The following is a 57,671-nucleotide window of genomic DNA, read 5'->3' as shown; positions in this document are numbered from 1 at the left end:
CACAACAAAATCAAAACTGGAAACCCTCTAAAATTGGCAACCTGGACGAAGTAAAGGCCCGCCATGACAGAGACAATACACAACCTGTGAGAGACGATTCGCGGAAAGAATTAAATCCCACTGACAGGATTCGGCCGGGGAATGATAATTATAAAAATAACCAACCGCCCGTTATGCCACGGAGGGAAATTACACAGCCACAAAGCCCGAATAACAATAATCAAACAGATCAGCCCAATCCTCCGAACATTAAAAAGGACAATACATCGCCCGATAACGAAAGACTGAATCGCGAAAAAGATAATCAACAGCGCAACGAAAAAAACAATAGCAATTCACCTGTTGATAACCCACAGCTAAAACCACAAAATACAGACAGGAAAAATGATCAGCCTAATACAAGAGAGTTTCAAAATAATAATGATAAGCCGCAACCAAAACCAGAAAATACGGACAGGAAAAATGATCAGCCTAATGCAAGAGGGTTTCAAAATAATAATGACAAGCCGCAACCACCCGTGCAAAATAATCCGCCTGCAAAAGATCGCAATACAAATCAGCCAAACAACAATAGTAACCCCATAATTAAGCCGGTGATAAAACCCCAGTTTAATAATGTGAGACCACAAAATAATACACAACAACAGGAACAAAAAGATAAGCCGGCGAACCAGCCCCGTCTAAACAACCGGGCACCGGTAATCAGAAATATAAAGCCGGCTGATACAAAGCAACCCGGACAAGATCCTAATCAACAAAAGGACAAAAAGATTAACTAAAAAATTAAGCGTTAAAAAATATAACCAAAAATTTAAAAAACAAAGCGGCCGCAAGCCGCTTTTGTTTTGCGGTCCAATAAAAATTCTTATCTTTTTAAAAAATAGATTTCTCAATTTTGTTTCTAAAGAAAAAAATAAATTATGTTTGAATTTTTAAGACAACCCTGGCCATGGTATGTAGCGGGTCCTCTCATTGGCCTCATGGTTCCTTTATTATTACTCCTTGGCAACAAAACTTTTGGAGTCTCTTCATCCCTTCGTCATATATGTGCTGCGTGTTTGCCTTCAAAAATTCCATTTTTTAGTTATGATTGGAAAAAAGAATCCTGGAATTTATTTTTTGTCAGCGGAATATTATCGGGCGGCCTTATTGCGGCATTGCTACTCATGAACGACAAACCTGTTGATGTAAATCCAAAGTTGATTGCGGAGTTTTCAAAATACGGGGTTACCAATTTTCACTCTTTGGTACCAGTGCAACTATTTAACTGGCAACAATTATTTACTTTAAAAGGCTTCATTCTAATGGTGGTGGGTGGCTTCTTTGTAGGCTTTGGAACCCGCTATGCAGGCGGATGCACATCGGGCCATTCCATTATGGGACTGTCCAACTTACAATTTCCATCTTTGGTAGCAACAATATGTTTCATGGCCGGCGGCTTTATAATGGCCAACCTTATTTTACCTTTCATTTTAACGCTTTAAATAATGAGTAATACATCAATTGAAGAAACCGTCGAAACAAATACTGACTTTGAAGTTCGTTCATTAGATGCCATGTGCATTAATGAATCGTCTCTGCAACACCCTTGGTGGTACAATATAAAATACCTTGTCGCGGGTATTTTGTTTGGAATTATACTAGTAAAGTCTGAAGTAATTTCCTGGTTCAGAATCCAGGAAATGTTTCGCCTTGAAAGCTTTCACATGTATGGCGTAATCGGGTCTGCGGTGGTAACGGGAATCATATCAATCTTAATCATAAAAAAATTCAACATAAAAACTATTTATGGTGAAAAAATTAAATTGTATCCGAACAAGTTTAATAAAGGACAAATTTTTGGCGGATTAATTTTTGGCTTCGGTTGGGCGTTAACAGGTGCCTGCCCCGGCCCTTTGTTTGCTCTTATTGGCACAGGTGCATTAGTAATAATTGTTACACTGCTCAGTGCAATAGCAGGAACCTGGGTATATGGTTTATTGAGAGAAAGACTACCTCATTAATTATTTTATGCGCATGTCAATCAGAACAATATTTATATCTATTGTAACTATTTTTTTGATCACTTTTTTAAGTACTCTCCTGCCCTCTTGCAACATAACTTCGGACAAATACACGTCAAACGATTCCACACCTGTAGCGCCATGGTACGGATGGAATAAGTACCAACTAAAACCTGAAGACTCATTGGCCCGGTTAGGACATGATCTTATAGAAAATACATCTTACTATTTTGGCCCGAAGGGGAAAATTGCCGCCATTACAAATGGAATGGAATGTCAGAATTGCCATATACAATCCGGTATCATTCCGTGGGGAAATAATTTTAGTGCCGTGGTTATGTCTTATCCAAGATTTAGTGGTCGCAGCGGAAAAATGATGTCCATTTCACGCAGAGTAAATGATTGCTTTGAAAGAAGTTTAAATGGACTGGCGATAGATACTACCAGCCGTGAAATGCAGGCCATCATCGCTTATATGCATTGGATCGGAGATGATATACCAGCCGGCAAAAAGCCTTTAGGATCAGGAATAATGAAGCTCAAATATCTGGATAGAGCAGCTGACCCGGTTAAAGGAAAAATTGTTTTTCTAAATAACTGTCAGCGTTGCCATGGTGCAAACGGAGAAGGAAAACCCAATCAAAATTCATCAGGATTTATTTATCCTCCTTTATGGGGCGATCATAGCTTTAATACCGGCGCAGGTTTATACCGTATATCCAACTTTGCCGGTTTTGTAAAAAATAATATGCCATTTGAAGAAGCAAGTTATCAGCATCCGAAACTTACTGATGAAGAAGCATGGGATGTGGCTGCATTTGTAAACAGCCAACCCCGGCCTCCAATAAAAAATAAGATAGATTACCCTGACATTTCTAAAAAAGAAATCGATAATCCCATCGGGCCTTACATCGACACGTTTTCTGAATTACAACACAAATACGGGCCCTTTAAACCTATCGAAGAAGCAAGGAAAAAATTAGTAAGCCATTAAAGGTTATTGGTCAACTACTGAATCTTGGACTTGCTTTTTGCCCTCTATTTTGTTTTATTTAAAGTAAAACATATGCTTTCGCTAATTTTGCATGCAAAATATTGTTATGAATAGAATAGAAATGGAAAGAAAGACCGGGGATTTTGGTTTCCAGGCGAAAGATGAAAACGGCAATACATTACATACCGACAGCAGTATTGAAAACGGTGGAAGTAATTATGGCTTTCGCCCCATGCAATTGATATTGGCGGGGTTAGGGAGTTGCAGCGCAATTGACATGGTATCTATTCTAAAAAAACAACGGCAAACAATTGACAATTTTAAAATTAAAATAGCCGGCGAAAGGGAAAAAGAAAAAACACCTTCCCTTTGGGAATCAGTGGAAGTAATATTTGAATTGTATGGAGATATTGATATAGAAAAAGCAAAAAAAGCAGCTGCTTTGTCAATTGAAAAATATTGTTCAGTTGCAGAAACCCTCAGGCGCGGGGGGACGCAAATTAAGTGGGATGTAAAGGTGATTAATACAGAAACAGTGTTGGCATAATAATCTTATAAACAGAATGATTTAGAATGAATAAAGATTTCTTCAACCAGATTTTAAGCAGGCAACAGCAAAGAGAAATTGTACCTGCCAATGAAACGATCGCGGAATGGGCACTAAACGTAATTGGATTGTTGTATCCTGAATTATCGATATCATCCTATTCTTCCACAGCGGAAATTGAAGAAGAATATGAAAGGCAGAAAACTGATCTCGTTACTATTTTAAATGCAACCCGTGCCTGCAACGATTGTAATAACGAAGAAATTGCCAAAGTCTTTTTTAAGAAAATACCTGACATCTACCGTGTGTTGAATACGGATATTTATTCTTTGCACACCGGAGATCCTGCTGCGAGGGTGGAGTTTGAAGTAATTCGTGCATACCCGGGTTTTTTTGCGTTGTGTTTTTACAGGATGGCTCATGAATTATTAAAGCTGGAAGTCCCCCTTCTTCCCCGCATACTTACCGAATATGCCCATTCAAAAACGGGTATTGATATACATCCAGGCGCAAAAATTGGTGATCATTTTTTTATCGATCATGGCACCGGAATCGTGATAGGTGAAACGGCTGAAATTGGCAACCATGTTAAATTATACCAGGGTGTTACTTTGGGTGCCATGAGCGTTGATAAAAACATGGTATTTAAGAAACGCCATCCAACAGTTCAGGATCACGTAATTATTTATTCGGGAGCTACTATTTTAGGAGGGTCTACAACTATTGGTCACCACAGTGTAATAGGCGGTAATGTATGGCTCACCAAAAGTATTCCACCTGGTTCATTAGTGTATCACAACCCTGAAATAACAGTTGTTGAAGGGAAGATTGCTAACTACTAAATAATATTATGGCAACAATTTTGGACACAGTTGGCAATACTCCGCTAGTGGAATTGCAACGAATCAATACAAACAAAGACGTAACAATTTATGCGAAGCTGGAAGGAAATAACCCGGGCGGAAGCGTAAAAGACAGGCCCGCGTTGAATATGATAAAAAGCGCTCTTGAAAGAGGAGATATTAATAAAGATTCAAAGCTTATTGAAGCCACTAGTGGCAATACCGGCATAGCCTTGGCCCTAATGGCAAAATTGTATGGAATAGAAATTGAGCTGGTCATGCCAACTTCGTCTACCCGTGAACGTGTGGTAACTATGGAGGCTTTCGGCGCTAAAGTAACCTTGCTGGAAACTATAGAGAACTGCAGGGACTATGCCGAAGAAAAATCAACATCAGGAGAATTTTATATGTTGAACCAGTTTGCTAACCCTGATAATTATAAAGCGCATTATAAAACAACCGGCCCCGAAATATGGAGAGATACTAATAAAGAAATTACTCACTTTGTAAGTTCCATGGGAACCACGGGAACCATCATGGGCTGCAGTATGTATTTGAAAGAACAAAATCCGGCAATCCAAATTATAGGTTGCCAGCCAACGGAAGAATCTTCTATCCCCGGTATAAGAAGATGGCCGGTTGAATATTTACCTAAAATTTTCGATCCCTCGAAAGTAGATCGCGTAATGGATGTATCGCAGGACGAAGCCATTGAAATGACTCGACGACTTGCGAAAGAAGAAGGCATCTTTGCCGGAATGAGCAGTGGTGGTGCAGCTTCTGCTGCCATAAGATTATCGAAGGAAATATCTTCAGGTGTAATTGTCTTCATTGCGTGCGATCGCGGCGACAGGTATTTGAGCAGTGATTTATTTGGTTAAAAAATTATTCAATCGCAACCGCTATTTTAGTTCCGTGCTTCTGTTAAGCAACACTTACTAACTAAATGCCACTTACAGAAACTTTACTATTTTCACTTTAGTAAAGATCTGTACTAACACTAAAATTTATGGATCGGGTAACTGTGCCACGCACCTTCCTGTTATGAGAAATAGCAGGCTCCCATAAAGGTGAATTATCAAAAAGCCCCAAAGCAGCCTTATCAAATGCGGGATTTAAAGGAAGACTAACGCGATAATCAATAACCTTCCCTTCTTCATTAATGGTAGCGGTGACAGAAACAACAGCCTGGTAGCCCGTTTTAAATTTATATCCTGAAGGAAAATACACATTCTTGTCAAAATATTTATTCCATGCTTTTTCGCCGCCGACAAATTGAGGTTCTCTATCGGTTGAAGTTGTATCACTCATCGGGTTTCCATCTTCATCAAAATAATTCTTATCAATTAATGTATCGAGACGGTACATTTCAAGGGAACTTATTTTACCATTTTTATGAAAGTATTGCCACTTACCCTGTTGTTTATCAAACTCGGCATATCTTCCTGCGGAAGATGGATTGCCATTATCAAACCATGAGACATAGACGCCGTTGCCATTTGCATCAACATTAAGAGAATCTCTCTCGCTACCATCCTCGTACCAACCCAGCGAAATTCCCTCCGGATTGCCGTCGATATAATTTTGAGAATCTTTTATTGACCTATCCGGGTAATAGCTCATCCATGTTCCCGATTTTTTTCCATGAACGTATTTACCGGCTGCCTCTAACGCCCCTGTCGGATAAAAATAATAAAAACTACCATTGGGAATTTTTTCACCCTCATCCTCATACAATCCCGCACTTTCTAATTTTTTTAAACTAACAAAATAATCTGTCTTATACCAGCCTGAATCTGTTTTTACTTCCAACGAATAAAATCTTGCTTCATCCGAGAGGCATTCGCGTCCATAGTAGTTATAATAATGTTCAATTTTATTTTGGGAAAAAGAAGCCGCATATATAAACACGCAAATAGTGGTTAAAGAAAAAATTTTAGCAGACATAAATAGAAAGTTTTGGCAAAAAATGTTAGTTCAGCAATCAATATTAATCGTTTCTTTTGGATTTTTCAAGTACGAAGGAAAATTAACTAATCATGACTTCAATTAACTACACAATATTTATTCTGATTTTACATCACATGATACCTTGTTAATTTTTCTTAACAAACTCTTCTTCTTAAGACCAAGCAAAATCCGTAAGAATTAATAATTTTACAATCTTCCAGGGTTACGCTATTTGAATGAAATAAGGTTTTACTTATCAAAAAATCTTTTTCAGGAAAATAGAAACCGTACCATTTTAAAAAACATTTATACAGTAAGCTGATGCCTTTTACTTTTTCGCACCCCGCAATAGTTTTACCTGCCACATATCTACCTAAAAAATATTATTCAATTAGTGCCCTAATCATGGGCAGCATGGCTCCTGACTTCGAATATTTCATCAGGATGAAAGGTTTCAGCACCTATAGTCATACCTGGACAGGGCTATTTTGGTTTGATGTGCCATTGTCAATTATATTACTTTTTATCTTTCACAACCTCGTTCGCAACGCCCTGATAGAAAACCTTCCGTTCAGCTTCAATGTTCGTTTATCATCTTTCCAGAATTTTAACTGGAATAAATATTTCCTGGAAAATTTGGCCATTGTTTTTGTTTCAACAGTGATTGGTGTTGCTTCTCATCTTGTGTGGGATGACTTTACGCATAGCGGCGGCTACTTTGTGAAAGCAATTCCTTTTTTGAACGGATCTGTTAACCTATTTGATCAAAGCATTTCAATTGCGGATATCCTTCAATATGCATGCTCTATTATTGGCGGATTGGTAATATTTATCGCAATCTTAAAATTGCCGGAAGGAGAAAAAACGAAACGAGACAACATACTCAATTTCTGGTTGATTGTTTCTGCAATCGCAATTTCGGTTTTTAATTTGCGGATCTTCACAGGAGGAATGTTCAACCACGCTTTTTTATCCGAAGATATAATCGTAAGCATTATTTCAGCAGTCCTTATTGGCATAACGGTTTCATGTATTTTCTTACGGGAAAGTAAAAATCAAAAGATATACAAGTACCTTGATAAAATAAGAAACAGGTAAAAGACACACCTTAATAGAATTCTAAACTAAAAAACTAGTGTATTGCATATTGCAGGCAGCAAAGACTTTAGCGCTGGCCCGCCTCAACTATTTCCCGAAGCTGCCCCGACAATAATTATTTATGTTTGTCCTGAACAGATGATTCAATTTTATTCCAATCAGGACAGACAAAAATAATCTCATCTAAATAATTGCAGCACTCAAAAAAGTTTTATAATTTTTACTTCCCTCAAAAAAAATTATTATGCCTTACTTTGATTTTCATTGCCATCCCGGATTAAAGCCAACTTTTTCTGATCAAACAAATGCAATCTCTCCCTGGCTATTCATCGATGCAAAGCTTGCAATTTTTAAAGATGTAAAGATTAGTATCAACCCATTATTTAATGAAGTATTAAATTCTCAAAGTTGCCTTGGACAATTGTATAACGGCGATGTGAAATTATTTGGTATTGCATTGCATTCGCCCGAGCAAAATATGGCAAAGGGCTTATTGGAGAAAAAGATTGTAAATCGTGGCGCTATTGCATTGCTTGATCGTGGCCGTTTGCAACTCATAGCCAGCGGTAACCACTATTTTGAATTTTTAAATGACGATCTCAATAGAGTCACAGAAACAAAATCTCCGCCGGAGTTAAATGGCGCTGTATTAAAAATAATTAAAAGCTCCGCTGATTTTGATGAAAACGAACCTAACACCATTTATGCATTTCTTGTGGTGGAAGGATTGCATTGTTTTTTTGAAGAACAGTCAGGCGTCAGTGTAAAAGAAGATTTCACAAAAAACTTTGAATCTTTTACAGATGCTAATACAATTCTGGCGATCAATATCTGTCACATTCAGCAAAACCTTTTTTGCAACCATGCCTACGGAATACAATTTATAAAGCCAGGATACTTTTTTCCTACAAGAAGTGGCATATCAAGCTGGGGAGTTGAAGTAATTAACAGGATGCTGGAGAAGAAAATCCTTACGGATATAAAACACATGAGTATGTTTTCAAGGTGGCAGCTATACAAAATGTTACGCGACCCCAATGATGAAAATAAATACATAGCGCCGATAATATGCACCCACGCAGGGCTTACCGGGCAGAGCATGAATGACAGCGTAAAATATTTACTTCGTACACCCGTTGATGTTGGTACGGTCTATGAAGTATGCCACATGAAACCAAAAAGCCCTTACATTGATGGCGTTTATTTTAATTGCAGCAGTATTAATTTATATAATGAGGATATAGAAACAATACTCCTTTCAGAAGGTTTAATAGGGCTGTCTTTTGACCAACGCATCCTGGGTTTTGCCGATGAAAATGTTTTGCGGGATGTAACGGTACCCAATGATGTAGAATATATAAGTGAACTCGAAGCAAATTTCTTTTTTCACGGAATAGAACCCTCTACCTTAAAATTATGGACCGATGACAGCAAAGTGTGGACATCAGAAGATTTTGAAAATCTCGATCCTGCATTTGATGTTATACTTCATCCTTTATTTTTCCTGAATCATGTTATTCATATTTTAACTGTTGCAAAAAATAATCCATTGATTGGTATTCAAAAAGCAATGAGGCAAATTTGCCTTGGTTCCGACAACGATGGGCTCATTAATGCAATAGACAATTGCAAGCAGGTAGATAAACTGGATACTTTTAAAACATTAATGATTAATAAAATGCCGGATTTATTGGAAAAGGCCGGACTTGGAAATGATGGAATTGACGTGAATATATTAGCAGAAAATATTTTTTATACTAACGGCAGAAATTTCATTTTAAACCGGCTACGTAGCATAGGAAAGTAAATTCTATTTCCTGAGTCATACCTTCGCTTACAGGTATCATCAATATTGATATTAAAATTCAATAAATTGAGTAGCCTGTTTTAAGCCATTGTAACATTTGTCACCAATATTTAAATAGATTAAACCCAATTTACAGCCATGCAAATTTTGGGGTATTTCGCTTCTCTACTTATCGGGATTTCGTTGGGAATGATTGGCGGCGGCGGATCAATTTTAACTGTGCCTGTACTGGTTTACTTATTTAGTGTAAATCCTCTTCTATCTACTTCTTATTCCCTGTTTGTGGTGGGTTCTACAAGCCTTGTCGGAGCCTACAATAACTATCTTAAAGGTTTGGTAAGAATAAGGACAGCATTACTTTTCGGCATCTCATCTATCTCAACGGTGTTTCTTACCCGTAAGTTTTTAATACCTCATATACCTAAAGATTTTGGGACCATAGGTAATTTTAAGATAACAGAATCGATGTTGGTTATGGTACTTTTTGCCATACTTATGGTCGCCGCATCTCTGTCCATGATAAACGACAGCAGGAAAAAAATAGAGGTTGATACCAGTAATAATAAAAAAATTAATATCCCAAAACTATTAGGCTACGGAGTTGCCATTGGCGCGGTAACGGGATTGTTGGGAGCTGGTGGCGGATTTCTTTTAATTCCAACGCTGGTGCTCCTTGTTAAGCTGCCGATGAAAGAAGCAATTGGCACTTCCCTGTTTATAATAGCATTAAATTCTTTAATTGGATTTACGGGGGATCTCGGCCATTTTGCAATTGACTGGATTTTCCTTCTGGAAATAACCGGCATTGCTATAATTGGAATTCTTATAGGCGGAGCATTGAATAAGAAAATTCACGGCAACCATTTGAAAAAAGGATTTGGGTGGTTTGTATTGATCATGGGTATCTATATAATTATTCACGAGACGTTAATTAAATAATGGCCAGGCCACAACTGCCAATTACCCTAACGGCTTCTTAAATGCCAGGCTTTTGGTTTTACAAATGCCCGTAAACCAGCGTGAGAAAGCGTTACACCGAATCCGGAATGCTTTCTTCCACTCCAGGGGAGCGCAGCGCTTACCCGGTCACAGCAATTCCAATAACCGCTACCGGCATTTATTTGTTGCAAAATATTCTCCGCTCTTTGTTTGTCAGCTGTGTAAACCGATGCGGTTAATCCATACTCTGTATCCTGCATCAATTTAATGGCTTCTTCATCATTCTTAACCTTCATAATTCCGATTACCGGCCCAAAGGACTCATCCTTCATCACACTCATTTTATGAGAAACATTGGTAAGAATCGTTGGTTCAAAATAATACCCGGGTGCATCAATTCGTTTGCCGCCCGTTATAACTGTTGCACCTTTTTGCAAGGCATCACCAACCTGTTCTTCTAAAACTTTAACCTGTTCCTTTCTTGAAAGGGGGCCGAAATAAATTCCACTTTCTGTTGGCATTCCAATCTTCCAGGACTTAACTTCTTTCGTAAATGCATCTACATAATCATCATAAATTTTTTCATGCACATAAATTCGTTCAACAGAACAACAACTTTGTCCGTTGTTATAAAAAGCTCCATCTGCGGTTCCTGCAGCAACCGATTTTACATCCGTTACATCATCGGCAACATACAAAGGATCTTTACCTCCTAATTCGCATTGACACGGAACCATTTTATCCGCTACCTTGTCGTAAATATATTTTCCGGTTTTATAAGATCCCGTGAAAAAATATCCATCAAATGGAAGTTCCAATAATATTTCCCCGGCTTCTTTTCCACCAACGGCTACACGAAAAATATTTTCGGGTAACCCAGACTGTTGGAATAGTTTTTCGATTTCCAATCCGGTAAGCGTGGCATATTCGGATGGTTTATACATAACAGTATTCCCGGCCAACAAAGCAGGAACAAAAACATTTACCCCAACCAGGTAGGGATAGTTCCAGGCTGAAATATTACAGATAACTCCCAATGGCTCATAAGAAATCCTTTCCTCTAATCCTTCTTCAACGTTCATTATTTCATCCGATAAATATTTGCCGGCATTTGCGGTAAGCCAGTTAATACGGTTTACAGCTCCATTAATTTCGTTACGGGATTGCTGTAAAGGTTTTCCTACTTCGGTGGTAAGCGTCAGCGAAAGGCCTTCAATATTTTCTTTAAGAAGAATGGAAAATTTCTGCAAGATTTTTATCCGCTCTTCTAATGGAACCTTTTGCCAACCAGGTTGAGAGCCCTGCAATGATCGAAATTTTTTTTCGATGCCAGCCCTGGTATCTTCCTCAATTTCTTTTATGATATCTTCGGTTGCAGGATTAATTATTTTCATAAATCAATTATTGAACAGTTTGCCTCACAACATCTATAAAATTTTGTTTTAGATTTTTTGCGAAAATGCTTTCCTGGTTCTCCATTCGCTCCGGGTGCCATTGAACCAACATTAAGAATGACTTGCCTTGCGGTTCCCTCCTTTCCATTCCCTCAATAATTCCGTCCGGCGACAACGCATTTGCAACCAACCCAAATCCGGGCATATCTACACTTTGATGATGGGCGCTGTTTACTTCGCCTTTTTTAATACCAATAATTTTAAACAAAGCTGAATTTGGATCAATTTCAACCAAATGATTCCGGTCATTACCTTCTTTGAATTTTCCGTGATTAAATTTCCCAAATGCGGGAATGTCAGGAACTAACGTACCGCCAAAATAAATATTAATCAGTTGCAAGCCACGGCATATTCCCAGGACAGGTTTTTGATTTTCTTCAGTATGCCTGATTATTCCCCATTCAAACTCATCCCTCTTTTCATCAATATCTTTTGGGTTAACATAAGCAAGATAATCGGGCTGGTTATACAATCTCGGGTTGATGTCATTTCCACCGGATAAAATGATACCATCACATTTTTCCACCTCATTGAAGTTATCCAGTTTATAACTCAATTTAATTGTCTTGACTCCCTTCTCTTTATAGAACCAGTTCTCGTAATTAAAATATTTAGTCCCTTCACTGATACCGATAACAATATTTTTCATTTATTAAATTTCGCTGTAAAAAAAAATGAACCTACAAAGCATTTAAATACAATTGCCTGAAATCATCCCTGGTAACAGGCTTAGGATTATTGGGATGCGCAAAATCAGCGATGGCAAGATCTGCCAGCGTTTCAATGTGTTCTTCCTTTACGCCAATATGCCCAAGTTTATGCGGGATATTAATAGACGAATTCAGTTCGTGCAAATAGTTAACAACTCCCTTTCCATTTTCTTCTTTTAATTCCAGCGTTCTGGCTATGCGTTTAAATTTATGTTCAAACCCTTCAACATTAAATTGCATACCATAAGGAATGTTTACCGCATTGGCCAAACCATGATGTGTATCCAACAAAGAAGACAACGGATGCGCCAATGAATGTACCACACCTAATCCTTTTTGAAATGCAACCGCACCCATTAAGGAAGCAATCAACATGTTACTTCTTGAGGCAAGGTCGGGCTTGTTCACTGCCTTTTCCAGCGACTGGTTAATAAGTGAAATCCCTTCCAAAGCAATTCCATCACACATGGGATGCGGCATCTTCGCGAGAAAAGCTTCCATATTATGCGTCAACGCATCCATGCCGGTAGCCGCAGTTATGAAAGCAGGCAATTCCATGGTTAATAACGGATCAGCATAAACGATTTTCGCCAGCAACTTTGGAGAGAAAAGGATTTTCTTTTGATGCGTTACTTCATCAGAAATGATAGCGCTTCTCCCCACTTCACTGCCCGTTCCGGCAGTGGTTGGGATGGTTATAAAATGAGGCACATCGTTGGTAACATAAACATCGCCGCCAATAAGGTCATCATATTTAAAAAGATCTTCCCGGTGATTTACACGCAAAACTATTGCCCTTGCAACATCTAACGCAGCCCCGCCGCCTATTCCAATAATCGAATCGCGGCTCGTTGCATCATAAACATCTGTACCATTGTAAACGTCAGGCCTTACTGGATTTTTATGAATATCACTAAATACTTCTGTCGAAATATTTTTCTTTTTTAGATCAGTAATAATTTCTTTGAAAAAATCAAGTTGGGCAACATTGGGATCTGTAACTACCAGTGGTTTCAACAACTTGTTTTTTATTAAATAATCACCTAATTCTTTGCTGGCACCTGCTCCGAAACGAATAATGGTGGGGAAATTATATTGATAAATTGTATTAAATGTCATTTAGAACGTCTTATAAATTTTATCTCACGCGAAGATACATAAGAAGCAAAGCCGCAAATAAAAACTCTTTGCGACTGTTTCAACTCCCCTTTTTTTCAGAAATGTAGATTGCACATTATATTATCTCAAAATACCTTTTAAATTCCCAATCTGTAACCGCTTTCAAATGCTGTCTCCATTCCCACTCGCGGGTTTGAACAAAATGCTCTACAAATTTTTCGCCTAGAATTTCCTTTGCCACTGACGAGTCTTTCATCATCTGGGTTGCTTCGTCAAGCGTTTTGGGAAGCGTTCCATTGGAATAATCTTTATAGCCATTGCCCACACTTGCAGGCTGTTTCAGTTTTAATTTATTTTTTATTCCATATAACCCGGAAGCAAGACATCCGGCCATGGCCAAATATGGGTTTACATCTGAACCTATAACGCGGGTTTCTAATCTGCACGATTTGCTACTGCCAGACAAAACACGCAATGCTACCGTTCTGTTATCAACTCCCCAGGTAAGAGTTGTCGGCGCCCATGCTCCTTCTACCAGCCGTTTGTAACTATTAATTACGGGGGCAAACATTGGCAAAATATGAGGAAGACAATATAATTGTCCCGCAATATAATTTTTCATAAGGCCACTCATTTTTGAGGAATCTTTATCATGATAAAAAAGATTTCTATTCCCGTTTTTATCCCATAAACTCTGATGAACATGGCCGCCGCAACCGGGAAGATTCTCATTAATTTTAGCCATGAAGGTAGCCATACAGTTATGCCTATACGCAATTTCCTTTACGGACGTTTTAAACACCACGGCTCTATCGGCCGCTTCCAAAATTTCAGAATAACTGATAGCGGCTTCATATGTGCCGGGACCCGTTTCAGTATGGAGGCCTTCCAGCGGAATATTAAATTTCTTTAGCAATTCGAAGAGATCACTAAAAAATGAATTTTGGAGAGAACTCCGAAGAATTGAATAGCCAAACATTCCCGGGGTAAGAGGAGTAAGATTTTTGAATTGCTTATCGTGTACGCTTTGTGGAGATTCAGCAAAATTATACCATTCAAATTCCTGGGAAAAAAATGGCAGGTAGCCTTCCGCGTTAGCGTCCTTCAAAACTTTCTTTAATAGTTGCCTGGGGCAAACTGATGAGGGCCCGCCATCCTTATCTATCATTTCTCCAAGGAAGAAAGGAAGATCATTTTCCCAGGGAATTTTTCTGAAAGTAGACAAGTCAATTTTTGCAGGGGCATCAGGATAACCAGTGTGCCAGCCGGTATATTTTATATTATCGTAAGCCACATCATTAGAATCCCATCCAAATATCACGTCACAAAAACCTGTATTACCATCAACAACAGAAAGAAATTTTTCTGTTGAAACGTATTTGCCCCGCAATATGCCATCAATATCAGTTAATGCAATTTTCACCTTGCCCGAAGGATGATCTTTTACGTATTGAATTATTTCGTTTTTATCCATAAAATTTTGTTTTCCCACAAAGACACTAAGAACACTAAGAAGAAGCCTTTGTGAACTTTGCGTCTTCGTGGGATATTCTTTTGTTTTCCCACAAAGACACTAAGATCACGAAGAACAGCCTTTTGTGAATCTTGCGGCTTTGTGGGATATTCTTATAATAATTGTCCATAAATTTTCCGATGCAACCCGTCCTTAATCAGATTCACATTAAAGTTAACGAGTATCGCTAATTTAATTCCGGTGAGCTTTAAATAAGTTAGCACAGCTTTATGATGAACTTTTTCAAGATGTTCGACTGATTTAATCTCAACGATCAATTTATTATCCATAATGATATCCGCACGAAAACCTACATCCAAAATAATTTCTTCATAGTTTGCCACAATTCCTTGTTGCCTTGAATAAGGAATATTGCGATTATCTAATTCATACGCAAAAGCTGCCTCATAAACGCTTTCAAGCAATCCAGGGCCTAAGTTGGTATGAATTTTAAAACAAATATCCACCGCGATCGTTGCCAGTTCATTTTCTGTCATTAGATTTTTTATTGTGCATGACAATAAGATCAATTAATAAAAAGTTTCATTTGTGTACCTGGTGGCTTCGTGGGATTCTTTTTGTTTCCCACAAAGGCACTAAGAACACCAAGAAGAACTCATTGTGAATTTGGTGGCTTTGCGAGATTTATTTTTATTTCCCACAAAGACACAAAGAACACTAAGAAAAAACCCTTTGCGCTCTTTGTGTCTTTGTGGGAAAACTATCTCTTAAACAATTTAAAAGCAATGTAACAAACAATCATTATCACAAAATAAACAAACGCAAGTTCCTTATTAAAAATAGTCATTGCCACGAATGATATAATTGCAATCACCAAAGCAGTTATGGGAAACCAAGGATACATAGGCACTTTAAAAGGCCGCTCTAACTGAGGCTCTTTTTTTCTCAATTGCATTTGCGAGATCATAGAAATAATATACAGTGTTAATGCTCCAAATACGGAGATAGTGATGATCTCGGCGGTTTTACCAGTGAGTAAGGCAATAATTCCTATTACAAGATTTACGAGCAATGCATTGGCTGGTGTTTGAAATTTTGGATGAATTTTACCAACAAAAGCCGGTGCAAATTTTACCCTGCCAAATTCAAATACGGATCTTCCGGCAGCTAAAATAATCCCATGAAAAGATGCGATTAGACCAAATAATCCAACAGTAATCAATAAATGGTACATGGCATTGTTACTGCCAACAATATGGCTCAAAGCCAGTGGTAAAGGCGAGTCAGAAGCCGTGCCATCCGATTTATAAACAATCGCTTCCCAACCGGCCACACCAATTGAAGAGACAAAAGTTAACACACATAAAATAACGAGCGTTAGTATGGCCGAGCCAAATCCAACTAAAATGGTTCGTTGAGGATTGATGGCTTCTTCAGCAACATTGGCCACGCCTTCAATAGCCAGGAAAAACCAGATAGCAAAAGGTATCGCAGCAAAAATTCCCTGCCAGCCATGAGGTAGCGCATTGTGTTGTAAATTTTTAAAATCAAAATGAGGAATGGTAATCCCTGTGAATAGCAGCAACTCCCCCACTGCTAAAATCGTTATAGCTAATTCAAACATAGCTGCCGCTTTCACTCCATATATATTCAACCCGGTAAAAACAATATAGGCAAAAATGGCAGTGGCGATAACCGGTATTTGCGGAAAGAATAAATTAAAATAAGCACCAATAGCAAATGCAATTGCCGGGGGAGCAAAAATAAATTCTATGTTTTGAGCCATGCCTGCGATAAAACCCCAATCTTTTCCCAGAGCCCGGTTGGCATAATCAAAAGCGCCACCCGCTTTAGGTATGGCACTCGCTAATTCGGCATAACTGAAAGTAAATGTCACGTACATTATAATAATGAAGAAAGTAGCAATGGCTAATCCTAAAGTGCCACCTTCGGCGAGGCCGAGGTTCCATCCGAAATACATTCCCGAGATCACGTATCCAACTCCAAGGCCCCACAGCATCGCAGGCGTAAGTGTTCGTTTTAATTCAATATTCGGAGACAGAGGCGGTAATGGCATCTTAATTTTAATAACATTATTATGAACATAAATATTAATTAAACTTAAAACAAAAAATTAAGATTGAATTATTGAAAGAAATTAGAAGAGGCAGATATAGAAAACAATGAAGCCATCCTTGCATCAGATGGCTTTATTACAATAATGGGAAATTCCCGGCAGACATACAGTTTATAATCATGAGGTAGTTTTAATTAGTTTTTCATTTTTGTCTTCCAAATTCTTCGTAAATGTCCATGACGCCATCACTAACTCTTACGATTTTAAAATCACTGTCGCTTTCAATATGTACCATGTAGGTTGGCATTCCTATAGTAGAACCGGTTTCAACTTCCTGCACATAAGTGATTTTGTAATCGTAATACTTTTGTTTAACAGTGGCTCTTACATTTTTGTCCAGCTTATCTTCAAAATATCCTTTCAAAGATGCTTGCCAGTTGCCTTTCTTATCATAGTAAATTACATTGTCAATACCGTTAGCATTGATATGGGCAGTAACGCCATAGGCATTATTTACCCATTTTGCATCGTCAGGATTTTTATATGATTTTTTAAAATCCTTTAGCGCTTTGGCACTAACCATGCTGGCGTCAAGTATAGCGGAATTTGTTTCTGCCGGCAACACTGACCTGTTAATTTTAAGCGGCTTTTTAAATTGTTCTGCCGAAACAATATTGTTGGCGCTTTGAGCATACGCTCCACTGATGGCTGCCAGGGCAAGAACACATCCTGCCACGAAGGCGATAAGAAAATTTTTCATTTTTTTTAGTTTAATTGTTTTTGAATTAATTGTTATTTGTTCGTTGCATGATTTGTCGCAGAAAAAATAAACAGGGAAACAAAAAGATTTTATTTTTTTATTGAGGGTGACCGAAAGGAAAATTGAGCACTTAAATTCCAGGGAAAATCGCCGGCTGTCATTAGCTGACTATAATTACGGATGCGTGTGCCAAGCACCAAAAAAAGAAATGGGAAACGTTTTCCGTCTTACATATTTTCATTATCTTAATGTAATAGTCTGATAATTTATGCCAGTTTCCCCAACCGTAATTTCTGATGATGAAGAAATAATACGGCAACTTAAGGAAAGTAACATGGTAAGGAGAAAAGCCGAAGAAGAATTATTCAGTCGGCATATTTATTTTATTAAAGAGGGAATAAACAAGTATTCATTAGACCAGGAAGATGCCTTTAATGCTTACTCCGACACAATATTACAAGTAATAGAAAATATATCCAACGACCGCTTTGAAAAACGATCTTCATTAAAAACCTACCTCTACAGAATTTTTAATAACAAATGCGTTGACCTTATCAGGAAAAAAACGACCAATAAGAGCAGCGTGCATCAAACAGCGCCGATTTCTGATATGCTTACAATGATTTCTGATCCGGCCAAAACGATTATTCAACAGTTAGTTGAAAAAACTGACCTGGCGCTCCTGAAAACAAAGTTGACCGAGATAGGCGAAAACTGCAAACAGTTATTAACCATGTTTGCAGAAGGATATAATGATAAAGAAATAGCTGTGATTATGGAATATAAATCACCAGATGTGGTTAAGACAAGCCGGCTGCGTTGTTTAGATAAATTGCGTCAATTATATAATATCAAAAAGGCCTGAAATGGAAAACCTGGAATTTATAGAGAATTATTTTAAAGGCACTAATGACGATGCGCAAAAAAAACTATTCGAAAAAAAGATAATTGAAGATTCTTTGTTTGCCGAAGAAGTTGCTTTTTATATTTCTGCCAACGGCATCATGCAACAACAAGCTCAGGAAGAAAAGAAACAAAGGTTCAGGGAAATATATAATGAGCAAAAAGTAATTGCCATCAAACAGCCAGTTAGAAATATCTGGAAGTATATGGCAGCAGCCAGTGTAATTATTGCGGTTCTAGTTGTTGCCTGGCTTTTTACCGGAAATAGAAACTCACCCCAACAACTCGCTGATAAATATATAGAGCAAAATTTTAAAAACTTAAGCGTTACCATGGGTCACGCCGACAGCATGCAAACGGCCTTAAAATTATTTAACTCCGATAAACTAACGGAAGCGCTTTCGATATTTGAAATGCTTGTAAAAAGCGATCCAAAAAACAGTGAAGCAAAAAAAGATGCCGGCATTGTTTCCCTAAGGCTTAATAATTACGACAATGCGTTAGAATATTTTACAATGCTGGCAACTGATACTTCTTTGTATAGTAATCATGGAAAATTTTATAAGGCAATAACATTGCTCAAAAGAAACAAAGATGGAGATAAAGATGCCGCAAAGTTATTGCTGGAGCAAGTGAGAGATGAAAATTTGGAAGGGAAGAAAGAGGCGGAGGAGTGGTTGAAAAACTTTTAATAATAACTTTTAATAAATCTCAACTTACATTTTTAAATCAGGGATATTTTAGGAAAAAAATTTTATCATCTTGTCAAAAACTGTTTTATGAAAATTTCTTTTAAAATAACGACTGTTGTTGCTTGCGTGCCGATGGCATGTCTATACATGGCATTATTGTTTACACAAACGTCATGTCATCCCCATAAGATCAACAATAGTAAGAATAAGGATTGGAGACAGCGTATTGCCATCAATAAAGAACGGCCCCCGGATAGCTCTCAGCAAATAGTTGTATGGAGAACTCCCAGCAGCGATCCTACTTATTTGAATAGTTGGCTTGACAGCATTGAGAGCCATTGCGGACCATTTAACATTACCTTGTTTTGCGGTTCCTGCGACAGCAGTTTAATGCTGCTTACCGGTACAGGTGTAAAAACCTATATACAAGGGAATGGCACTGGTAGCGGTGGCGGTACAACGTGCCAAACTAATTGTCCCCCGGGTGGTGGTGGGGACACTATTTACTGGAGCGTAAATTTTCCTGTAGAAATTATTGAGACCGCCGATTCTCTCCCTGATACAACAAAAAAACAATATTTTTCGGCCAAAACTTTCACGCAGCCCCCAATTGTAGTGGGTGTATTTGATACGGGAGTAGATACACTTGATCTTGCAAAAGTAATGTACAAAAACTCAGCATCCACATGCTTAGACCCAAATGCCAATAATGGCTGGGATTTTCCAAAGAAAAATAATAATGTTCAGGATGATTATAATCTACCGACGGGGCACGGACAAATTGTAGCCAGGTTAATTGCCGAAGAGGTAAATGCTCTTGCACAAAATGATGTGAAAATATTACCGGTGAAAATACATAAGTCAAATGGAGAAAGCGATTTGTTCAGTGTTCTTTGCGGTTTTGCTTATGCAAAAGATCGGAAGGCGAAAATTATAAATGCAAGTTTCGGTTACTACGCATTGAAGCGTCCGCCTGCTGCGGGTGTTGTATCTTCGGCCGATGCTAATGATGCTTTATTATTAAAACAATACATTAAATACTATTTAACCAATAATAATATTTTATTAATAGCAGCAGCCGGAAACGCAAACCTGCATAATAATGATGCCGTAGAAAGAGCGTTGTTCACTAATGCTGGATTGACTCCACCATCAGATTTAAGAGACCTGGATGATGTATATTTTTACCCGGCATCATTGGCGGCTGATCCCGATTTACCAAATGTTATTGCTGTAACAACCATTGATGACCAATCTCATATTGTTTCACCCAACCAGAATTTTTCGCGTAATGTGGTAGATGTTGGGGTGAATGATAATGTAGATAGGTTTGGTGATTTATGGTTTCGTAATCCAATGTATGAAGGTCATATTGTGAGAGGGAGCTCCTACGCAACACCAATAGTAACCGGCATTATTTGTGGCAACTACACAAGCATTCAAAAACATTTGGCAAGTAGCTCTTTACGATTTAATAAAAAGAATATATTGGATTTCCTGTTAGGTATACCTTCAATTGGCCATGTAAATACTGCTTTAAGCAATAAAATAAAAAGCGGAGAAATGTTTGACCAACGACGATAACCCGGTACTCTAATGGAGTAAGTCAACAATTTTATAAATTGAAAGTCTTTGATCACTAATGCAGGAAAGCAAAGAAAAAATATTGAATATCACTAGATATATAAGCCTGGGTTGTATAACCTGGGCTTTATCTTTTACCGCAAACGCACAGTGTTTGTCACACCAACAATTTTGGGACTCCATAATTTCAATTGAAAATTCTTCAAAGGATATTGATCAAAAATTAGCAGTTCTCGTAGAATTAAAAAAACGGTTTGAAAATTGCAACAGGGAGAAAGATTCAGTCTTCGCAAGAATGCTGCACAGGATTGGTGCACTTAAATACCAGCAGGCACAATATTCTGAAGCTATCCAGAATACGAAGGCTGCAGTCAGTATAAATACTTCCGGTAAAACAGGCGCCTGTTATTGGTATGCCGGTGTAAGCTACTATAACCTTGGCCTTTGCTATAACCAGCTTTCAAGATATGATGAAGTACTTAAGTACCTTGACAGCCTCGATGTTATCGGTAAGAATTTCCCTCAGTTAGAGAAATTTGTACTTACATCAAAACTTATTAAGGGGCGTGCATACTATAAGGATGGTGATTTTGAAAAAGATGTTGAAGAAATAACTGTGGGATTACAATTAGCATTTAAAATGAATGATACTTCTAAAATAATAATGGCTAAGCTTGGCCTTTCAGAAGCTTATGAAATGCAAGGAAAAACTGGCAAGGCTTTACGTGACGTAGATACTTCATTGTTATTATTGCAATTCTCAAAATCAAAAGATTATGAATCATGGGCCAATGCTTATCGGTATAAAGCCGACATACTTGCAGATCAAAATAAATGCATAGAAGCGAAAGACTTATTTAAAAAATGTATTTCATTTAGAACAAGGCTCAATAATCTTCATAATATTGCGCAAGACTATAATGATGCAGGTGTTCTGTTATTGATTAAGTGTCATAATCCAATCGAAGCAGGAAAATATTTCGATATAGCGTATACGATGGCCATAAAGTCTAATGATAATAGTGTTGCCGCTTTTGCATCAGATAACATGGCTCAGATTAATTTCCAAAATGGCGATTATTTAAATGCATTGAAATTATATCAGCAATCATTACAACTGCTCGCTCGCCATTATCAATTAAAAGGCTTATTAAATAATCCGCCTTGTGAAGAATTGCGAACTATTGAAAATAAAAGTTTCTTGGAAATTGTATTGGATAATAAATCTAAAAGTTTATTGTATTTATACAAGCAAACGAATAAACCTGAATATTTGCGCATTTGTATTTCAACTGCACTCCTTGCTGATTCTATCATTACAGATCTGCGTCACGAACAAATTGCAGAGCAAAGTAAACTTTACTGGAGCAAAGACACAAGAGATTTTTTCACCCGAACAATTGAAGCCTGTTATTTAGCCAAAAACCCTCAACTTGCTTTTTACTTCATGGAAAAAAGCAGGGCAGTCTTATTGAATGATAAATTGAATGAATTGGGCGCTGCATCCAGGTTACTTCCTGCAGAAGCGGCCAAAGAAGAAAAGCTGCAAATCAATATAATCGAACAGCAGCAGAAACTTCTGTCGCTTCCTGAAGGATCACCGGAATTTGCATCGCAACAGGTACATTTTTTAAATGCTAAAGATGATTTTGAACATTATATAAAATCCTTAGAACAAAAATTTCCAAACTATTATCAATATAAGTATGCAGATGAAGTTCCCACACTTACCAACTTCCGGGAGTACCTTGCCAAAAATAACCAGTCTTTTGTTCATTATTTTATTGGGGATACGGTAACTTATTTGTTAGGGGTTACACCCGGAAATACCAGGTTCATCAAACTCACAAAAAATGAATTTGATAATAACCAGCTTGCCAGGTTTTTGCAGTTTTGTTCGGATAAAAATTTCCTGAACAGTCATTATGATCTTTTTGCATCATCGGCTAATTCCATTTATAAGGCTTTGTTCTTACCTCTTCAGCTACCAAAAGGCCGGGTAATTATTTGCCTCGATAACCTGGTGATCCCTTTTGAAGCCCTCTGTACCGACCGTGGTGGCAAAAATTTTCTTTTGAACGATTACAGCTTTAGCTATGTATATGCGGCCCGTAATTTAATGGCGGCTCCTGATCTTGTTAATAGTGCCACCGGGACTTTCCTGGGTATAGCGCCCGTTACATTTTCACCTTATCTCAAGGTGGCAGATCTCGCAAATTCTTCCGCGGCGATAAGTGATTGTGCAAAATATTACAAAGTAAACGAGGTGCTTACCGGGAAATTTGCCAACCGGAAAAATTTCTTTGATCAAATGTCCGGGTATAGCATCGTAAATATTTTCTCCCATGCCATTGCAGACAGCACGGAAGCTGAACCCAGACTTTTTATGCAGGACTCATCCATTCGTTTATCAGAAATACAATTAATTCAGCACCCGGCAACGGAACTGGTTGTATTAAGCGCCTGTCAAACCAACCTGGGGAAAAATGCAACGGGCGAAGGAATCTATAGTTTGGCGAGGGGTTTTACCGCTGCGGGTATTCCATCTGTAGCGGCCACCTTGTGGAATGCGGATGAATATACTATTTATGCTATTACAGAAACCTTCAACAAAAATCTCTCACAAGGAATGAATAAAGACGAAGCGCTAAGGCAGGCTAAACTGTTCTATATGAAAAACAACAGCAACGAAAAACTGCTGCCTTACTTCTGGGCCAACATGATCATCGTAGGGAATAGCGGCCCGGTAAAACTTATATCAAAGCATAATTGGTGGTGGCTCATTTTTCCGGGTGTCTTATTAATTATTGCTTTGGTAATAACGTTGAAAAAAATAAACAGTAAACCTGGTATGGCCGGAAAATGAACAGCAATAGTCAGGCATGTTGCTGCTTACGCCTTTCTTTCGAATACGTTTATCCGTTATATGTGGCCCGGTATTCTTACAGTTCATACTCCCCCGGGAAAGCGGTTTTAATGGTACCTCCCCCATCCGTTATTACCGTTATAAAAGTAGTGGACTCCTCTTCTCTTGTATAACCAATTACCGTACGGGTATCCAGGCATCTTTTACAATTGAGGGAGCCATTGATGCTTTGCGGTTCGGTATAAAATGCTTCTTTTATCCAATAAACCATATTGGCTATAGTAATGGTGAACTTAACGCAACCGGGATGGCGTGCCAATTTATAGTAATGCTTTTCGGGTACGGGTGCCAGTGAGGTTGCCGGTAAATACCAGGTTTTGCGAAAGAGTTTGCTTTATGGGCAACAGGCAATTGATACATAAGGCTCCTTTCCATCTCCTCTATCCATGCAACGGTATCACTGATAAGAAAAAGGAGCCGCAGCCATTCTGCTTCATTAAACAGCTGGGATGGTTGTTCATACTTTATTTCAGGAATCATTCAACAGATCTTTTATTTGTTTGCATTCGTTCGTACATCCAGCAGGTGGCAGGCTTCTATTAATTGCAGAAGGCGCAGGCGGATAGCTAATACATCGTACGATGGCATTGCATCGTCAATCCTGGCATCGAGCAGTGCGTATTCGGTACAGTCTTCCATATAGGTTTTCCATTGAGGTAAGGTGGCATATCGCGTAAATTTTTTAATTGCCTTATAAGGATTGCGATATTGCTTTAGGGTAAGGCTGCGGGGAAAACAACTCCATGGGTGGCAATCCCTGTAGTGGCTTACATAATCTCCGGGTGCCGGTGCAGGCTCCTCACTGTCATTTGCAATAATGGCATTCTCCCTTTTGGAGCAGCTTTCTGTAATTTCAAAAGCGGCTGTTACCAGTTCTTCCAGCAACCGCATGTACAGGAGCATTTGCGCCGGTGCCTCTTTTTTCCATATCTTTTTGTGGGTGGCAGCCTTTATAATGCTTTCGAGCCAGCTAATGGCATCGGCTATAACAAAATGGTCGAAGAAGCTGCGGATGCATTCGTAAGCATATTGAGTATCTTTATCTTCAAAGTCGTATGCTGGCATAGTGGTATATTTTGCCATAAAGCATCAACATTTACATTTTCTATATTATTCCTGCAAAGGATAAATTAGAATTAAGAACAGGTGTTTTAACCCATGGTTATCCCGGCATTCGTAAAGCAACCTCGTTTGGTAGCATAGGCGCTATTGATTAGTTTTAAGTTGCGGCAATACACCCTTGCCTAGAAGCATTGACAACACGCTAAAATAAACGATTAGAAAAAAGAATGACAACACAACAACAACCTATTCACTCTGGGTTTTATGACACGTCAACAGGCTCAGAAGTTATTACCGGCATTGACTTAAGCGGAAAAACAATAATTGTAACTGGCGGGCATTCAGGAATTGGACTTGAAACGACAAAGATTTTATCCGAAGCAGGAGCAACAATTATTGTTGGTGCCCGTGACATAGTAAAAGCCAGGCAGTCACTTGCAGCAGTAAAAAACGTACACATTATTGAGCTTGATTTATCGGAACCTGTGTCAGTAAATAAATTCACCAATGAGTACCTGCAATCGTTTGACAGGTGCGATATTTTGATTAACAATGCCGGTATTATGGCAACACCGCTTTTGCGAAACAGTTTAGGTTATGAAATGCAATTTGCAACAAATCATTTAGGACATTTTCAATTAACTGCCAATCTTTGGAATGCGCTTTGTAAAGCCAAAGCACGTGTGATTTGTTTATCATCATTGGGCCATCGTTTCAGCGGTATTCAATTTGATGACCCCAATTTTCACACGCGCCCTTACGAGAAATGGACTGCATATGGACAATCTAAGACCGCCAATTCACTCTTTGCCGTTCACTTAGACAAAATTGGAAAAGAATATGGTGTCAGAGCCTTTGCTGTTCACCCCGGACGAATCACTTCAACTGATTTGAACAGGTTTATGAGTGAAGAAGAAAAAGCAACTATGACCAGTGCAACCTCTGCCATCCCGAATTACATACCTTCTCTTATAAAGTCAATTGCACAGGGTGCAGCAACAACTATTTGGTGTGCTACGAGTCCTCAATTGGAAAACATGGGTGGCGTTTACTGTGCAGATTGCAATATATCACCAATTGTAGAAAATAACAGTTCACAAGTTAACGGAGTACGCAAATGGGCAATCGATCCTGCAATGGCAGCCCAGCTGTGGGCGCTTAGTGAAAAATTGGTTGGACTTGAGTGGGCAAAGTAGCTGCATCAAAAAGCATGACTTTGATGACGTATGCCGGCAGGCAACATAGCGGCATGCATCTTGCCACATTCCAAAAAACAAAAATGCTACCATAATGACAACAGGCAACAATATTACTACAATCGGCAACGAACAAGGTCAAACTCTTTCAATTGTTGGTGACTCTTATCGCATCCTTATTTCGGGGGAACAGACCAACGGAAATTATGCCGTTATTGATATGCTTGTACCGCCGGGTGGCGGCCCGGGCCCTCATGCTCACAAGCATTTCCAGGAAATGTTTTATGTAGCAGAAGGCGAAATTGAATTTAAAATGGAAGGTGGAAAATATATAGCCGGTAAGGGCTCGTTTGTAAATATTCCTTTGGGGGGCGCTGTTCATTGTTTTAAAAATACCACAGGCAAACCTGCCCATTTATTGTGTACAGTTGTGCCGGCGGGCTTAGACAGTTTTTTCCGGGAAATTGGCCAACCAATTGAGAGTGGGACTTTTTTACCGCCACCAACTTTAACCGTGGAAGACCTGGTGAAATTAAAAGCTTTAGCTGAAAAATATGGCCAGGTGCTTTATCCGCCGGGCTTTTTAGATTAATAATAATTCTCAGAACATTATGAGGATAATTTAGAATTAGAAACAGGTATTTTACCCGGTACATTATTTAGAAAAAATCGCTTACTTTACCTATTATAAATTAAACAGCTTTATAAATGGAAACAGGTACCAACGAAAAGATACACCAGGGTAGAAACGTAAAGCGCTTTCGTGAAATGCTGGGTATAAAGCAGGAAGCCTTTGCAACGGAATTAGGCGAAGATTGGAACCAGAAGAAAGTTTCTCTACTGGAGCAAAAGGAAACTATTGAAGATGATTTGTTGCAACAGGTGGCTAAGGTGTTGAAAGTGCCTATGGAAGCTATTAAGAATTTTGATGAGGAATCTGCTATAAATATTATCTCAAATACATTTAATGACCATGCAATAGGTTATGTAAAAACTTATGCTCCATCATTTAATCCGATTGATAAAATTGTTGAATTGTATGATGCTTTAGTTAAAAGTGAAAAAGAAAAGGTAGAATTATTGCAAAGAATACTAAATGAAAAGAAATAAATAACGTTCATACCGGTAAAGAGTATACGAAAATAAGGCATTCTCTTGCTTGTGACCTAAATTAACTTTAACCTGATTAAACTAATCCTTGCCCGCAGAAAAGAAATCGCACAATCGGTAAGCTTTATATTCCTTTACTCCTACCGCTTTTTAATTCGAGCCCCTTTTCAATTCATAAGTGGACGCTTGCACTAACCCTATGGAATTGAAGGAAAGGCTCGCGCCTACGGTGGGAGATAGAAGTAAATATGTGGCTGATTTTTATCCAGCAAATTAGAGTCGGTGTTTCCGGCTTCATCAAGCTATACCCTCTCTGAAATTACTAAAACTCAGAATGAAAATCATTAACTATAAAAGAAGGGATTTTGCTTTCGATATTCAGCCCTTACCTTGTTATTATCAATTTTAAATTGCCTAACTATTTGGAGTATATATGTTATGGCCAATTCCAAGCCTTTAAAACAGGAAGTGGGTCTCATGAGAAAAAACCTCTAAAATAAATCCCAAAAATAATTTAGTACGAAAGGTTGACATTTTCAATTTATTTACTATTTTTGTCAACCAGACTTTTAAAATTATGGAACATATAGCAGAAAATATTTTCGGTACCAGATTAAAGCTCGCCAGAAAAATGGCTGGCTTTTCTTTACAGGAACTTGCGGATGCCTTGGAGAACAAGGTAACTAAGCAATCATTAAATAAATACGAGATGGGATTAATGAACCCTTCAGGAGATGTGCTGGTGGCTATATCCAGTACTTTAAATGTTAAGCCAGATTATTTCTTGAAAAAAAACCAGGTAGAATTAGGTGAAATTCTATTCAGAAAGAAAGCAAGTTTATCCAAAAAAAATGAAGAGTCAATTGTAGAAAAAGTTCGGGATTATGTAGAACGCTATTTAGAAATAGAAAATATAGTTGGTGTTAAAGCCGAATTTAGAAACCCACTTAAAAATTTTAAGATTACTGATAAAAAAGATGTCGAGCAAGCAGCAATAAAATTAAGGAAAGAATGGGATTTGGGTACTGACCCAATTCCTAACATCATTGAAATGCTGGAATTAAAAGGCATTAAGGTTTTATTGATTGATGATGTAGATGAAATTGATGGGCTGGCTGTTTTTACTTCTACCGGGATACCTGTTGTAGTTGTAAATACCAGGAATAAACCTATAGAAAGAATCAGATTTACCATCATACATGAACTGTCTCACTTACTATTGAATTTAGAAAAATTCATTTCAAGTGTTCCAAAAGAAGTTGAAATATTCTGCCACTTTTTCTCCAGTTGCTTCTTGCTTCCAAGCGAAATGCTTATTAAACTTATAGGATCATCAAAAAGAACCTATATACAAATCAATGAGCTCATTTCAATTAAGGAATACTTCGGGATTTCTTTACGAGCTATTGTGCACAGGTTAAGAGAACTTGAAATAATTGTAGATAGTTATTATCAGCGTTGGGTAATTTATATGAGCAAAACTTATGGAGCAAAAGAAGAACCGGGGAAATATCAAGGACAAGAAAAATCAAGAAATTTTGACCAATTAGTAAACCGGGCTTTAGCTGAAGAACTAATCAGCTTGAGTAAAGCAGCCGCTCTTTGGAATGTAAGTATTAACGAACTAAGAAAAGGATTTATAGGTGTCAGATAAAAAAGAAATAGTAATCAAGGATGCCTGTATCCTATTTGATCTGGTTGATTTGAATCTTCTAGAAGATTTTTTTCAATTAGAGGTTTTGGCCTTTACGACACCACAAGTAATTGGAGAAATTACAAATGAAGCGCAATGGGGTGAAATTTCAAAGTGTATTAATAATGGAAAACTACAAATTGACGCTGAAGGTGAATTTGAAGCTATTGCGGGGATATTTGATCAACACGCGGGACTGAGTATTCCTGACAGTTCAGTTTTAGAATTGGCCATCAGAAAAGACGCCATAATCTTTAGTTCGGATGGAAGTCTTCGGAAAATATCTGTTACCAAAAATCTTACAGTCAGAGGTATACTTTGGATAGTGGAAGAGTTGCATATCAAAGGCTTTTTGAGTAAGAAGGAAGCAATTGAAAAATTGAATTTCTATAAAACGATAAATCAAAGAGCTCCGATAAAAGAAATAAAAAATCTTACCGAAAAATTAAATAGTGTATAAATGGAAAATTTGATAAAAGTTATTTTAACCTGCGCATCAATTTCATTAGGTGCAATACTTGGAGTTTTGCGTAGTAAAATCTTTGCAGCAAAGGATAATAACAAGCTCCATTATATTTTTTATGTTTTCTGTACCATTGTTGTATTGGGTTCTATCTTAGTGGGAATAATTTACTGGAATAAGTTAGAGAGCTTCGATGTTGGCGTTCTAATTGCGGGAATTATAATAAGCTCTCTATTGTGGATGGCAACTAATAAATATTTATTTTTTAAAAATATTTTCAAAACTACAGAATTAGATCCCATTGTAAATAAATTCACTTCAAATGCCGATAAAAATGAAATAAAACTCTTTGGTGGTGATTTAAATTTTCTGGGAAATTCTCCATCTGAAATTGATAATAATAAACAATATACTCATTTACGATCTTTAGCATTTAAAAAGGTTTCAATACTTTGCGAAACTCCCCATACCCAAATTCAAAAAATTAGATACGGTAAGATTTCATATGAATTACCATATGCTGAATTAAGATTTTATGAGCCTGAAAGCGCGGATTTGAAAGTTAGAGGTAGGATAATTCAAGTACAAGGTGTAACAAAATTATTGATGTACACAAAAATAAGATCCGGTATTTATCAATCTTTAGAAACTGATACCGCAAATTCCAATGGGGCGTTGTATAATAATATTTGGGAACTAGCTTGGTCATTGGCACAAAGGCCGTCCGCAAATGACATCGAAAGCTATGAATCACTTTTTATAGGAGGAAACTGAAATGAAAGTAGTAATCATTAATTCACCGTTATTCAGAAAAAAGAACGACCTCTACGATGAGGACTCTTTACCTCCTATTGGATTGGGGCATATTGCCACAATCCTGCATAATGACGGTATTGATGTAAAACTTATTGACGCAGTTCACCAACGAATACCATTAACAGATTTGATTGCAACCATAAATGCTTTTAAGCCTGATTTCGTAGCTTCTAATATTTTCACCACCAATTATGAACTGGTAAAAGATTTATTTGAAGGAATAAATTTCAGATCCCACTTTATTATCGGTGGGCTTTCTACTAAACAACTTTATAAGGATATACTTAACTGGACAACAAATAACGAAATTGATGTAGTAACCGGTGATGGAGAACTAATCACTTTGGATATAGTAAAAAATCAACTTAAAGAACTTCCTTTTTACGCAGAGGGAAATAGGAGAGTATTCCTCGTAGATGGAAAATCCAAGTACGAAGTAAAAGATATTTCAAAGGTACCACTTGACCGAAGTTTTTTCCTGAATGAACCTGTACTACATCCATTAGGCTTTACCGAAGCAAACATTGTTACTAGCAGGGGCTGTATATATAACTGTGCTTTTTGTGCGGCTGCCAGGTCTTTGAATAAAGATTACTCTATCAGGGAGAAATCAGAAACTTCCATTGTTCAAGAGTTAAATGATATACTGAGTACTTATCCAGGTGTCAATTCTATTAGGGTACTTGATGATTTATTTTTAAAAACAAATACAACTGTTCAAAAGGCAATCAATGTTTTTTCGAATTTTAATCTGTACTGGCGATCAATGGCACATGTAATGACATTTAATAATGTTGATGATATAATAATGAATGATTTGAAAGAAAGTGGGTGTTATGAGTTATTTATTGGAATTGAATCAGGGTCTCCAAAAATACTTGGTGAAATTAATAAAACAAAAAATATAGAAATTATAATCGCAAACTTAACCAAAGTATTAAAAGCCGGAATAAATATGAAAGGTTATTTTATCTATGGGTTTCCTGAAGAAACGGAGGAAGATATGGAAATGACTTTCCAATTGGCAAATAGGTTAAAGGAAATCTCCATAAGTTATGGAACCAATTTTCGTACCAGTGTTTTTCAATACCGTCCATACCACGGCACTCAAATTTATCACGATTTGGAGGTTAATGGAAATAATTTAAGAGTTCAGCCGATTTTACCAAATGAAGATCTATCAGAGCTTGTAGGCCGTTTACAGTTTAATTTTCACAACGGAAATTATTCAAAGGTTGACAGTGATACCCTTCATCGTTATATTTACCGTACAATTAACTTGAATGACGGTAAAATATTCGCTGGACTTGAACAAAAAACTAAAGCGTTGTAATAATCATGTTTGCAAAGCATGCGGCCTCTATCTAAATCAGTTACCGGTTTTAGACGAGCCAATAATATCGAATATTTTTTGGGTTGGCTTATCAGCCGTCCAATTTGATGAAGGTATAGAAAAGCTCCCTTTATCACCTCATACAAGGTCTGGTGCTTTAATTGAAAACGTAGAAGCACCATTAAGAAATGATATCAATTTCTATAAAACTAATTTAGTAAAATGTCTTCCTTTAAAAGAAGGAAAGATCAGATACCCAGTTGAACATGAAATGGAAAAATGTTTTCCCAACTTTGAATTTGAATTGAATGAACTTTCGCCCTCAATTGTTTTTTTGTTAGGTAAACAAGTTGCGACATTTGTGATGAAAAAAATGGGAGTTAAAGAAGTTCGTCTTTCTGATAATTTCAAATATAAATCTTTCCAGATTGGGGACATAACGTTTATACCAATTCATCATCCATCCTATATTCTTGTCTATAAAAGAAACCTGTTAAATAAATACATTAAAAGTTTACAATCTATTTGCAGCGAGGCTTCGGTCCTTAAATTAGTTGTTTAGAGTATTGCTTGATTCCTATTACTGTCAAGTCGTGGTCTTTACACATTAAAACCGCCGTTAAAAAAAAGTAACCGTGAGACCCGGGCATTGAAGAAAACATCAACCATAAAGTAAGTCATTCTTTCAATAAACAAAAAACCTAAATGCTTTGAAATTTAACTTTTAGCCGGTTCTAACACTTCCCGGGGCCGGGGTCTCACGGTAAGCCTATTCGAACACAAAGTTTTTGCTGTGAAGTCACCTGCAGTACATTAAATTACCCCAAACCTAAGCTGTAAATAATAGGTGCAGCACAACCACGTTTTGTTGCTCTCTTCTTCGGGAACTCTTGCTACCTTCCTGCTGCCATGTTGCTAACCGCTGCAACATGCCTGCAACAAAACAGCAAGAAGGTAGCCACCAATCAATAAGGAAACAGCCGGGAACCCCTTATTATATATCTACCATCTTTTTCAAAAAGCAGGATGAGCCCATAAAGCCTGGTTCTATATAATGCGTATTGGTTCGGAAAACCTGCGTAATGATACTGAGCTTGTTGCTGAAAAGCAGCCCGAAAACAATAGCGAAACAATTCAATAAAAAGAACGACCGTTTATATTCCGTTGCCGCAAATGAAGAACCTGTTTTCTTTGGAGCCACAAATATCAATGAAGCCTTGGTGCCAAGGTTGCACCAGCACCATCAAAGAATTAAAAACCTGGAAATAAACATGCGGCTTTTATCTGCAATTAGTTTTACCTTTTCAAATAAAGAGTAACAGATTTAATTGCAACGAAAGCATAAAATAAAAATATAGTTACGCTTACTACTTAACCATTAATGATATGGGAAATAATTTTTTCGCGTACCTGCAACAGTTAGAGCTAATGGCTTTCTTTTCAGGCTATCCTTTGGTCTATGCAATTATTATATACTTCGCCTCTGGTAAAAAACTGACAACTAATTTTAAAGCGAAGATGACTTCCGTTTTACCATACGCTTATGCGCTCATAGGGACGCTTTACCTCGGGCTTCAATTAAAAAAATTATATTTTAACTACTCATCTGGAAATATAAAGCAAATGATGCATTTGCCCTGGCTAATGATCTGGGCGCTGCTTTCAATACTCTTCTGGATTCCGGCACTTAGCAAAAAAAAGGTGCTAAGCTTGCTTCACAGCCTTGTATTCTTTTTCTTTTTGCTGAAAGATATCGTATTACAATTTGCCTCATCAGCGGACGAGAATATTTTAAAAAACGATATGAGGATATATACTATCAGCCTGCTTTTAAATGGCGGGGCATTTGTGCTGATGTTACTATTGTCGCTTTTCATCTCCTCAAATAAAAACAGAACTTAAGGGCACAATTTGCGTTTAATGGTAACTGTTGGTAATATTAATTTTCGTAGTATTATATAAGCATCAGCAGCCTACCCGAATAATTTTATCTTCCCGCCTATATTGAACCAGAACTCCCCCTGGTGTGTGACAAAAGTCACACAATCGGTTGACGATAATCATAAGAATATTAATCTACCGAATATAGTTTCGTGTTTTCATTCAATCATTCAAACTTAAAAATATTATATGAAACTGCTCAACAACAAAACACTCCTTTTAATCGCCATAATTTTAATAAGTGGTTATGGATATATCGCCAGTTGTACTCATAAAGATTTAGTACTTCCAGACCAATCGACTGGTACTGTTATTATTAATCGTGGTAATGCCGTTTTTCTCCCTGGAACCGAGACCAAAGGAGATACAACACAATGGAAAATGGACAAGGCACATTCCAGCGTATTGTGGTCAGGCGATTACCTTGAGCAAGGCGCCTTGCTAACGGGTAGGTTTAACCTGTTTGGATTAAATAGTCTTCCATCTTCTGCAAGACAGCTATACGCTATTCCAAAAGGTCAGCCTGTGCTGGATACTTCATGGGCTTTTTATGAAAACGATCCGACAAAAACTTATTTCGCGGGCTATGTTCAAATGAATACATCTAATACGGGAGAACCGGGAAGAGACGGGGGTTGTTATTTAGGCTTTGTAGGCGCGCCAAAAATAATAACCGGCACACAAAACCTCCAGGACTCCAACGTAGCTGTTATCAGAACTACCAAAGTGGAACTTGATCCCAAAAGTCCTGGCTATATTGTTACGATGGTAATGAGTTGGCAGGGTACGCTTTCCGCTCCCCATGATACAACTATTAATGGCACGCTTTCTTATGTAAAAAGGTCAACAATTGATGCAGGTACCGCATCGGCTTATGATGTATTTGGGTTGCAATTGAACTTTAAGTTTAACTGCAGATCATTCGGGATGACTACCGCCGAGATATCGGATATTATTTCGGTTCAGTGCAACATAAATTTTAATAATAAATAATCACCCAAAAATATAATTATAATGAAACGATTATTAATATATGCGGGGTTACTGTTCTCTGTCAGTCTCGTTTTGAGCAGTTGCTACAAAGATGTGATTCTTCCTGCTGTTGCTAACACCAAGCCACCTCAATATGTAAGTTTCAGCGGCGACCTCCAACCCATCTTTACAGCAAATTGCGCCTTGTCCGGTTGCCACGTGAAAGGATCCCAGGTGCCTTATTTGAGTGCTGATGTCTCTTACCAGCAACTTTTGGGAGGATTTGTAAATACAATAAAGCCAGAGCAGAGTGAGCTTTACCAACAAATCAACGGGAACATGCAAGTTCATATTCCCAATGCTGACGACAGGCAAAAAGTTTATGACTGGATAAGAAACGGCGCTCCTAACAATTAAGTGATCCTAAAAAAATTAATCAAATGAAAAAAATTATTTATACAGCAAAAAGGCAACTGGCGGTTAGTTGTTATATAACGGTTTTATTGTTCCTTTTGAATACCACTGTCTTTGCGCAAGATGATAGCACTGCTGCTGCAACAACAACTGAAGCACCGGTGAAACACAAACCGGTAAAAAATACATTTCGCAGTATGTGGATCATCGATGATCAAACTGTAATGGTCCCTATCAAAGGAACGTTCGAAGCGGATATACAACATAGGTTTGGAACGGTAGAAAATGGCGTTAAAGATTTGTGGGGTATTTATGCTTCCGCTAATATGCGCATCGGTTTCAGCTATGCACCGGTTAATAATTTAAACCTGGGTTTCGGGGCAACCAGGAACAATGGAAATATGCTGTTGGATGGAAGCGCCAAGTATGCCATTTTAAAACAAACAAAAGGGAAATACCCGGTGAGTGTGACCTACTATGGGAATATGGCTTATGCAACCAAAGCAGATCCTGACCACTTTCTCTACACTTACCAAACGCAGCGTTTATCATTTTTCAACGAGATAATAGTTGCGAGAAAAATTAACGATAATCTTTCGGTACAGGTAGGAGCCAGCATATCTCACCAGAATTCAGTGCCGGGGTATTATGCACAAAAAGATACCATTACGTATGCATTTAAAAAAGAGAAGTTTGATATGTTTGCTGCATCGTTTTGCGCAAGGTATCAATTGACGGAAGTAACTTCAATAATTGTGGACTATGATCAGCCGCTGACCCGGTTCCCCACTAACAACCCACATCCGAATATTGCATTTGGATTTGAGTTTAATACCAGCGGCCACACCTTTCAGATGTTTGCAGGAAACTATTCCTTGTTAAGTCCGCAACAGAACAGCCTCTATAATACCAACAACCCCTTCGGATTTAAACAAACAGGAGGCACAAAGGTTAAAGGCGGACAATTTTTAATTGGCTTTAATATTACCAGGTTGTGGAACTTTTAAAGACTACAAAAAAAATTGTTTGACTAGACCCACAATTCAAAAAACACAGGAACCCTTAATTGAATTTCAATTGAGGGTTCTTTATTTTTATATAGCTTGCGACATCAATGTATAGGTCCTGTCTTAGCAGCCGTAAGACTAAAATATTAATAGAAATTTTCAGCTTTCTTTTATATGAAAAAGAACTTTACCGTAATCATTTGTTGCCAGGCGCTGGCCTGTTGCTTATTTACAACATTTCTACTCACGTCATCATGTTCCGAAAATGCCAAGAAAAATAATAATCAACAGGAAGAAGAACCCCAAAAAAGAAAGCCGCCGATCATAAAAAAGCCCGCATCCGGTTTTAATGATACAATTATAGTTAGCGTTAAAGCTGCTGTATTCTACAGTCCCGATTCGTTGCAAATGGAAAAAATAAAAGCCGTGAATGAGAAAGCCGTCTTCGACATGCTCACCCACGATTGTCATTACCAGATACAAAATGCCAGGATAGAACTTAAAAAATATTGGCCGCAAATACGTGTTTTTGATGCCACCAGAGCCCGGTACATTTTATTTGTAAAGACTGATGCAAGCAGAATATGTATCGACCTGGATAACAAAAATGACATATGCGGCTTATTTCTTTTCGACACTAAAAAAGATCCGGTTCTTGTTGACATGCCAAATATCGATACCGACTTAGGCTTCTATTTCACTAAATAGATTATTCTGTTATAAGATCAACTGTTTGATCAGACCGTAACTTTTGAAAAGCGGGAGTCTTATTCAGGTAACTATAAAACGAACATTACACGCAGACTTAAATATTCTCACTCCCTATAAATGGTGCTTAGAGATTTAGTTTGAAGTTAGATCGTATCAACAGGCCCGGTGTATACATGAATCCTGCGCACTACAATCTGCACTTTCAACATCTGATTTATATCACAGAAATGCCTGATGGCTCTCATAGAATTCTATTGTAGCCCCTGCTATTTTTACGCAGTTGTATACGCAGATTAATGGTAAAGATTACAAGACTGTGAAAAAAAAATTTTTAAATATTTTTATCTTGACTCATTCGCAAATAAATAAATACTAAAATAACATGAAAACAAAACTCTTATTAACAACAGCTCTCGCTTTTACAGGTATGGCAATTTTTACCATCACAACCGCTTTCCAGCAGAAAAAACCATGGGTGGTTCCCGATAAATATGTAAAGATGAAAAACCCTGTTGCCTCTAACGCCGAATCTCTCAAAAACGGCAAGGAACTTTGGGCACGAAATTGCCAATCCTGCCACGGCAAAACAGGCCATGGTGATGGATCAAAAGCTGCACAATTAAAAACGGAACCTGGTAATTTTTCTTTACCCGATGTACAAAAACAAACGGATGGTGCCTTCTTCTATAAAATATCCGAAGGCAGGGAAGATATGCCAAGCTTCAAGAAAAAAATTCCTGATGAGGAAGATATCTGGGCCCTGGTTGATTACATAAGGACATTAAACAAATAATTCGTCAATCTTCGGAGTAATCATTTTCCTATTAAGAAACAAAAATTATGGACAACGAAAATAAAATGCAGAGCCGTAAAAAATTTATTGGTACAGGTATTACGGCGGCCGCTCTGTTAACCGCATTTAGATTTTTTATACCAGGTAAAAAAACAAAAAAAGCCGGCACGGTAAAAATGCTTACGCAAGATGGTAAACTGGTGGAGGTTGACATAGCGGCTCTTCCGCCAACGAAGAAGAAGATTACCAATAAGGAAATGCAAACCTGGATTAAAAAATAACCAAGTCCAACAACCACATTAAAAATGAATCAAGACAAATCACGCAGAGAATTTCTGGCAGCAGGATTGCTTACTACCCTTGCTGTTGCCTGCAATTCTAAAACGCCTCACTCGCATGACGAAGAGGATATAATTCCCTCGGGTGAAAAAGTGAAATTACTTTCGGTGGATGGTAATATTATCGAAGTGGATAAGGCCTTTCTCAAACCGGTTCCACATATGCCATCGGTAAGTAATGAAGAAGCGAGAAAAGGCATTCCCGGTAAAAAATTTGTAATGGTTATCGATCTATCACGTTGTAAAAATGTGAAGGCCTGCCAGTCCTCGTGTAATCATGCACATCATGTGCAGGATGCCCAAAACTGGATCAAGGTATACCCGATGCAGGATGCAAACATGGAAGCTCCTTACTGGCAACCTACTACCTGCATGCATTGCGATGAACCGCCTTGTGTAAAGGTGTGCCCGGTAGATGCCACTTTTAAACGCCAGGATGGTATTGTATTGATCGATAGTGACCGGTGTATTGGCTGCCGGTTTTGTATGGCAGCATGTCCTTATTCAACCCGTGTTTTTAACTGGGGAGATCCCAACCTCCCGGTAGATATCGCTGACCAGCAGTATAATCCTGAAACCAGTTTACCACAAAAGAAAGGAACGGTTGGCAAATGCGATTTTTGTCCTGACATGACCCGTATGGGAATGTTACCACATTGTGTTTCTGCCTGCCCTAACGGCGTATATTTCTTTGGAGACATGATCGAAGATTCCGTTACTAACGGTTCTGAAACTTTTCGTTTTAGCGACCTCGTTAGAGACAAAGCGGGTTACAGATTGATGGAAGATTTGGGAACTAAACCAAGTGTTTACTATCTACCGCCTGTAAACAGAAATTTTAAATTTGAAGAAGGCCTCGAAAAAGAAGCGCCTGCTGAAAAAAAATCTTAAACTAATAACGTGGAAAATCTGCAAAATTTATCTAAGGAAAAAATCACCAGTGATCTATTGCCACAAAAATTTGGCCGCAGGGGAATGATATGGACTGCCGGCTTGATAGCTATCTGTTGTATTGGCGCTTTCGCTTATATAAAGCAATTAAGAGAAGGTTTGATTGTAACCAACATGGGCGATTATGTATCTTGGGGTATTTATATTTCGAACTTTGTTTTTTTTGTTGCCGTAAGCCTTGTGGGTTCGCTTATCACTGCAATTTTCAGGCTTACCGGGGTACCGTGGCGTACCCCACTAACACGCATAGCCGAAATTATCGCCGTTTCTAACATAACCTTTGCCGCCCTGATTATTATTGTAGATATGGGGCGCCCGGAGAGGTTATATTTTTTGTTCACCCACGGTCGCATCCAGTCTCCTATTTTGTGGGACGTTATCGTTATCACCACCTATTTTTTTCTGAGCTTACTTTTATTATACATTACCCTGATACCTGATGCCCGTTTGATGATCGGCCTTAGAGATAAATTAGGCAAGCCCTTTTCAAAATTATACAGGTGGATGGCTTCGTTTTGGAAAGGCACAGCAGCGCAGGAAAAGATAAGAGACAGAGGCATCACGATACTGTGCATTACCATTGTGCCAGTGGCTTTTTGTATACATACGGTTACGTCATGGTTGTTTGCCACTACTTACCGTCCCGGCTGGGATAGCAGCAATTTTGGCGCTTACTTTGTATCTGGTGCCTTCCTCGTGGGTGCCGGTGCAGTTGTAGTAGCCATGTATGTTTTCCGCCGTGTTTATAAATTGGAAAACTATATCACTCAATTGCATTTCGATAAAATGGGCAAGATAACGGTGATGCTTGCACTGTTATATTTATATTTTAATGTTAACGAGTTTTTAGTACCTGCCTTTAAAATGAAAAAAGAAGAGAAGGATTATTTGAATGGCCTTTTCACCGGCGACTATTCCATAATGTTTTGGTTCGCTATTTTGGTTGGAATGATCATTCCTATCGTGGTATTGATATTCAAAAAAGGAAGAACACCCCGGCCAATGTTTATCGTAGGAGTTATGATAGTGATCGGTGCGTGGTTCAAAAGGTACCTTATTGTAACACCTACTTTATTGCATCCTTTCTTACCAAAATACGATGCACCTGCACGGTTCAGTCATTACTTTCCAAGTTGGGAAGAGTGGGCCATTACAATTGGTTCTATGGCAGGAGTGTTACTCATTATTACTTTTTTCGTGAGAGTGTTTCCGATAATATCAATTTATAAAACACTGGAGGATAAAAATGAAATTACTAAACTGGCTGAAAAACTTGAACAATATGAAAATGTACAGACATCATAAATTTATTATACTCCTCATGTTCCTGTTGGGAACATCATCTGAAACTATAAATGCACAGGATTCTGCGGCAGCATCTCCAACATTACTAAGCATCAATTATTTCCTGCCCGCAAGTCACGTCCCTTATTTGGAAGTAACTACAAAAAAGAAAGTAGGACGAAAATTTGAACCTGTACAAAACATATCGCTGACTATTTATTTTAACGAAGCCGAAGAAAAAAACTTACTCGGCAAGGTAACTACAGACGCGATAGGAAAAGCGAGAATTGGTTTGCCGCCTTCGTTCAAAAATGCATGGGATTCACTTAACGAATTCAAATTTCTTGCACTGTCAGATTCATCTGCCGGACACGAACCTTTGAGCGCCGACATAACCATCAAAAAAGCTATTCTTACCGTTGATACTACTTCTGTAGATGGAGTGAGAACTGTTATTGGCGAATTGAAAGAAAAAAATGGAGATGCCTGGGTTGCGGTTAAAGATATCGACATGAATCTTTCCATAAAACGCATGCTCGGTAATTTATCAGTTGGTGATGAGGCAACGTATACCTCAGATTCTACAGGTGTTTCAAGCGCCGAATTTAAAAGAGATTCAATTCCCGGAGATGAAAAAGGAAACATTACCCTCGTTGCTAAAGTGGATGATAATGACGCCTATGGTACCCTGTTCGCTGAAAAGACGGTAAACTGGGGATCAGCAATTCAACCTCCAAAAGACTTCTTTGCTCAAAGAACGCTATGGTCAACACGTTTCAGAACACCCATATGGTTATTAGTTGTGGCGTATTCTATTGTAATAGGGGTATGGGGAACTATTATTTACCTTGTATTTCAGCTAATAAAAATCAAGAAACTGGGAACAGAAGTTTGAGATAACAGGAGGTAATATCTCTCGTATCGCAATGGCATCCATTTATCGTTTACTACTTTTTCTTAATAGAATACCACAAATATCCCGCTGTTTCTTTAATATAAAAATCCCATGCGGGCAACACTTGTGGATTTGGTATAAGAGATGAGAAACTAAAGCGGCCTCTTCCTTCAAAGTAATTACAGGGAAATGGAGCTGTAACAACTCCGGCATTCTTAAATATAAGTGAGGCTCTTGGTAGGTGATATGCAGAGGTAATTAGCAGGTAAGGCGGACTCAATTGCAACGAGTCGAGAATTTGTTTTGAATAAACCGCGTTGTCGAAAGTGTCATTCGAACGGTCTTCTACAAGAATTACAGAATCCGGAACTCCCATTACGGAAAGTTCATTTTTTGCCCAGGCTCCTTCGCGGAAGTTATTGTCGTCAAATTTTCCATTGCCGCCGCTTATTAAAATGTGTTTTATTATTCCGAGTTTATATAATTTCTCCGCCTGTATAAACCGGTCAGCAGTTGAATTAAAATATCCATTTCCTTCTGCGTCCGGGCTTGCAAATCCGCCTGGAACGATTCCACAACTATAGATAATGTTATTATTAATTGCAACGGGCATCGGCTGCCATTTCTTAGCATACAAGTTTAACAACCATGGATTGCCGAACACAATAAAAATGCATAATGCCGCAATCCTGCATATCCTTTTGTGAGAAGCTTTGCGAAGAAAGAATGCGGCAACAACCAACACAAATACCCAGTTAAGGGGTGATAAAAAAAATGATACGATGCCGGAGGCTAAATGGTGCATAAACTTTTAGAATTTATTTGAAAAGTAATAAATAATAAAAGAAAAAAGATATTATGGCAAGAAGTGTAACACGACCGTAATTTTATTTCGGTCAATATCAATTTTTATAAATCTTGTATACCTTGTGGCATTAAAAAAAACAGGCCTTCCTGTAGAAACAGGCCGACCCTTTACGATTGCTTGATATGAGAAAGTTTAATTGTATTTCCAAGGCTGATTCACAGCTTAAAGCTATTCTTCACAGTTCCGTATTCTTCTCTAACGCTTTTATAAAGCAAAATTACATCCCGATAAAAGTTAAAACTAAACAACTTAGGTTTGGTTATATTATCTCAGAGTGGGTTTGCCTGAATTAAGATTCCATCCTGTATTGGGTTTCAGTAAAAATACGCCATGATGCCCAACCTGTTTTCAGATACTGAAATTTTAATAATCCATTCAAAATTGAGTAGTCCGGTTCTGCTAAAAAAAGACACCGATTTTTGATACTTAACAAATATTTTCATTGAAGCCGGTTTTCCCGGAGTTATTGTAACGGCAGCTGCTCCCCTAAACATAAGAAGATTAGGTTAATTTCTCTATGGCTGAATTTAGCACCAATTCTTAAGTTCATTAAATCGGCTTCCTGATTGGATTTGGCAATTTGTAAATTATCGAAGTGCTACTTGGGAGTATAGCAACTTAGTGTCGCCTGCAGTCAGGCTCGCGAAAGATTTATACAAAGGGTTATTAGTGTATTAGTTTCTTTTCAAGTTCTTCTAACGACACACCTTTTGTTTCAGGCACTTTCGTAAGAACCCAAATTAATTGCAATATCATCATAAAGGCAAAGAATGCAAATATTGGCCACGGATTATTACCGAAAATTCCGCTGTCTTTGTCCAAAAAATAAGGGGTAATTAATGTAATAATTGCCGCGAAAATCCAATGAACACTTGCTCCAAAAGATTGCCCTAATGCCCGGACATTGTTCGGGAATATTTCTGAAATAAAAACCCATATTACGGCGCCTTGACCAACTGCATGAGAAGCTATAAACATTATTAGTGACGAAAGCAGAATAGTATTACTGGCCTGGAATTTAAAACAGATAGCCACCGATACGAGACTTAAAATGTATCCGAGAGAACCTATAATTAGCAATTGTTTTCGTCCAATGCGGTCGATAAAATACAGGCCAACGAATGTGAAAATAAGATTGGTGCCTCCCAACGCAATAGAACTTGCAAGTGAATCTTTTGCAGCAATTCCAGCGCTTTGCAGAATCTGCGGAGCATAATATAATATGAAATTAATTCCAGACCACTGGTTGAAGAATGCAATAAAAAATGCCAGCCATAAAACCCTATTGTATTTCCTGTTAAAAAATAGTTTCTCGTTAGTAAGGCTAGCTTTGATGGTTGCGTTGGCCGCAATAATCACATTAATTTCCTTATCGGGATCATCGGCGCCTATGAGTACCAGTATCTCTCTTGCCCTCTTTAAATTGTTTTTGATCGTAATCAGCCAGCGCGGACTTTCGGGTACTGTAAACACTAATGCTGTGTAAATAATTGAGGGAATTGCCATCACGCCCAGCATCCATCGCCAGTCGTTACTGCCGCCAACTCCTTTAAGTAAATAGTTGGAAAAATATGCAACAAAAATTCCGAATACTATATTAAACTGGTATAAGCCGGCCAGTCTGCCTCTTGTTTTAGCAGTAGATATTTCTGAAATATAAGTGGGGGCCGCAACAGACGAAACTCCAATGCCAATTCCCCCGATAAAACGAAAGAATGAAAATGTATACGGATCGGGAGCAAGTGCTGAACCTATCGCGGAAAAACTAAACAAAATACCTATCCACAGTAATACTTTCTTACGTCCAAACTTTTCAGTAGGAATACCTCCGAAGATGGCGCCTATTACGGTTCCCCACAATGCCATCGACATAATAAAAAAGCCATGAAATAACGGGGAAGTATGCCAGAGTTGTTGAATGGGCTGGTTGGCGCCGGAAATTACAACTGTATCAAATCCGAATATGAAACCGGCGAGCGCCGCAACTATGGACCAAAGCAGCAGTTTGTTTTTATTCATAGCAAGTATCGTTTTATAGTAAAAGGTAAATCAATTTTTATAGTGTTGAACTATGAATTGCAATTTCGTATTATTTCCATTTATATTATCATTTAAGAAAATAAAGGTTTAAATCTATTGGATAAAAAGAAGACAAAAAAAAAGCTACCAGAGGCAGCCTTAATTAATGGGTTATTTTCAAGAGTTCAAAGGTGAAGCACGGCCGGGGTAGATTCAGGTAGTTATTATTTTGACCGTCTAATTAAATAACGGTACCAATTTATCTTTATTGTGGGAAATAGAAATTTATCCAAAAACTCATGAAGCTAATTTTAAATAGTTTTTGGAAATATCGGTAACGCACGAGATTATCTTTAAGAACCATAGTCGCATTTTGACCATTATCTTTAAATAGTTGCGTATAGAATAATCCAGATATGAAAAGACTAAAATTAATCCTTTTTGTTCCTGCTAACTGCGAAGGAGATACGCTAAATTATCGTCAGCTTTTGCCTGATTATGAAACTTTGCACAAATACCCGCCGGCAAGACAAGTCACTTGTTTTATATTCGTTTATGCTAAACAGTTAGTTATTGCTGTGCTGTGTTTAACTGCTAATATATTTTACAAAACTTCTTTTGGCAATGGGTAACAACGTTTCTTCCATTGGGTAAGCCAGGGGAGTCTCTATGTTATATACGGCCGGGTTTGGTAATTGCGGGTAACTTCTGATTAATTCCGCTTTTATATTTTCGGCAGAGTTACTTAAGGAACGTATCCATTGGTTTATAAAATCTGTCCTGATTCCACGATATTTTTCATCATGCTTTTCATATATTGTCAGGTGGTATTGGTAAGCGACAGTTGTGTTAAACCGTCCGTCGCATATAAGCAGGTATCCTTCGTTAGTATCCAGCGGAATAAGGCCCACCGGCTCAATATTTAATTTTGCTTCTACAAATTCATATATTTCAGTTCCATTTTGTATGGTGTTTTTTATTTTCTCTGCCGAATAGTGAACGATGTCTTCCAGTTCCTTCATTAATTCACTGTCTTCTATAATTCTTTCGTATTCCAGTTGTAGCTTTTTCATGTTTACTTCAGTAAGCTGCTTTGGAAAGTGTTCCTGCAAAAACCTGCTGTTTTCCCGGAAGGCTACAATGTTATTGTAATGAAATATAATATCAGCCAGTTGGGGATAAAGTTTGTTTTGGTTGAAATAAGAATTTACGTGTTGAAGGTAGGCGAGCAAGGTATATTTTTTTAGTTCGAAATCAATATAACCTTCAGCAAACCATGTTTCAGATAGGGACTTCATGTTTTATACTTTAGTGATTAATAAATTGAATTTACGAATTTGATCTCATATTTTTAGAACGGCAAATTTTGTCAATTGTTATAACGCCGTTAGCTGAATTTTTTGAAACCATTAATAGTCTTTGAGCGGGGAAAGGTGAAAGTATTCTGTAAATGGGATCAATTATTATCATTAACATCTTAAAAAAAACAAATTAATTGGAACTTATCGTGATGCAGGCGGTTTTTCATTGCAAATTATTGTGGCTGTCGGCAAATGAAATGGTATAGAATTTTAACATCCTCAAATTCAGACTTGTTTATCATTTTCTTTCGGGAGAATTATCTTACCATTTCTGCCCTGTCTTTAACGCATAACATTAAATGATCATTACTATGCACGGGAAGTTTAGTGAGAAAAAAGTTAGTTTAAAGTTAAGTGTTGAGCATAATTATAATAGAAAAATTTCTATTGCAAGTAATGGCCGCTTACTACGCTACAGAATTCTTATAACCATGATATTTGTATGAGTAGAAAATAATGTTTGTTTCGTTTCGCTATTCAATACCTATTTGCAAGAGCCGCTGCTTCCCTTTGAATAACCACCTGACCTAATTAAATCGTGTAAATCCTCAAAGAGTTTACACGATTTTTTTTGGCATTATTGATGGAAATGGTAAAATACTTAATAAGGTATTTTTATGTTTATTGTACAACCTTTGCCAGGGCTGCTTATTATTTCCATAGCACCATTGTATAATTCTATCCGGTGCATCATATTGGAGATGCCAATACCCTTCCTTTTACTTCTCATGTCAAATCCTATTCCATCGTCTTGTGTTTTAATTTCCAGTATCCCGTCTTTTTCAGTTATGGATACCCGCACATTTTTCGCTTTGGAATATTTTACCACATTGTTGATTTGTTCCTGTATAATTCTGTATATGTTCAGTTTGAGATCGTCATTCAGGATCTCGGAAGAAAGTGAATAAGTAAAGGCCGTTTTAATAGGCGAAGTCGCGCTTAAAGTGTCGAGCAGGTCGCTCACCATCTGGTTAAGGTTGATGTTTTTCAGGGGGGTAGCTAACCTGTGGCAAAGCAACCGGATTTCTTCGATAGAACTATCGATTAATTCCATAGGGTACTTAATTAATTGCTTAATCTCGGGCTTATCGTTTCCAATCATGCCAAGGTACAATTTCGTACCCGCCAGTATCTGGTTAACGTTATCATGGAGTTCTTCGCCTAAATGGTTCCGCTCTTTTTCCTGTGCAATTACCATTGCCCTCGTAACTCTTTTTTGCTCCTGTATTTTTTGCATTATTAATTTTTGTTCGATTAATTTCTTTTCAGTTATGTCTTTATTAATCGCCACAAACTGAACCGGTTTCTTGTTACTATCAAGGAAGGGAACTATTGTGGCATCTACCCAATATATTTCTCCATCCTTCGTTCGGTTCCTAACTTCATTTCTCCATATTTTACCAGCTAATATTGTTGCCCACAAATTTTTAACAAAGGCCTTTTCATGGAAAGATGAATTTACGATACGGTGATTTTTACCGATCAACTCGTTGGTGCTGTATTTTGAAATTTTGCAGAAATTGTTATTTACATAAGTTATGATTCCTTTGGAATCAGTGATGGATACAATAGAAGATTCATCAAGGGCAATTTTATAATCGGACAGCTCCTTTAAGGTTTTCTCTAATGCGGTCTCATTCTTTTTTTGTTCGGTGATGTTCAAGTGCATTACTACCACACCTCCCTTTTCTTTTTCGTGTAATGGGGTTACAATTAGTTTGAACCATCTTTCCTCATTCGGTGAATCGCATCGGTATTCGTATTCAAAACTATCGGCAAGTTTATTGAGTACTCTTTTAATGCCGGCAGACACTATTTTCCCATCATGTTTTTCCGTGCCTTTGGTGGCAGCGGTTATGGTTATGTAATTGTCCCCAATACCATAGTCCTTACTGACAAACCCGTTGTTATCTGCAAAATTCCGCCATGCGTCGTTTACTTCAACAATAATTCCACGGCTATCCAGCAAGGCTATGTTGGCGGGAAGTGCATTAAGAATAGTGGACATTCTTTCAGCCAGCGCTTCTTTTTCAAGGAGGTAATTTCGCGAAGCATCTTCAGCATGTTTGCGCAGCGTGATGTCTTTCGAAAAACAAGCCGTACCGATAATTTCCGATTTACTATAAATGGGGTAAAACGATATTTCCGACCAAATTTCCGCATTGTGTTCCACTACGGTAAAAGTTTCGCCCTTGAAAGCCCGTTCGTAATTTTCTTTAAATCGCAGAAATGGATCTCTTTCGAAATCTGTCGTGCCCAGGTTTATTGTGCTATGCAAATTGCTTTTGGGCTTTTTAAAATATCTGCTGAAAGAATCGTTACAGGTTATCAGCTTAAAATTTCTATCCACACTCCATATCAGGTCATCCGTATTATTTATTAATGCCTTAAGATTTTCGCGGTCAAACTCTCTGTCCTGCTGAATTTTTTTCTTTTCCGTTATGTCGTTGCCGTTTACGCAAATCCCCGTCACCTGTTCATTTTCTTTTACCGGCATAATTGAAAACTCCAGCCATTTTACAACGCCGCCGGGGAATAGGTACGAGCGCTCATATTCAAAATTTTCACCTTTTAAAACTTTAGCAATCATTTCTTTAAACTCTTCAATTCTATCCGTTTCTATGAAATCAAAAAGATGATTGCCAACCTGTATTTCTTTTTTGCCAATAAACAGTCCATAACCAGCGGCGATTCTGTTAAGGGCCTTCACCGTGCCATTGTTATCTATCAGCAAAAAACCTTCATTGGTATTTTCAAAAATTGTTTTCAGGTTATTTTCCGATTCAATAATTTTCTTTTCCGCATCCTTTTTTTCCCTTTCTGCCTTCTTCTGTTTTAACGCTGCGTCAATAGCTACGGGCAATCTTACCATCCTGTCTTTAATAATATAATCATCGGCGCCCAGTTTAATGATATCTGCCGCAAATTCTTCCGATGCACTTCCGGTAACCATAATAAATGGAATTGTCAGATTATGTTGTTGCTTTATTTCCAGCGCCTCTTTAGCGCTGAACTGCGGCATGGAATTATCGGAAAGAATCACGTCGGGGCGAAATTCGTCGAGTGCACCTACATAATCTTTTTCCGACATTACGAGCCTGAATTCACAAAACGGGTTTGATTTTTTCAGTAGACGCATAACAATTTCAGCATCGGTCTCACTATCTTCCAGCAACAAGACTTTTAATTGTTCTTTCATTCTGTCATTTATTTTAACACGGGTTCGTTTACAAGCAACCAATAAAACCCAATATTTTTTATAGCATGTGTAAAGGCATCAAAGCTTACGGGTTTCGCGATATAACTATTTGCGCCAAGCTTATAACATTTTTGAATATCGATACTCTCTTTTGAAGAAGTTAAGATTACTACCGGGATATCTTTTGTGGTTGCATTGGTCTTTAATTTTTCGAGCACTTCAATACCACTCACTTTGGGCATATTTATATCAAGTAGTATCACCTTTAACGCACATGAATTATGCCGTTTCTTCTCATATTTATTTTGTGCGAAAATAAAATCGAGCGCCTCTTCCCCGTTTCTTACATGAAACAGATTATTGGCCAAATGACTTCTTTTTAATTCCCTGATTGTCAGTTCTGCATCGTCCATGTTGTCTTCCACGAGTAAAATATCAATTGAATTATAGTCCATAGTTTATCTTTTATTGTTTTAAATACTTTCCAGTTTTTTGCTTTGGTTCATTATCCAGGCGGCCGGTTCAGCAACAGCCAGTAAAGCCCCAAATCTTTTATGGCTTTGGCATAGGCTTCAAATTCTACAGGCTTTACAATATAGCTGTTAACGCCAAGGTTATAACATTTCGTAATATCGGGGCTTTGGTTGGATGAGGTAAGAATAACTACCGGAATGATTTTGGTTCGTTCATCGGCTTTTATTTTTTCCAATACTTCTATTCCGTTCACTTTGGGCATTTGAATATCCAGCAAAATTAATTTCGGTACATTTTGAATTGCCCGAAGCCCGGCAAATTTTCCGGTGGCAAATATAAAATCAAGCGCCTCCTCACCGTCTTTTACATGTAGCAGGTTGTTATGAACCTGGTTCTTTTTCAATTCCCGCATGGCAAGCTCCGCATCGTCTATGTTATCCTCCACCAGTAATACATCAACCAGATTATAATCCATATCATTTATCAGTTTAAAAAATTCGTTTGTTTATTATTCTTTATCAACCGGTAATGAAAAATAGAAAGTAGCACCTTTATTCAGTTCTGCTTCTACCCATACTTCGCCACCGTGTTTGGAAATTATCTTGTCAACAATCGCCAGGCCAATACCCGTGCCTTCAAACTCTTCATTAGTATGTAATCTTTGAAACACTTTGAATAATTTGGCTTTATACTTTTCATCGAAACCAACGCCGTTATCTTTTATGAAAAAAGTAATGCTTCCTTTTTTTTGTATTGAGCCTATTTCAATTTTTGGTTTATCTGCGTTTCCTGAATATTTCTTCGCATTTGAAATAAGATTGATCCAAACCTGCTTTAAGGTATTTGCATCGGCTTTAATAACCGGCAGCGGGCGTAAAATCCATTCAATTCTTTTTCTATCCGGACCAACCTCAGCTATTACATCTTTAACCAGCTTATTTGAATCAACGTTGGTTTTCATAAGTTCCTGGCGCCCCGTCCGGGAGAAAGAAAGCAGGTCGTCAATCAACATTCCCATTCTTGTTGTATTTTTTTTAATGACGTTTGTAATTCTCCGGGCTTCATCATCTAATTTAATTCCGTAATCTTCTTCTAAAATATTAGCAAAGCCAATGATACCTCTCAGCGGCGCTCTCAGGTCGTGCGATATTGAATAAGAAAATGCCTCCATTTCTTCAGTAGATTTTTTCAGCTGTTCTGTTCGTTTTAATACACGCTCCTCCAGTTCTGAATTTAATTTTTTAATTTCTTCGGCAGCACCTTTGCGCTCGGTTATATCCTTAAAATAAACCGACAACCCATTTCCAGAGGGATACGCACTTACCTCATACCATTTATTTAGAGGTGCATAGTAATCTTCAAAATGAACGACCTGGCCGGTTGCCATCGCCTCGTGATATTTTTTGTATGATACTGACTCAATACTATCTGAGAATATTTCCCATAAATTGTTACCTACTATACTTTCTTTAGGCACACTTAAATCTTTTTCTGCAATTCGGTTCCAATAGGTAACCTTCCAGTTTTTATCGACTGCAAAAAACGCATCGCCGATACTTTCAAGAATCGTATTTTTTTCCTCCATCGTCTTTACTACTACCTGGGTTCTTTCCTTAACCTTTTGCTCCAGTTCCGAATTCAATTTTATTAGTGCATCCTCTGCATTTTTTCTTTTTGTAATATCTCTTACAATGGTAAGATTACCTGCTATCTTTCCTTCCGCATCTTTTAAATGAGAGACGGTTGCCAGCACCTTTACAGGCTTTCCAGCTTTTGTGTGGTAAATGAGTTCTCCTTCCCAATAATCCTTGTCATTAAAAGAGATCAATATTTCCTCACTTGTTTCGTTAGGATAAATTGCATTTAAAATGTCATTCGTTTTTTTTCCAATTGCCTCTTCACTTTTCCATTCAAATAATTCTTCAGCCGGTGTATTCCACCTTGTAATATTAAAATCTGTATCGGTGGAAATGACGGGGTCCTTTATATTGTCGGCAATGCTGGCCAAAAAACGATTACGTTCATCAACTTTTCTTTTTTCCGAAATGTCCCTGGTTACTTTTGCAAAGCCATACAATTTGCCATCATCATCTATGAGGGATGTGAAAACTACGTCAGCAAAAAACGTACTACCGTCTTTGCGTACCCGCAATCCTTCTGTTTCAAAGTGACCTTTTTGCAATGTCAACTGAAGATTCTTTTCCGGCTCGCCGGCTTCCTTTTGCTCATCAGTATAAAATATACTAAAATGTTGACCAATAATTTCGTCAGCGGTATACCCTTTTATTTGTTCTGCCCCGGTGTTCCAGCTAGCTACATGGCCCGCTTTGTCCAGCAGAAAAATAGCATAATCTTTTACACTGCTGACTAATAATTGAAAATCCTTTTTAGCAATTTTAAGTTTCTCCTCTTCTTTTTTACGCAAAGTAATGTCGCGTATAGAAGCACTCACGAGCGCACCATCGTCTTTGTGAATGGGTGATAAACTGATCTCTACCGGAAATGTGCTTCCATCTTTTCTTACAGCAAACAATTCCAGGCCGGAACCCATTGATCTTACTTTCGGATCTTTAGAATATTGGGCCCGGTAATCCTCGTGTTTGCCACGTAACCCGACTGGTACCAATAATTCTACCGATCTACCGCTTAATTCCTCTTTGGTATACCCAAAAAGTTTTTCCGTTTGCCGGTTTATCAAAACGATCTCACCTTTTGCATCAACAATAACCATTGCATCGGGGGCCGCTTCCAGTAAACCCTTGAATTTTTCTTCTGATCGTTTCCTCAGTTCTATTTCCGCTTCAAGTGCTTTCTGCGAACGCATTGAAAATAGTAACGGAAGATTTTTAACCAGGTAAAAAACAGTAACCCAACTGATGACACCAGTTATGAAAAGTACAAGAGCGTTTAACCGGTAAAGCGGAAACCAGAAAGCTATAGCATCTAACAAATGAGTAGCACCACAGGCAAGGATAAACGCTGCAAAAAGAAAATATAACCGTACAAAGCGAATGCCCTGTTTTTTTGATATGTACCGGAGAATAACGGCCGGTATCGCAAAGTAGGCCGACCATATCAAAAGGTCGCTAACGATATACAACCACCCGTGAAAAGAAGTCCACTGGCCGCAATGCCAGCGGGGCGGCCAGTCTGCGGTATCAAATAACTTGCTAAAAAATTCGCTCACTTCGTTCATTATAACAATTACTTACCTAAAGTGTTTAAGTTCCCTTTATCACAACTATACACGCTCAATATAAAGAATGTTTATTATCAGCAATTTTTCTTAAAGTTTTCATCAGTTTATTTTCTGTTTCTTTTCGCTCAGTTACATCATGCACATTTACGACAAGCGCTTTAATATATTTATTTGACAGAAGGTTGATAACAGTACCTTCCAGCCAAAGATATTTTTCATTTTTATGCTGGTTACGAAATAATAAATTGAATATTTTTCCCGGGTGCATGATAGCCATATCCAATAGATCTTTCACGAAATCCATGTCGTCGGGATGCACGTTTACGAACATGTCTTCGTTTATTATTTCTTTATCGCCCCAACCGGTTAACCGTTCTGACGAAGGACTGCAATAAATAGTTTTTAAACGTTCATCTAGCATTAAAAAAATATCATTACTGTTTTCAATGAGCGTGCGGAATCGCATTTCGCTCTCATAAATGTATTTCGTACGTTCTTTAACTCTTAGCTCTAATTCCTGGTTAAATTTTAAAATGGCTTCCTCCGCTTTTTTCCTTTCGGTAATATTTTGCGCTATAACCATATTGCCGGCAATAATTCCATCACTATCCTTAAGCTGTAGCTGTGTAGCCAACACGTATATGGGTTGATGGGCTTTGGTATAATAAACCAATTCACCTTTCCAACTGCCGTTTTTTTGCAGCGATATTAATATTTCTGTCCGCGATTCGTTGGGATAATAAACATTCAAAACACTGTCAATGTTTTTACCGGTTACTTCCGCGCTTTTCCATCCAAATAATTTTTCCGCTGCGTCATTCCACCTGGTAATGAGTGCATCATTATCAGATGAAATGACAGGATCGTGGATGTTTTTTTCGATGGTTGCCATGTAGTGGAGGTCTTCCATAGTTTGTCGCTTCTCTGTTATGTCCCATGTTACCGTTGCATAGCCATACAGATTTTGATTGTCATCAAAGAGCGGGGTAAATACAACATTTGCGTAAAACATTGAACCGTTTTTACATACCCGTAAACCTTGTGATTCAAAACGCCCTTGCTTCAATGCCTCCTGCAGGTTGTTCTTTGGTTCGTTATTTTCCACATCGCCCTGGGTATAAAGTACTGCTATGTTCTTCCCGATTATTTCTTCCGTTCTATACCCATTTATTTTTTCAGCACCGCTGTTCCAGGTAATAATATTTCCATTAACATCAAGCATAAAAATGGCATAATCCTTCACGCTGCTTACCAGTAGCTGAAAATATTTTTGCGTTTTTTTAAGACCCTCCACGGCCTTTTTCTGTTCAGTGATATCACGAACAAAAGCAAATATTAAAGACTCATCATTTGCCACAACCTGTGAAAGGTTCACATCTACAGGAATCTGCTCGCCATCTTTTGTTATCCCAAATAGCTCAAGCCCTTCACCGCCTGGTCGCATCTTTGGCGTTTTTTTGTAGTGGGCCCTATTATACGCCTGGTTAATAAAAAAATAAGCAGGTAACAGCTTTTCAATAGGTTTGCCGGCCAGTTCTTCTTTGGTATACTGAAATAGCTTTTCAGATTGCCTGTTAACAAGAACGATTTCACCTTTAAGATTGACTATGATCAAACCATCGGGGACTGCTTCCAGCAACAACTTGAATTTATCTTCGGCATTCTTCAGTTGGATAATTTCGGGTGGCAACATCGTTGGGGGTTTTAATTAGTTCAGGAGTGATTGCGCATCGTAACTCCTCACGGATAAAGATACCCGAAGGATAATTAGAGATTAACTGCGGAAAAACGCAGCTCTTTATCTTTGCTGCAAATACAGGAACAAATATGAAGGTGTTATAGCCAGCACTTTTAATTCGGGGCGATTTGGCTATTTTTATTACGATATGGCATGTCATTGCAAATGAATTTTTAAATTCTTAATTAGTCTTCATCTAATAATCGTCATCGTTTATTTCTTATTATTTGTTTAATTATTCAATCAATATCCTTCCTGGCATGTAAAGCCAATCAACAGCCCGTTAATATATCATTGCGTAATGTTTTCCAATTGAGATAACAGGCTAAAACCCAAAAGATCAATTTTCAAATAAAAATTAAGCTAACAGGTAACAAAAATCACCAGTTGGAAACAAACGTATGTAACGCCTTCTTAAATTTAAGAAATGCACTTTTTAAACGGGGTGGCATGGCGATTAGAGCGCCATTTGTATTCTTTTTAAAGCATTCAATACTAATCTACTACATAATTTAATTTCTGAAGAATATATTATTTTGGCATATATACTAATCTAATTGATATAACTTAATATTTTTCTAATAATTAAATTCGCCACTATTATTAGATTATTCTTTCTAACCTAACGGCACCTGATACCCGAAATATGAATATTTGTGTCGCCCGAAAATTTATTTTCTGCCAAAAAATATTCCGAATCAACCTTCATCAACTGATGAATTAAATTCGTTAAACATAATAATCTTAAAAAACTTCGTCTATACCAATTCTTAAAGGTTAGTAAAAAAAAATTGATGTACTTGCAGTAAATATTCTATTATATTATTATCGAATATGATTTACCATATTGTAAAGAATTTCCTTCTTTATAAAGAACTGTTAGTTACCAGGGGCAACTTGTGGAGAAGGCATCAATTGGCCGCTAAAAATTTTTTAATTTCCGGAAAATAAATGTCGGGCCTGTCGAGCCATCCATAATGCACGCAATGCTCCATAAAAACCAACCTGGAATTTTTTAAAACGTTATGCTCTGTTATTGCGGTTTTTTCTTCGATAATATCCTCCCTTCCCTGGATAATTAATACAGGCCCGTTAAACCGGGCCAATCTGCTGCTACAATCGAATTTTATTTCTCGAAGATCGTGCCATACGAGGTTATTAACGGCAGAATTTCCCTGCGTAAGTCTTTCGGCAATGGTTGAAATATTTTTACGGTCATAAACATAGGCGGGCGCCAGGGCGAAACCACGATGCAGCCTAGCAAAATAAGAGGTATCACCACCACCTATCTTTTTGTTCCAGTATTGCAATGAATCTTTTTCCTGCTCGCTGAGTCTTGCGGTAAGCCGTGTATTTACATAAGACAATAATCCGAGATCAATGCCCCCTGATGACGATAGAATCAGCGCCTTAACATTTCCGGGATAAACGCCTGCATAATAAGACGCAAGCATGCCGCCGAATGAATGGCCAAGGATGATCCATTGTTTTATTTTCAAATATTTTCTCAGGTTCTCAATATCATTTGCCATTAATTGCATGGTAATAGTTGTTGAATCGAGCCTTTGCAAAGTTGACCTGCCCGTTCCACGCTGGTCATAAATAATTACCGTATTATTTTTCGATAGCGATTTAGCCAGGTCAACAAAGCCATCGCTGTTCATGCCCGGGCCACCGTTGATAATCAGTAAAGGTTTGCCCGTACCAAACAATCTGTAATAAATCTGAGTACCACCAGAAGGCACATATCCTTCCGTTTGCGTGTAGGCTTCCCTGCTAAAAATTATGAGGATAATTAATGCCAAAATAAACTTCATCGTTACCTGTGAATTAAATCCCATGATAAATACTTTTCAAAAAGGTAACTGAGAAATCCTAGCTACCCTTTACATTTTATACACTAACTGGATTATTTTTTATAAGCGGCAACAATAACCGATGTTTTTGCCCGGCCGGCGTGGTTGCTTTGTTAGCCGAAAAATAATTGAATTGACAACTGGCATTGAGGTAACCAATTATTTTTTTATCCCCATCCATCAAATTAACCAAGCTTGCTTATTGAATGCATTACCAGAAGGATATATCAGGGAAGCATATCGCCAGGGAAACTTTTGCATAAAAGAATTTCGTAAGTAAATATGCCTTCTTTCACACCGGGGTCCTCATCCATAATTTTTTTCAACGCTTCCTTTTCAATATTAAAAATTCCTACGCCTTTAATATCGTTTTCTTCACGCACCGGGCAAACAACAGACAGCAGCCCCTTGGCACGCAATTCAAAATTCCGTCGCCCATGTTCCCATACAACTTGCATTCGCTCAGGCGTAATCTCTTTTGGTCCAGCTTTTAAAATCATAAGAGAATAAGATTTAGATTTTGTGAGCATGTCTTTCATATACTCATCTGTAATAGCATCCATTTGTATTATTTTTTTATAAAATAACCCGGTGCTTTACCGGAATCACCAACTTCAATCCGGACCATTTTTCATCAACGGCACAAACTTTAATATCCACTAAGCCATTTTTTAATGCAATACTTCGTATAATGTCTTCCGTGACGTCCGTAGCAATTTTTGCCGATTTCTTATACCACGATACCCATATCATTCCTGCCGGCAGTAATTGATTTCTTAAAATGTTGATTTTAGAATCTAACTGTTCGGCGTTATTGCAAAACAAATGAATAAAGTCAACTTTTGTTTGGTCATCTTTTATCATTTTTGTTTGCTTAGGAAAATCTGAAAAGAGTCTCAAATAGTGTTCCGGTGCATTGACAAGTTTTATTTTGAACCCATCTTTTATGCCGAGCTTTTTCGCCAGGGGTGTTCCGGAATATCCTGCGGTCTGCATCATTTGACTTTGTGGAATTTTATTATTTATTTCCTCTAAGCCACTAAGATCAGAAAGAAAACAATTTAGTATACTCAGTGGCTTTGTGGGATTTATCCAAATTTACTTTTTTATTTATTCCATAAAGATCATTGCTTCTTAATTTCCATACTTTTTATTAACCCCTCTTCGATAACGTACAAATGCGTAACCATATCATCAGCTAAAATAGTTCCCTTCTTATCTTTTACTACCTGCCGAACCTCAACTTCGATTTCCCCTTTTGCATTTTCTTTAAATGAAACCGGCTGCACGTTTGGATCCAATTCCTTCCATTGCCTCGTCCAGTAGTCCCGTACTTCATCATGGCCTTCAACATAGCCACCCTCCCACCCGTTTGGCCAGTGAACGTTTGCATCCATTAAAGAAAGTACTGCATCAATATCCCTTACATTGAATGAACAGTACGCCGCCGTAAGAATGTCTTTATATTTTTCCATGGTAAAACACTATTGAGAAGTAAAGGTAAGTCTGCCGGAATTTTTACGGATTTTCTTTCACCGTGTATCACCATACATTTTCCTGAAATAATATTACCTTAGGATATTACGATTGCCGCTTCTAAACAACTAACGATATAAACCTGGTATATGAGATCCATTTATTTTAGAAAGTCCACGCCATATTATTTATTCTCATTTTTTTCATTGATTATCTTTATTAATACGCACGGGCAATCAACCACGGAGTATGACTCTGCTACGTTTAAGCAAATTGAAATTAAGGTTGGTGATGAACCGATGCCGGTTGTTCCAAATAAAATTAAAGATGTATTTATTCCTGTTCCTTTTCAGAACCAGCTATTGCAGGGCTACATCGGAATACGATACAGACAAAACCTGGAGGAACGCCTTTTAAAAATTGACGAGGATGGCATCATGAGTGGTTACTTGCACAGGCCTGGCAATCATCCCTGGATCGGAGAACATGTTGGCAAATATTTGGAAGCTGCCTGCAATACCTGGAGAAATACGCATGATACAGCGCTTAAAAAGCAAATGGACCGAATGATGTACGAACTGATTCACTCGCAGTTAAAAAATGGATACCTCGGTACTTATACG

The 57,671-nt window shown here is 37.9% G+C and carries 57 protein-coding genes (1 of these 57 running past the window's edge); 34 read left to right on the top strand and 23 right to left on the bottom strand.

Features of this window, described 5'->3' with window-relative positions:
* The 7 genes from ACO1O5_RS02940 to cysM all read left to right on the top strand — a co-directional run.
* Positions 1 to 779: the 3' portion of a DUF6600 domain-containing protein gene (locus ACO1O5_RS02940; RefSeq protein ID WP_486268316.1), read on the top strand. Its footprint begins 745 nt before the window's first position; 779 of the gene's 1,524 nt are visible here — the last part of the coding sequence; its start codon lies off the left edge, out of view; the stop codon is at positions 777 to 779.
* A 141-nt stretch (positions 780 to 920) separates the two neighbouring features.
* Positions 921 to 1,484 (top strand): YeeE/YedE family protein, encoded by a 564-nt coding sequence (locus ACO1O5_RS02935; RefSeq protein WP_486268314.1) that lies wholly within the window; start codon positions 921 to 923, stop codon positions 1,482 to 1,484.
* A 3-nt stretch (positions 1,485 to 1,487) separates the two neighbouring features.
* On the top strand, positions 1,488 to 2,003 hold the full coding sequence (locus ACO1O5_RS02930) for a DUF6691 family protein (protein WP_486268312.1): 516 nt from the start codon (positions 1,488 to 1,490) through the stop codon (positions 2,001 to 2,003).
* 13 nt (positions 2,004 to 2,016) lie between these two features.
* Complete coding sequence (locus tag ACO1O5_RS02925) at positions 2,017 to 2,997, top strand: c-type cytochrome (protein WP_486268310.1); 981 nt, start codon at positions 2,017 to 2,019, stop codon at positions 2,995 to 2,997.
* 106 nt (positions 2,998 to 3,103) lie between these two features.
* Positions 3,104 to 3,544: an OsmC family protein gene (locus ACO1O5_RS02920; protein ID WP_486268308.1), complete on the top strand. Its 441-nt coding sequence runs from the start codon at positions 3,104 to 3,106 to the stop codon at positions 3,542 to 3,544.
* 26 nt (positions 3,545 to 3,570) lie between these two features.
* Positions 3,571 to 4,386 (top strand): serine O-acetyltransferase EpsC, encoded by an 816-nt coding sequence (epsC, locus tag ACO1O5_RS02915; RefSeq protein ID WP_486268306.1) that lies wholly within the window; start codon positions 3,571 to 3,573, stop codon positions 4,384 to 4,386.
* Between the two features lie 8 nt (positions 4,387 to 4,394).
* Complete coding sequence (gene cysM, locus ACO1O5_RS02910; protein ID WP_486268304.1) at positions 4,395 to 5,267, top strand: cysteine synthase CysM; 873 nt, start codon at positions 4,395 to 4,397, stop codon at positions 5,265 to 5,267.
* A 97-nt stretch (positions 5,268 to 5,364) separates the two neighbouring features.
* Here the strand turns inward: cysM and ACO1O5_RS02905 are convergent, their stop codons facing one another.
* The gene (locus ACO1O5_RS02905; RefSeq protein WP_486268302.1) at positions 5,365 to 6,333 is read right to left on the bottom strand and encodes an energy transducer TonB; all 969 of its coding nucleotides are present in this window, start codon (positions 6,331 to 6,333) and stop codon (positions 5,365 to 5,367) included.
* A 324-nt stretch (positions 6,334 to 6,657) separates the two neighbouring features.
* Here ACO1O5_RS02905 and ACO1O5_RS02900 point away from each other — a divergent pair, with 324 nt between their 5' ends.
* From ACO1O5_RS02900 to ACO1O5_RS02890, 3 genes are all read left to right on the top strand, one after another.
* Positions 6,658 to 7,434: a DUF4184 family protein gene (locus tag ACO1O5_RS02900; RefSeq protein ID WP_486268300.1), complete on the top strand. Its 777-nt coding sequence runs from the start codon at positions 6,658 to 6,660 to the stop codon at positions 7,432 to 7,434.
* Positions 7,435 to 7,678: 244 nt separating this feature from the next.
* The gene (locus tag ACO1O5_RS02895; protein WP_486268299.1) at positions 7,679 to 9,241 is read left to right on the top strand and encodes a membrane dipeptidase; all 1,563 of its coding nucleotides are present in this window, start codon (positions 7,679 to 7,681) and stop codon (positions 9,239 to 9,241) included.
* A 138-nt stretch (positions 9,242 to 9,379) separates the two neighbouring features.
* Positions 9,380 to 10,180 (top strand): sulfite exporter TauE/SafE family protein, encoded by an 801-nt coding sequence (locus tag ACO1O5_RS02890; RefSeq protein ID WP_486268297.1) that lies wholly within the window; start codon positions 9,380 to 9,382, stop codon positions 10,178 to 10,180.
* A gap of 26 nt (positions 10,181 to 10,206) precedes the next feature.
* On the opposite strand, the gene ACO1O5_RS02885 is transcribed toward ACO1O5_RS02890, so the two are convergent.
* The 7 genes from ACO1O5_RS02885 to ACO1O5_RS02855 all read right to left on the bottom strand — a co-directional run bounded on the left by ACO1O5_RS02885 (position 10,207) and on the right by ACO1O5_RS02855 (position 17,774).
* Positions 10,207 to 11,574 (bottom strand): aldehyde dehydrogenase family protein, encoded by a 1,368-nt coding sequence (locus tag ACO1O5_RS02885; RefSeq protein ID WP_486268295.1) that lies wholly within the window; start codon positions 11,572 to 11,574, stop codon positions 10,207 to 10,209.
* A gap of 7 nt (positions 11,575 to 11,581) precedes the next feature.
* The gene (locus ACO1O5_RS02880) at positions 11,582 to 12,283 is read right to left on the bottom strand and encodes a gamma-glutamyl-gamma-aminobutyrate hydrolase family protein (RefSeq protein WP_486268293.1); all 702 of its coding nucleotides are present in this window, start codon (positions 12,281 to 12,283) and stop codon (positions 11,582 to 11,584) included.
* 31 nt (positions 12,284 to 12,314) lie between these two features.
* Positions 12,315 to 13,463 (bottom strand): iron-containing alcohol dehydrogenase, encoded by a 1,149-nt coding sequence (locus ACO1O5_RS02875; RefSeq protein ID WP_486268290.1) that lies wholly within the window; start codon positions 13,461 to 13,463, stop codon positions 12,315 to 12,317.
* Between the two features lie 115 nt (positions 13,464 to 13,578).
* Positions 13,579 to 14,937, bottom strand: a complete 1,359-nt coding sequence (locus ACO1O5_RS02870; RefSeq protein ID WP_486268288.1) for a glutamine synthetase family protein — start codon at positions 14,935 to 14,937, stop codon at positions 13,579 to 13,581.
* Between the two features lie 152 nt (positions 14,938 to 15,089).
* Positions 15,090 to 15,473 (bottom strand): GxxExxY protein, encoded by a 384-nt coding sequence (locus ACO1O5_RS02865; RefSeq protein ID WP_486268286.1) that lies wholly within the window; start codon positions 15,471 to 15,473, stop codon positions 15,090 to 15,092.
* A 224-nt stretch (positions 15,474 to 15,697) separates the two neighbouring features.
* Positions 15,698 to 17,014 (bottom strand): ethanolamine permease, encoded by a 1,317-nt coding sequence (gene eat / locus ACO1O5_RS02860; RefSeq protein ID WP_486268284.1) that lies wholly within the window; start codon positions 17,012 to 17,014, stop codon positions 15,698 to 15,700.
* A 202-nt stretch (positions 17,015 to 17,216) separates the two neighbouring features.
* On the bottom strand, positions 17,217 to 17,774 hold the full coding sequence (locus ACO1O5_RS02855) for a hypothetical protein (protein WP_486268282.1): 558 nt from the start codon (positions 17,772 to 17,774) through the stop codon (positions 17,217 to 17,219).
* A gap of 268 nt (positions 17,775 to 18,042) precedes the next feature.
* On the opposite strand from ACO1O5_RS02855, the gene ACO1O5_RS02850 reads away from it, so the two are divergent.
* The 4 genes from ACO1O5_RS02850 (at position 18,043) to ACO1O5_RS02835 (ending at position 23,819) form a co-directional block, all read left to right on the top strand.
* Positions 18,043 to 18,639 carry an RNA polymerase sigma factor gene (locus tag ACO1O5_RS02850; protein ID WP_486268280.1) on the top strand — a complete coding sequence of 199 codons (597 nt, stop codon included), beginning with the start codon at positions 18,043 to 18,045 and terminating at the stop codon, positions 18,637 to 18,639.
* 1 nt (position 18,640) lies between these two features.
* A complete protein-coding gene (locus tag ACO1O5_RS02845) occupies positions 18,641 to 19,369 on the top strand; it encodes a tetratricopeptide repeat protein (protein WP_486268278.1) in 729 nt (242 codons plus the stop codon).
* A gap of 87 nt (positions 19,370 to 19,456) precedes the next feature.
* A complete protein-coding gene (locus tag ACO1O5_RS02840) occupies positions 19,457 to 20,953 on the top strand; it encodes a S8 family serine peptidase (RefSeq protein ID WP_486268276.1) in 1,497 nt (498 codons plus the stop codon).
* Positions 20,954 to 21,011: 58 nt separating this feature from the next.
* Complete coding sequence (locus tag ACO1O5_RS02835) at positions 21,012 to 23,819, top strand: CHAT domain-containing protein (RefSeq protein WP_486268274.1); 2,808 nt, start codon at positions 21,012 to 21,014, stop codon at positions 23,817 to 23,819.
* Positions 23,820 to 23,895: 76 nt separating this feature from the next.
* On the opposite strand, the gene ACO1O5_RS02830 is transcribed toward ACO1O5_RS02835, so the two are convergent.
* Genes ACO1O5_RS02830 through ACO1O5_RS02820 form a run of 3 tightly spaced genes read right to left on the bottom strand, consistent with a single transcriptional unit; the run spans position 23,896 to position 24,944 of the window.
* The gene (locus ACO1O5_RS02830; RefSeq protein ID WP_486268272.1) at positions 23,896 to 24,090 is read right to left on the bottom strand and encodes a hypothetical protein; all 195 of its coding nucleotides are present in this window, start codon (positions 24,088 to 24,090) and stop codon (positions 23,896 to 23,898) included.
* Positions 24,091 to 24,095: 5 nt separating this feature from the next.
* Positions 24,096 to 24,359 (bottom strand): hypothetical protein, encoded by a 264-nt coding sequence (locus tag ACO1O5_RS02825; RefSeq protein WP_486268270.1) that lies wholly within the window; start codon positions 24,357 to 24,359, stop codon positions 24,096 to 24,098.
* A 12-nt stretch (positions 24,360 to 24,371) separates the two neighbouring features.
* Positions 24,372 to 24,944, bottom strand: a complete 573-nt coding sequence (locus ACO1O5_RS02820; RefSeq protein ID WP_486268268.1) for a hypothetical protein — start codon at positions 24,942 to 24,944, stop codon at positions 24,372 to 24,374.
* A 224-nt stretch (positions 24,945 to 25,168) separates the two neighbouring features.
* On the opposite strand from ACO1O5_RS02820, the gene ACO1O5_RS02815 reads away from it, so the two are divergent.
* From ACO1O5_RS02815 to ACO1O5_RS02725, 19 genes are all read left to right on the top strand, one after another.
* Positions 25,169 to 26,137, top strand: a complete 969-nt coding sequence (locus ACO1O5_RS02815; protein WP_486268266.1) for an oxidoreductase — start codon at positions 25,169 to 25,171, stop codon at positions 26,135 to 26,137.
* 94 nt (positions 26,138 to 26,231) lie between these two features.
* Positions 26,232 to 26,729 carry a cupin domain-containing protein gene (locus ACO1O5_RS02810; RefSeq protein ID WP_486268264.1) on the top strand — a complete coding sequence of 166 codons (498 nt, stop codon included), beginning with the start codon at positions 26,232 to 26,234 and terminating at the stop codon, positions 26,727 to 26,729.
* Between the two features lie 116 nt (positions 26,730 to 26,845).
* Positions 26,846 to 27,247, top strand: a complete 402-nt coding sequence (locus ACO1O5_RS02805; protein ID WP_486268262.1) for a helix-turn-helix domain-containing protein — start codon at positions 26,846 to 26,848, stop codon at positions 27,245 to 27,247.
* A gap of 577 nt (positions 27,248 to 27,824) precedes the next feature.
* Positions 27,825 to 28,901, top strand: a complete 1,077-nt coding sequence (locus ACO1O5_RS02800) for a helix-turn-helix domain-containing protein (RefSeq protein ID WP_486268260.1) — start codon at positions 27,825 to 27,827, stop codon at positions 28,899 to 28,901.
* The gene (locus ACO1O5_RS02795) at positions 28,891 to 29,400 is read left to right on the top strand and encodes a PIN domain-containing protein (protein WP_486268258.1); all 510 of its coding nucleotides are present in this window, start codon (positions 28,891 to 28,893) and stop codon (positions 29,398 to 29,400) included. The genes ACO1O5_RS02800 and ACO1O5_RS02795 overlap by 11 nt, the downstream gene beginning before the upstream one ends.
* Complete coding sequence (locus ACO1O5_RS02790) at positions 29,401 to 30,177, top strand: hypothetical protein (RefSeq protein WP_486268256.1); 777 nt, start codon at positions 29,401 to 29,403, stop codon at positions 30,175 to 30,177. It abuts the gene before it with no gap.
* Position 30,178: 1 nt separating this feature from the next.
* A complete protein-coding gene (locus ACO1O5_RS02785) occupies positions 30,179 to 31,552 on the top strand; it encodes a B12-binding domain-containing radical SAM protein (protein WP_486268254.1) in 1,374 nt (457 codons plus the stop codon).
* Entirely contained in the window at positions 31,527 to 32,114 is a 588-nt protein-coding gene (locus ACO1O5_RS02780) for a uracil-DNA glycosylase family protein (RefSeq protein WP_486268252.1), read from the top strand. Before ACO1O5_RS02785 ends, ACO1O5_RS02780 begins: the two co-directional genes overlap by 26 nt.
* Positions 32,115 to 32,634: 520 nt before the next feature.
* A complete protein-coding gene (locus tag ACO1O5_RS02775; protein ID WP_486268250.1) occupies positions 32,635 to 32,871 on the top strand; it encodes a hypothetical protein in 237 nt (78 codons plus the stop codon).
* 67 nt (positions 32,872 to 32,938) lie between these two features.
* Positions 32,939 to 33,454, top strand: coding sequence for a hypothetical protein (locus ACO1O5_RS02770; RefSeq protein ID WP_486268248.1), 516 nt, complete (start codon positions 32,939 to 32,941; stop codon positions 33,452 to 33,454).
* 228 nt (positions 33,455 to 33,682) lie between these two features.
* The gene (locus tag ACO1O5_RS02765; protein WP_486268247.1) at positions 33,683 to 34,486 is read left to right on the top strand and encodes a hypothetical protein; all 804 of its coding nucleotides are present in this window, start codon (positions 33,683 to 33,685) and stop codon (positions 34,484 to 34,486) included.
* 21 nt (positions 34,487 to 34,507) lie between these two features.
* Positions 34,508 to 34,882, top strand: coding sequence for a hypothetical protein (locus ACO1O5_RS02760; protein ID WP_486268245.1), 375 nt, complete (start codon positions 34,508 to 34,510; stop codon positions 34,880 to 34,882).
* 23 nt (positions 34,883 to 34,905) lie between these two features.
* Entirely contained in the window at positions 34,906 to 35,886 is a 981-nt protein-coding gene (locus ACO1O5_RS02755; protein ID WP_486268243.1) for a DUF5777 family beta-barrel protein, read from the top strand.
* Between the two features lie 174 nt (positions 35,887 to 36,060).
* A complete protein-coding gene (locus ACO1O5_RS02750; protein ID WP_486268241.1) occupies positions 36,061 to 36,594 on the top strand; it encodes a hypothetical protein in 534 nt (177 codons plus the stop codon).
* A gap of 385 nt (positions 36,595 to 36,979) precedes the next feature.
* Positions 36,980 to 37,390 (top strand): c-type cytochrome, encoded by a 411-nt coding sequence (locus ACO1O5_RS02745; protein ID WP_486268239.1) that lies wholly within the window; start codon positions 36,980 to 36,982, stop codon positions 37,388 to 37,390.
* 47 nt (positions 37,391 to 37,437) lie between these two features.
* Positions 37,438 to 37,671 carry a hypothetical protein gene (locus ACO1O5_RS02740; protein ID WP_486268237.1) on the top strand — a complete coding sequence of 78 codons (234 nt, stop codon included), beginning with the start codon at positions 37,438 to 37,440 and terminating at the stop codon, positions 37,669 to 37,671.
* 24 nt (positions 37,672 to 37,695) lie between these two features.
* Positions 37,696 to 38,619 (top strand): 4Fe-4S dicluster domain-containing protein, encoded by a 924-nt coding sequence (locus tag ACO1O5_RS02735; RefSeq protein WP_486268235.1) that lies wholly within the window; start codon positions 37,696 to 37,698, stop codon positions 38,617 to 38,619.
* 9 nt (positions 38,620 to 38,628) lie between these two features.
* Positions 38,629 to 39,984 (top strand): NrfD/PsrC family molybdoenzyme membrane anchor subunit, encoded by a 1,356-nt coding sequence (gene nrfD, locus ACO1O5_RS02730; protein WP_486268233.1) that lies wholly within the window; start codon positions 38,629 to 38,631, stop codon positions 39,982 to 39,984.
* Positions 39,962 to 40,858, top strand: a complete 897-nt coding sequence (locus ACO1O5_RS02725; RefSeq protein ID WP_486268230.1) for a hypothetical protein — start codon at positions 39,962 to 39,964, stop codon at positions 40,856 to 40,858. Before nrfD ends, ACO1O5_RS02725 begins: the two co-directional genes overlap by 23 nt.
* A 52-nt stretch (positions 40,859 to 40,910) precedes the next feature.
* Here ACO1O5_RS02725 and ACO1O5_RS02720 read toward each other — a convergent pair whose 3' ends face one another.
* The 12 genes from ACO1O5_RS02720 to ACO1O5_RS02665 all read right to left on the bottom strand — a co-directional run bounded on the left by ACO1O5_RS02720 (position 40,911) and on the right by ACO1O5_RS02665 (position 57,047).
* Positions 40,911 to 41,663, bottom strand: a complete 753-nt coding sequence (locus ACO1O5_RS02720; RefSeq protein ID WP_486268228.1) for a YdcF family protein — start codon at positions 41,661 to 41,663, stop codon at positions 40,911 to 40,913.
* Positions 41,664 to 42,392: 729 nt separating this feature from the next.
* Positions 42,393 to 43,745, bottom strand: coding sequence for a sugar porter family MFS transporter (locus ACO1O5_RS02715; RefSeq protein ID WP_486268226.1), 1,353 nt, complete (start codon positions 43,743 to 43,745; stop codon positions 42,393 to 42,395).
* Between the two features lie 587 nt (positions 43,746 to 44,332).
* Entirely contained in the window at positions 44,333 to 45,043 is a 711-nt protein-coding gene (locus ACO1O5_RS02710) for a hypothetical protein (RefSeq protein ID WP_486268224.1), read from the bottom strand.
* Positions 45,044 to 45,707: 664 nt separating this feature from the next.
* Positions 45,708 to 48,305, bottom strand: a complete 2,598-nt coding sequence (locus tag ACO1O5_RS02705; protein WP_486268222.1) for a sensor histidine kinase — start codon at positions 48,303 to 48,305, stop codon at positions 45,708 to 45,710.
* 8 nt (positions 48,306 to 48,313) lie between these two features.
* Positions 48,314 to 48,760 carry a response regulator gene (locus ACO1O5_RS02700; RefSeq protein WP_486268220.1) on the bottom strand — a complete coding sequence of 149 codons (447 nt, stop codon included), beginning with the start codon at positions 48,758 to 48,760 and terminating at the stop codon, positions 48,314 to 48,316.
* A gap of 50 nt (positions 48,761 to 48,810) precedes the next feature.
* Complete coding sequence (locus ACO1O5_RS02695) at positions 48,811 to 49,254, bottom strand: response regulator (RefSeq protein ID WP_486268218.1); 444 nt, start codon at positions 49,252 to 49,254, stop codon at positions 48,811 to 48,813.
* Between the two features lie 33 nt (positions 49,255 to 49,287).
* On the bottom strand, positions 49,288 to 51,975 hold the full coding sequence (locus tag ACO1O5_RS02690; RefSeq protein ID WP_486268216.1) for a PAS domain-containing sensor histidine kinase: 2,688 nt from the start codon (positions 51,973 to 51,975) through the stop codon (positions 49,288 to 49,290).
* A gap of 55 nt (positions 51,976 to 52,030) precedes the next feature.
* The gene (locus tag ACO1O5_RS02685; RefSeq protein ID WP_486268214.1) at positions 52,031 to 53,671 is read right to left on the bottom strand and encodes a PAS domain-containing protein; all 1,641 of its coding nucleotides are present in this window, start codon (positions 53,669 to 53,671) and stop codon (positions 52,031 to 52,033) included.
* 956 nt (positions 53,672 to 54,627) lie between these two features.
* Complete coding sequence (locus ACO1O5_RS02680; protein ID WP_486268212.1) at positions 54,628 to 55,557, bottom strand: alpha/beta fold hydrolase; 930 nt, start codon at positions 55,555 to 55,557, stop codon at positions 54,628 to 54,630.
* A gap of 242 nt (positions 55,558 to 55,799) precedes the next feature.
* Positions 55,800 to 56,135, bottom strand: coding sequence for a YciI family protein (locus ACO1O5_RS02675; RefSeq protein WP_486268210.1), 336 nt, complete (start codon positions 56,133 to 56,135; stop codon positions 55,800 to 55,802).
* A 13-nt stretch (positions 56,136 to 56,148) separates the two neighbouring features.
* A complete protein-coding gene (locus ACO1O5_RS02670) occupies positions 56,149 to 56,571 on the bottom strand; it encodes a hypothetical protein (protein WP_486268208.1) in 423 nt (140 codons plus the stop codon).
* Positions 56,572 to 56,696: 125 nt separating this feature from the next.
* Complete coding sequence (locus tag ACO1O5_RS02665; RefSeq protein ID WP_486268206.1) at positions 56,697 to 57,047, bottom strand: nuclear transport factor 2 family protein; 351 nt, start codon at positions 57,045 to 57,047, stop codon at positions 56,697 to 56,699.
* Between the two features lie 150 nt (positions 57,048 to 57,197).
* On the opposite strand from ACO1O5_RS02665, the gene ACO1O5_RS02660 reads away from it, so the two are divergent.
* The coding region (locus ACO1O5_RS02660; RefSeq protein WP_486268203.1) for a beta-L-arabinofuranosidase domain-containing protein at positions 57,198 to 57,671 on the top strand (474 nt) is incomplete at its 3' end.

The sequence above is a fragment of the Ginsengibacter sp. genome (assembly GCF_057362405.1).
This window is presented reverse-complemented; position numbering and strand designations above follow the sequence as displayed.

Excerpts from the sequence above, each read along its gene's own strand:
- ACO1O5_RS02890 (WP_486268297.1), top strand. The coding sequence starts at position 9,380 with ATGCAAATTTTGGGGTATTTCGCTTCTCTACTTATCGGGATTTCGTTG.
- ACO1O5_RS02820 (WP_486268268.1), bottom strand. The coding sequence starts at position 24,944 with ATGCCAGCATACGACTTTGAAGATAAAGATACTCAATATGCTTACGAA.
- ACO1O5_RS02705 (WP_486268222.1), bottom strand. The coding sequence starts at position 48,305 with ATGAAAGAACAATTAAAAGTCTTGTTGCTGGAAGATAGTGAGACCGAT.
- ACO1O5_RS02900 (WP_486268300.1), top strand. The coding sequence starts at position 6,658 with ATGCCTTTTACTTTTTCGCACCCCGCAATAGTTTTACCTGCCACATAT.
- ACO1O5_RS02880 (WP_486268293.1), bottom strand. The coding sequence starts at position 12,283 with ATGAAAAATATTGTTATCGGTATCAGTGAAGGGACTAAATATTTTAAT.
- ACO1O5_RS02720 (WP_486268228.1), bottom strand. The coding sequence starts at position 41,663 with ATGCACCATTTAGCCTCCGGCATCGTATCATTTTTTTTATCACCCCTT.
- ACO1O5_RS02700 (WP_486268220.1), bottom strand. The coding sequence starts at position 48,760 with ATGGACTATAATTCAATTGATATTTTACTCGTGGAAGACAACATGGAC.
- ACO1O5_RS02875 (WP_486268290.1), bottom strand. The coding sequence starts at position 13,463 with ATGACATTTAATACAATTTATCAATATAATTTCCCCACCATTATTCGT.
- ACO1O5_RS02675 (WP_486268210.1), bottom strand. The coding sequence starts at position 56,135 with ATGGATGCTATTACAGATGAGTATATGAAAGACATGCTCACAAAATCT.
- ACO1O5_RS02715 (WP_486268226.1), bottom strand. The coding sequence starts at position 43,745 with ATGAATAAAAACAAACTGCTGCTTTGGTCCATAGTTGCGGCGCTCGCC.
- ACO1O5_RS02825 (WP_486268270.1), bottom strand. The coding sequence starts at position 24,359 with ATGATTCCTGAAATAAAGTATGAACAACCATCCCAGCTGTTTAATGAA.
- ACO1O5_RS02845 (WP_486268278.1), top strand. The coding sequence starts at position 18,641 with ATGGAAAACCTGGAATTTATAGAGAATTATTTTAAAGGCACTAATGAC.
- ACO1O5_RS02765 (WP_486268247.1), top strand. The coding sequence starts at position 33,683 with ATGAAACTGCTCAACAACAAAACACTCCTTTTAATCGCCATAATTTTA.
- ACO1O5_RS02790 (WP_486268256.1), top strand. The coding sequence starts at position 29,401 with ATGGAAAATTTGATAAAAGTTATTTTAACCTGCGCATCAATTTCATTA.
- ACO1O5_RS02725 (WP_486268230.1), top strand. The coding sequence starts at position 39,962 with ATGAAAATGTACAGACATCATAAATTTATTATACTCCTCATGTTCCTG.
- ACO1O5_RS02865 (WP_486268286.1), bottom strand. The coding sequence starts at position 15,473 with ATGACAGAAAATGAACTGGCAACGATCGCGGTGGATATTTGTTTTAAA.
- ACO1O5_RS02830 (WP_486268272.1), bottom strand. The coding sequence starts at position 24,090 with ATGGTTTATTGGATAAAAGAAGCATTTTATACCGAACCGCAAAGCATC.
- ACO1O5_RS02885 (WP_486268295.1), bottom strand. The coding sequence starts at position 11,574 with ATGAAAATAATTAATCCTGCAACCGAAGATATCATAAAAGAAATTGAG.
- ACO1O5_RS02710 (WP_486268224.1), bottom strand. The coding sequence starts at position 45,043 with ATGAAGTCCCTATCTGAAACATGGTTTGCTGAAGGTTATATTGATTTC.
- ACO1O5_RS02850 (WP_486268280.1), top strand. The coding sequence starts at position 18,043 with ATGCCAGTTTCCCCAACCGTAATTTCTGATGATGAAGAAATAATACGG.
- ACO1O5_RS02680 (WP_486268212.1), bottom strand. The coding sequence starts at position 55,557 with ATGGGATTTAATTCACAGGTAACGATGAAGTTTATTTTGGCATTAATT.
- ACO1O5_RS02870 (WP_486268288.1), bottom strand. The coding sequence starts at position 14,937 with ATGGATAAAAACGAAATAATTCAATACGTAAAAGATCATCCTTCGGGC.
- ACO1O5_RS02935 (WP_486268314.1), top strand. The coding sequence starts at position 921 with ATGTTTGAATTTTTAAGACAACCCTGGCCATGGTATGTAGCGGGTCCT.
- ACO1O5_RS02745 (WP_486268239.1), top strand. The coding sequence starts at position 36,980 with ATGAAAACAAAACTCTTATTAACAACAGCTCTCGCTTTTACAGGTATG.
- ACO1O5_RS02905 (WP_486268302.1), bottom strand. The coding sequence starts at position 6,333 with ATGTCTGCTAAAATTTTTTCTTTAACCACTATTTGCGTGTTTATATAT.
- ACO1O5_RS02770 (WP_486268248.1), top strand. The coding sequence starts at position 32,939 with ATGGGAAATAATTTTTTCGCGTACCTGCAACAGTTAGAGCTAATGGCT.
- ACO1O5_RS02740 (WP_486268237.1), top strand. The coding sequence starts at position 37,438 with ATGGACAACGAAAATAAAATGCAGAGCCGTAAAAAATTTATTGGTACA.
- ACO1O5_RS02760 (WP_486268245.1), top strand. The coding sequence starts at position 34,508 with ATGAAACGATTATTAATATATGCGGGGTTACTGTTCTCTGTCAGTCTC.
- ACO1O5_RS02685 (WP_486268214.1), bottom strand. The coding sequence starts at position 53,671 with ATGTTGCCACCCGAAATTATCCAACTGAAGAATGCCGAAGATAAATTC.
- ACO1O5_RS02840 (WP_486268276.1), top strand. The coding sequence starts at position 19,457 with ATGAAAATTTCTTTTAAAATAACGACTGTTGTTGCTTGCGTGCCGATG.
- ACO1O5_RS02750 (WP_486268241.1), top strand. The coding sequence starts at position 36,061 with ATGAAAAAGAACTTTACCGTAATCATTTGTTGCCAGGCGCTGGCCTGT.
- ACO1O5_RS02775 (WP_486268250.1), top strand. The coding sequence starts at position 32,635 with ATGATACTGAGCTTGTTGCTGAAAAGCAGCCCGAAAACAATAGCGAAA.
- ACO1O5_RS02925 (WP_486268310.1), top strand. The coding sequence starts at position 2,017 with ATGTCAATCAGAACAATATTTATATCTATTGTAACTATTTTTTTGATC.
- ACO1O5_RS02690 (WP_486268216.1), bottom strand. The coding sequence starts at position 51,975 with ATGAACGAAGTGAGCGAATTTTTTAGCAAGTTATTTGATACCGCAGAC.
- ACO1O5_RS02665 (WP_486268206.1), bottom strand. The coding sequence starts at position 57,047 with ATGGAAAAATATAAAGACATTCTTACGGCGGCGTACTGTTCATTCAAT.
- ACO1O5_RS02855 (WP_486268282.1), bottom strand. The coding sequence starts at position 17,774 with ATGAAAAATTTTCTTATCGCCTTCGTGGCAGGATGTGTTCTTGCCCTG.
- ACO1O5_RS02895 (WP_486268299.1), top strand. The coding sequence starts at position 7,679 with ATGCCTTACTTTGATTTTCATTGCCATCCCGGATTAAAGCCAACTTTT.
- cysM (WP_486268304.1), top strand. The coding sequence starts at position 4,395 with ATGGCAACAATTTTGGACACAGTTGGCAATACTCCGCTAGTGGAATTG.
- ACO1O5_RS02810 (WP_486268264.1), top strand. The coding sequence starts at position 26,232 with ATGACAACAGGCAACAATATTACTACAATCGGCAACGAACAAGGTCAA.
- ACO1O5_RS02805 (WP_486268262.1), top strand. The coding sequence starts at position 26,846 with ATGGAAACAGGTACCAACGAAAAGATACACCAGGGTAGAAACGTAAAG.
- ACO1O5_RS02670 (WP_486268208.1), bottom strand. The coding sequence starts at position 56,571 with ATGATGCAGACCGCAGGATATTCCGGAACACCCCTGGCGAAAAAGCTC.
- ACO1O5_RS02735 (WP_486268235.1), top strand. The coding sequence starts at position 37,696 with ATGAATCAAGACAAATCACGCAGAGAATTTCTGGCAGCAGGATTGCTT.
- ACO1O5_RS02835 (WP_486268274.1), top strand. The coding sequence starts at position 21,012 with ATGCAGGAAAGCAAAGAAAAAATATTGAATATCACTAGATATATAAGC.
- ACO1O5_RS02695 (WP_486268218.1), bottom strand. The coding sequence starts at position 49,254 with ATGGATTATAATCTGGTTGATGTATTACTGGTGGAGGATAACATAGAC.
- epsC (WP_486268306.1), top strand. The coding sequence starts at position 3,571 with ATGAATAAAGATTTCTTCAACCAGATTTTAAGCAGGCAACAGCAAAGA.
- ACO1O5_RS02785 (WP_486268254.1), top strand. The coding sequence starts at position 30,179 with ATGAAAGTAGTAATCATTAATTCACCGTTATTCAGAAAAAAGAACGAC.
- ACO1O5_RS02930 (WP_486268312.1), top strand. The coding sequence starts at position 1,488 with ATGAGTAATACATCAATTGAAGAAACCGTCGAAACAAATACTGACTTT.
- ACO1O5_RS02800 (WP_486268260.1), top strand. The coding sequence starts at position 27,825 with ATGGAACATATAGCAGAAAATATTTTCGGTACCAGATTAAAGCTCGCC.
- ACO1O5_RS02755 (WP_486268243.1), top strand. The coding sequence starts at position 34,906 with ATGAAAAAAATTATTTATACAGCAAAAAGGCAACTGGCGGTTAGTTGT.
- ACO1O5_RS02815 (WP_486268266.1), top strand. The coding sequence starts at position 25,169 with ATGACAACACAACAACAACCTATTCACTCTGGGTTTTATGACACGTCA.
- eat (WP_486268284.1), bottom strand. The coding sequence starts at position 17,014 with ATGCCATTACCGCCTCTGTCTCCGAATATTGAATTAAAACGAACACTT.
- ACO1O5_RS02920 (WP_486268308.1), top strand. The coding sequence starts at position 3,104 with ATGAATAGAATAGAAATGGAAAGAAAGACCGGGGATTTTGGTTTCCAG.